This is a genomic window from Paenibacillus chibensis (assembly GCF_004001045.1).
GTDB classification, from domain to species: Bacteria; Bacillota; Bacilli; order Paenibacillales; family Paenibacillaceae; genus Paenibacillus_AQ; species Paenibacillus_AQ chibensis.
On sequence record NZ_BIMK01000018.1, the window covers coordinates 57,672 to 115,342 of the forward strand.

A 57,671-nucleotide genomic window follows, 5' to 3' on the forward strand; every position below is an offset into this window, starting at 1 on the left:
CTTCGCGGTAGCGGTCCACATGGTTATGAGCTTTGTTCGCGGCGTTCAGACTCTGCTGCGATATCGTTTCGAGCCCGAGAAAAAGCGCCTTGCAGCCGCTTTGGGCCGCCAGCTCCATAAATTCGTCGTCCAAGGCCACGTCTGCCGTAGCCTGACTCGTCCACCAGCGTTTGAAAGGTGCGATCGCCCTGAACAGCTCCTTGGCGTACGCTTTGTTCGCGCCGATATTGTCATCCCAAAATATGAGCGCCCTTCCGGGCATCCGCTTCATATGCTCGATAATGTCTTCGATCGGCCGGTACCGCATTCGCCTCTGATACATTTGGGGAATCGTGCAGTATTCGCAGCCGAAAGGGCAGCCTCTCGTCGCGATTGTAACGCCTTTGCCGTACACCCTCCCTTTGATCAGATCCCAGCGCGGAGCCGGCATGTTCTTCAGATCGGGAAGCTGGCAGGAACGGTAGATGGGCTGCAGGCAGCCCGCCTCCGCATCCGCGAGCAATTGCGGCCAGACCCGTTCCCCCTCCCCGACAACGACCGCGTCGGCATGAAGCCGGACCTCGTCCGGCATCAGGGTCGCATGCGGACCGCCGATCACGACTTTGGCGCCCCTCGCCCGAAACGCCGCAGCCAGCTCGTACGCATGGGGCGCCGCCGGCGTATTGGCGGTAATGCCAACCACGTCGTACGATAGATCGAAACGCACCTTCTGCACGATTTCATCGATATGCGTCACCTCCCAATGCTCCGGGGTGTAAGCCGCAAGCAGAGGCATGGTCAGCTGCGGGAAACGGATGATCCTTCTGTGCCGCACCCGCCTCGAATCCTCCGATTCGGCAGTTATCAGCAAAACCTGGCGTTTCTTCGTCATGATCAGTCACTCCTTCACTATATAGATATTCTATGTACTTACTCAGTTCGAAAGCGTACCCGCGCAGAGAGCCATACAATGAGGGGTACGCTAATATCACCTCTGGATTATTCCACATGTAAAGACGCATGCCTGCCCCATCGGCATCCCAGACGGGCCAAGTGACTGAACAGGAACGTGGACGCTATACACATCAGCACGAATGGAAGGCTTAACAGTGAATTGAACCACTCGCTGGGCAAAATGCCGAACAAAACAAGCAGCATGAACAAATAGTTTGGCAGCAGCGGAGGCAGAACCATCCGGTGAATCCGCTTTTCTGCATGCGCACCGTACTTGCGGCCCAGGATGAATCCGGAGAGAACCCACATAAGGCCATACCCCAGCAGCACCCACACTTTGCCGGCGGCCAGCATCTGAAATCCGTACGCAGCGGAAGCCGAGCCGGCGCGCAGCCCCGCCAGCAGCCCCAGGCCGGCGCCTAAACACAGCGCGTTCGCCAGAAGCAAAACGCCGCTCCATAGAACAGCAGGCAAGGGACGCGTGCCATTGTACGCCCGGCCTAGCTTAACCGGATCTCCCATATGTTCCAGCGCGGCCTTAACGGCAGCGCCCGCATCCATCCCCTGCTCGCACCGCTCCAGAACGGACTCCTCCAAATGGGCACGCAGTTCGGCTGTCACTTCCGCGCGGTTTACATGCTTAGGAAGATTGCGGGAGACTTCCTTCACATAACTCTGAATATCAGCGTTCATCCGCACTGCCTCCCAGCACCTTGGACATGACCGCGACAAAACGCGTCCACTCGCTGCTCTTATCCTTCAGCATTTCCCTGCCGTCGGCGGTAATCCTATAATACTTGCGGTCAGGGCCTTTGGACTGCGAGCTCCAGTATGATGAGATCAAGCCCTGCTGTTCCAGTTTTTGAAGTGCGGGATACAGCGTTCCTTCCTTTAGCAAGAGATGGGATTCACTCCGCTTCTCCATTTCCTTGGATAAGGCGTACCCGTACATATCCCGCTCGCTTAACAGCTGCAGCAGCGCCAGCGATATGCTGCCTTTGACCAAATCCCGGTTGAACATCCTTTCCACCTGCCTGTCTCGTACCTACATAGAATTTCTATGTATTCAATTGTGAAATAATGTAACACATTGTTTTTCATGCGGCAACCCCTATCCTCCGTCAAGCTTCCGGATCCGCCATTAACGATGCTTCAGCCCATCCGCGTTCATCTCAACACAAAGCTGGATTCGCGTTATAATGATCTTAACAGCGAGAAACCAGACTGATCTTAATGATTCCGGAGGTGCTTTACTATGAGCCTTACCCCGCTAATCGATGCGCATATTCATCTGGATTCCTACGAGGTAGCCCAGCGCCTTGAAATATTGTCAAGCCTGCAAGAGGCCGGAGTCGAAAGCCTCATTGCCGTTTCCATGCACCTGGAATCGGCACGGACCAATCTGCAGCTTAAGCATCTCTACCCTTCCATGGTCCATCCGGCCTTCGGCTTCCATCCCGAGCAGCCGCTCCCCGGAAAGGATGAGATAGACCAGCTCTTTGCCTGGATGAAGCAGCATGTCCATGACATGGTCGCAGTGGGGGAGGTTGGCCTGCCTTATTATACCCGCACGGAAGCCGAACAAGCCGGCCAGGCTTTCGATTCCCATCCCTATGAGGAGCTGCTTGAAAGGTTCATCGCCTTTGCCGGGGAGGAAGACAAGCCCATCGTGCTCCATGCCGTCTACGAGGATGCCGATACCGCCTGCCGCCTGCTGGCGCACTACGGCGTCAAGCGCGCCCACTTCCACTGGTTCAAGGGCTCGCCGGATACCGTCCGCCATATGGCGAGCCAGGGTTATCACATCTCTTTTACGCCCGACCTTGTGTATGAGCAGGAGATTCAGGAGCTTGCCGCAGCCTATCCTGCCCATCTTGTCATGTCGGAGACCGACGGCCCTTGGCCCTTTGAAGGGCCCTTTGCCGGGCAGATGACCCACCCGCGAATGACGGCCGAGGTTGCATTAGCCTGGAGCCGCATTCAAGGGCTCCCTCTGCCGGAAGCCCGCCGCCTTTTGTACGATAACGCCAAACGCTTTTACGGTATTTAAACGCCAAAACGGCCCGAGCCGCGTTCCGCTTAGGGATAGCGCGATCGAGCCGTTTTTTATGCTGATTTCGTTATTGTTTCATGAAACCTTTGCCGTCCAAAAACGTCTTCATATGCAGCCGGATTGGCTCCGCCAGCCTGTCGGCCATCACTTCCGACCATGGCGTATCCTTCTTGCCGCCTGTCCGTTCATGAAGGTAAGCCGTCATCGTGGCATCGTAATCCTTCACCGAATGGACGGCTTGCTCCCTCGAGTAGCCATTCAGATGCAGCACCGATTCAAGCGGCAGGCGCGGACGCTGGCCCGGCTCCTGGTCGGGCACGCCGATGCACATGCCGAACACCGGATACACCAGTTCCGGCAGACCCAGCAGCTCGGACAATTCGGCAATCCGGTTGCGCACGCCTCCAATGTAGACGATGCCAAGGCCCATGGATTCGGCGGCGATGGCGGCATTTTGAGCGGCAAGCGCGGCATCCACCGTCGCTACGATGAAATTTTCCGTCGTCGTTTCGTAGGATGTCCGCTCCTGCAGCGGCTCTGCCGTCACCTGCTTCAGGCGGTACAGATCCGCGCACCATACGAGGAATACCGGGCACTGCTCCACATAAGCCTGATTGCCGGCCAGCGCGGCGAGCTGCTTTTTCAGCTCGGGATCCGTTGCGGCAATCACGCTGTAGGCTTGAACATTGCTCGAGGTAGATGCCATTTGTGCCGCCGAGATGATTGCATGCAGCTGTTCCTCGGTCAGCGGCGTATCTTGGAACTTGCGGATCGAACGGTGGTTCATAAGCAGGGATAATGTATCATTCATCTGAAAATCTCCTCCTGATCATAGCTGTAAAATGATGATGGCTGCAAAGTCGGACCGGTAATTGTCGGGAGGTTTTCATACGTAACATGTTACGAGGGCAAGCGGCCAAGCCGGATTCCTTCCAGCTTTTTGGCGGCGCTGCGGCGGTAGTAGACCGTCCACAGAGCTGTCGCGGCGATAAAGCCGTAAAACACGATATCGGAAACAGCCAGAAACCAGGCCGTCGAAAGCTCCCAGACCAGCAGTGTCCGCACGGCGGCCTCCCCGAGCAGCATCACGCCCCATACAGCGGTCATAATTCTATATACCCGCCGGGCGTAGGGAATCGACCACAGCGCATCAAAGTCCCCATGCTTCTGGGACGAGACGAATCGCCTGGCAAGCGGTACAATCAAGGGCCGCGGAAACGCCAGGGAGCCTAGAAAAACAGCGCCGATCAGCGCCGTAACGGCCGAGCCGCGCAATAACATCAGCCTTGCCTCCCCGCCGGTCAGCGCCAGCAGCATGCTGAGCGCCATCCCGAAAAGCATGAGCAGGCCGAAGGCGTCAAGCCGCCGGAAACGGGCATAATACAGCGCCGACTCGACCAGCGGCACGGCTGATGCGACCAGCAGCGCCATAAACTCAGAGTGCCCTTTTTTGAGCCAGACATACAAAAGCAGCGGCAGAACCCCGTTCAAAAACAGAGTCAACGCCACTGACATGATTCCCGGACGACGGGAAGAAATGGAGGAAGACATACATCACCCGCAAAATGGATTTTTTTACAAGCCAATATCATCCTCAGTATAGCTTCCCGCAGGTCCGGTTGTATAGAGTGTTTGCCCGTTAAAGGCGGTATTTCCACCCGTTTTTTATTTTAGCGAATGAATCAGCAGGCCGAAAATATCCTCCGTCGGGATGGCTCCTTCGGTTTCCTGCATAATGGTGTTCCGTACCCGCAGTCCATAGGTGAACACCATATACATGGAAGCCATGTGGCCTGCGTCGATCTCCGGCGGAATGGCCCCCTTCTGCTGCCCGGTTGTGATCCAGGCTGTTGCGGTCTGCAGCGAATATTGATATACCTCACGCAGCACATCGGCTACCTTGGGATTGTCGACCTGACTTAAGAGATACGTGAATATTTTATTGGATACCTGCTCCTTATCGGTGCTGGACGTCATCCCTTCGCTAATGGATTGGACCGGCATCCGGGCATCGCGCTCCGCAGATTGGGTGACAGCCTGCAGAAAGCGGGCGTTCATCGTTTCCATTTTCGATTTCAAAATCATGCCGAACAGTTCATCCTTGCCCGAAACATAGTGATAAATCGCTCCCTTGGACAATCCCGATGAAGTGATGATGTCCTGCAGCGTCGTCTGGCGGCAGCCCTTCTCCTTGATCAATTGCTCGGCGGCGTCCAAAATCTGCTGCAGGCTTGAGCTCGCGGTGTGACCACTGTCGTTCATAAGGTACCTCCTGTAGTACGTCTGTTATCCCTCTATTATATACCAACCGTCGGTCTGTTCAAGCGATACGGGTAGGCTGGCTTGCAGAAACGGATGTTCCGCGGTTCAGCATGCGTTTATATTGAATATACATGCCCAGGCGCCATACGAATGTAAAAACAACCAATACCAAGATGTATTCCGCCAGCATCAGCTCGATATCCGGACGGTGCTGCGCATCCAGGATGGGATGACTATGGAATACTTTATTGCGGATCACATAACGGACATATGGCAGACCGAACAGGAACAGATAAAATAATGCGTTGAACTTGAATCGGATCTGTCCGCTCTCTGTTCGCACGAACCGGCTGGTCAAAAGGTACGGAACCGCCACAAGCACGCCCAGTCCGAGCGTCCAGCCCACCTGCTCCAGCGTTCCCCGGCTGCCTACGCAGTACATGATCCAGGGCAGTGGAGCAAACAGCATCCAGTCCCCCAGCAGAAGCCGCAAGCCGTTTCCTTTTACCGGACGCCGGGTCTGCATGAACTGCCGCAGCGTCATCCAAATAATAAGCGCCCATACGCCGTAACCAATTAAATCCCATTGATGCTGTGTCATTTGTATCAAGCTCCTTTAATTTTAAAATATCTTTTTAACACTCAAACCGGCTGCCGGTTTGTTTAGACTGTAAAAATCAATCCGCTTTCTTGCTCCACAACGCCGCCTTCAGATGGTCCGCCGGAGCCAGCACTCCCTTGCCGCGGTATACGAAGCCTGCGATCAATATGATGGCTCCAATCAGAATCACCTGCTGCAGCAGTTTGTCGGTTTCCAGCAGGCCCCGGTGGAAGCTGACCAGGCTAATGCTGTAATCATTGTTGAACAGAACATCAAGCAGCAGGTTATGAAAAGCATGAACAGCGGTGGACACGAGCAGGGAACCGCTTTTTAGATACACATAAGCGTAACCTACACCTCCAATAAAATGGATGGCGAGCGAAACGGGGTCGAAGCCTTTGGTCGGAATATGTGTCAGCGAGAACAGGAAGGATGACAGCAGAATTATCCCCGCCGGACCGATGGCGTGCATGACCCTGAACATATAAGCGCGATTCAGCACTTCTTCCTGCATCACGCCAATAAACCAGCCGAGCGCGCCGTACAGCAGCAAGAGAACAAACGAACCGTTCCCCAATTTGCTCCATAAAAATTCGGCCTGAACCGCCTTATCGATCCCTGCGCCCCAGGTGAACAGCACCGCCAAAACCGCTGATGCCGCAAGGCCTGCGAGCAGGAACCTGCCGTCCTTCCCCGTCAGCCTCCAGCCAAAATACAGCGGATGGCCTCCATCTTTCCACCGGGATGTGAGCATCACGGTCGCGCTCAGCAGGATGCCCACCACGATGTTCATCGAAGCGAGAAACCCGTAATCGTCGGATACCCGGCCGATCACGCCCATCCAGACAAGAATGCCCAGAAAAGTGTACATGACACCAAAATAGATGAGCAGCATTGTGCCGATTTTGAGGCTGGCGCGCATGGCACCGCTTCTAAGAATTAAGGGGCGCCGAGGCGCTTGAGAATGGGCGAAATCGCCTGATGCGTTGTACTCGGTCTCCGGCTCTCCTGCCGTAGATTGCAGCAATTCGTTCATGGTTTGAATTTACACTCCTTTGATGATATCCGACGCCCATACCGACGGTCGGTTTATGATCTAATCATACATACCGACTACCGGTATGTCAATGGGCTTCATCTTTTTTTTCCTGACGGGGAAAAGCGGCAGGTTATCCCTCTTCGGGCGGCTGCCCAGCCAATGGTTTACGCTTATCAGCGATTTCGCGATATGATGACCCTCGCAGCCGATGGTCTCCCAACACAAAAACCCGCCTCTACGCATAGAGACGGGGGAATCTGCGGTACACCTCTAATATATATTCAGCATGATATGGCCTCGTTGATGGCTGGCCACCATCGTTTTCTGTAACACAGAGGAACCCCTAGGCAACCTTTTCATAGACGGGTCCAACGCGGAAGGCGCTGCCGCTTCAATCCATATCCATGTATTGCATGACCATCCATTAAAGCTTCACCCGCTGCAAACGCAGCGCATTCAGCACGACCGAGACCGAACTGAATGCCATCGCAGCCCCGGCCAGCCACGGCGCAAGAAAGCCGATGGCGGCAATCGGAATGCCGACGGTGTTGTAGGCCAGCGCCCAGAACAGATTCTGCTTGATGTTGCCCATCGTGCGGCGGCTCATCAGGATCGCGTCGGCAATGGCGTTCAGATCGCCGCGCATGAGCGTCACGTCCGCCGCCTCCATGGCGACATCTGTGCCGGTGCCGATTGCCATCCCGATATCGGCCGTCGCCAAAGCCGGTGCGTCGTTAATGCCGTCGCCGACCATAGCCACTTTGCGGCCGGTCTGCTGCAGCTTCTTCACTTCCTCGGCCTTGCCCTCCGGCAGCACCTCTGCAAGCACCTGCTGAATGCCGGCCTGGGCGGCGATGGCTTGCGCCGTGCGTTCGTTGTCACCGGTCATCATGATGACCTGTATGCCCATATCCTGCAGCCGGGACACGGCGTCGCGGGACGTCTCCTTGATCGTATCCGCGACGGCGACCATGCCGGCATACTTACCGTCGACCGCAACGAGCATCGCCGTTTTGCCGGCGTCCTCCAGCTGTCTCATCGCGGCCAGGGCCGCTTCCACGGGAACGCCGCGCTCGGCCATCAGCTTACGCGTGCCTACAAGCACTAACCGCCCGTCCACTCTGGCGGATACGCCATGCCCTGGCAGGTTCTCAAAATCCTTCGCTTCCGGCAGCGGCAGCGCCTTGCTCCGTTCGAGCGCACCCGCCACGATCGCTTCAGCGAGCGGATGCTCCGACTGGCGCTCCACGGCCGCCACCGTGCGCAGCAGGGACTGCTCCGTCATCAGCGGAGCCGGGATGACGTCCGTCAGTACCGGCTTCCCGCTTGTAACGGTCCCGGTCTTGTCGAGCACGACGACCTCGATCGCCTGGGCCGACTCCAAATGCTCGCCGCCCTTGAACAGGATGCCGAACTCTGCGGCGCGGCCCGAGCCTGCCATAATGGAGGTCGGCGTCGCGAGTCCAAGCGCGCACGGACAAGCGATGACGAGAACGGCAATGGCCTTCTTCAGCGCTGAGGCGAACTGTCCCGGCTCCACGCCGAAATACCAGACCAGGAACGTCACGAGCGCAATCCCGACGACAATCGGGACGAATATGCCGGAGATCACGTCGGCGATCCGCTGAATCGGCGCCTTTGACCCTTGCGCTTCCTCCACCACCTTGATGATTTGCGCGAGCGCCGTTTCGCTGCCGACCTTGGTCGCCTGGATGCGCAGCATGCCGTTTTTGTTCAGCGTCGCGCCAACGACGGCATCTCCCTCCCGCTTCTCGACAGGCAGGCTTTCGCCGGTCAGCATGGACTCGTCCACGGAAGAAAGCCCTTGAACGACCCTGCCGTCCACCGGAATTTTCTCGCCCGGCTTCACGATGACGATGTCGCCCGCCTCCACATCCTCTACCGGAATGCTGATCTCTTGGCCGCCGCGCAGCACAAGCGCCGTCTTCGCCTGCAGCCCCATCAGGCTCTTGATCGCTTCGGAGGAGCGCCCTTTGGCCAGCGCCTCGAACCATTTGCCTACCAGAATCAGCGTGATCAGGATGCTGCTTGTCTCATAGTACATTTCCACCGGATGATGCTGATGTGCGCCGATGGATCGAATTGTGAGGTACAGGCTGTAAAAATACGCAGCCGATGTACCCAGAGCAACCAGCACGTCCATATTGGCACTCTTGTTGCGCAGCGCTTTGTAGGCGCCTACGTAGAACTGGCCGCCGATCACAAACTGCACCGGCGTGGCCAGAACCAGCTGGAACCAGGGATTCATGAACAGCGAAGGTACCGGAATCCAGGAAGTGAAGGAAAAGTGCCCGACCATCGCCCACAGCAGCGGCAGCGAAAGGATCGCCGCCATCATCCATTTGAAGCGCTTATGGTTGATCTCCTGCCTGCGCAGCTCGGCGCTATTCCTGGCTTCCTGCTTTGGCAGCGCCTTGTAGCCAAGCTGCTCCACCTTTTTCATCATATCTTTAACGGTTATCATGCCTGCGGCATATTCCACATGCGCGGTTTCGAGCGCCAGGTTGACGTTGGCCTGCGACACGCCGGGCATTCTGCTCAGCCCCTTCTCGATCCGCGTAGCGCAAGCCGCGCAGGTCATACCGGTAATATCAAAATCCATCGTTTCCTTGATCGTGCCATAGCCGAGTGACTCGATTTTTTCTTCCATTTTCCGCAGATCCGACTGCTTCGGATCGTACGTGACGGTAGCCTGCTCCAACGCCAGATTGACGTTGGCTTTATGAACGCCTTCCATGCGGCTCAAGCCTTTTTCAATCCGTGTCGCGCAGGCTGCACACGTCATGCCGGTGATCTGCAGCGTAGCCTGATGCTCGTTCTCCCGGTTACCCGCATTCTGTTCCATGATCTCGGCTCCTTTCCTGTCATATACCCTAATGGGGTATATAAGACGAATAAGAAAAACGTCTTTCGACGCTTTTAGATGTTGTTTTTCTTGCGATATCAAGAGGGTCTGCTTCGTATCTTATTCTTTCTGGTATCTAAACGATCTATCTAATAAAAAGGCAGCTCGGGGCCCTGCCAGGCCCGGGGCTGCCCGGTCGGTTTTCGGGATATATTTTCGCCCGGAATAAATCAGGCTTAGACTACATCGTAGCCCTGGTCTTCGATGGCTGCTTTAATGGCGTCGAGGCTTACTTTGTTTTCGTCATAATCCACGGTAACCTTGTTTCCTGGCAAATCGACTTTGCCGGTTGCGCCTGCGTTCTTCACGGCACCTTCAACCGCATTCACACAATGATTGCAAGACATTCCTTGAACATTCAGCGTTACGCTTTTCATGATATATTCCTCCTTGGATTCTATAATCCCTGCTATAGCAACTTTATTTCATGCTATTTCAGGATATTATTTCATTAATTTTTTTACCGTAACCAGCAATTCGTCAATCACGGCATGATCTCCGGACTCGATTCGTTCCACCACGCAGCTTCTCATATGGTTCTCAAGCAGCAGCTTGCCGACCCCGTTAAGCGCGGCCTGTATTGCGGCAATCTGGTTCAGAACATCGTCGCAGTACGTATCTTTCTCGATCAGGCCTTTGATCCCGCGAATTTGCCCTTCGATGCGGTTCAGGCGGGTCGTGAGATTATTTTTCGTTTGCTGGGAATGATGACTATGCCGCTCGCTGCAGCCTGCCGCGCAAGCTTCATCCCCCGTCATACTTTCCTGACCATCCGGTCCCTGATTCGTCTCAGCAATCATCCCAATCCAACCTCCTTTGCTCGAAGCTACATTCACATTATACTATACCCCCTGTGGGTATGCAAGTGATGTCTTTCAACATATTCTCTTCTTTTACCAGCCTTGAAAAAAAAGAAGCCCTTTAGAAGGAAATGTCAATTACCGAGTCGAATAATTCTCCTTATCGCCATGGGGTCACTTTGTTATTGCTTATAGAAACCGTTTCACTTATATTGATTTAGCGCGCCCTTTTCCATACATATATTCATTATACCCACGGGCTCCAGCTTCAGAATACACCACGAACGACAGGAGAAGATGCCATGTTAAAAAAACACCCTCTCATGAAATCCTGGATTTCAAAAAACATGAATGCCCTATTATTCTGCATTCTTGGCACTTTCCTGTTTTTGTTCAATATAAGCCATCTGAGCCTGCATTATGCAGCGGATCAATGGGAGCTGCTGGGCTCCATGTTTGCGGCATCTTTGATCCTCTACTTCTATACATTTCAGATCCCTCCTGAAGGCAGCAAGCAGTCGATGGATTCGGCCGTTTATCTGGCCTGCCTGTTTATTTTCGGCATGTCCGCGGCACTTGCGCTCCTGCTGCTGAGCTCACTCATTTTTGCTGCATGCGAGCGGAAAGTATCGTGGTGGAAGCATCTCACCAACTTTTCCATATACACCATCATGATCAGCGGCGCAGGGGCCGTGTTCCAAGGGCTCGGCGGACAGCTCGGACAGCTGCAAAACGTGCATCTGCCGTCTTATGTAGGCGCTCTGATCGTTTATTTTACCCTGAACGTTCTTTGCATAGCGATCTATTATTACATGATCGACCGGAGCGATATTTACCGTATGCTCAAGGGACTGCTGCAGGAGTCCATACTGGTCTACTTTTGCATCCTGATTCTATCGTTAGTGCTCACCATTCTGATCGTCAATAACGGCATCACCGGACTGGTTCTGTTCCTCGGGATCAGCATATTTTTATCCCATCTGTTCAAAAAGCTCTTCGAGATGTATCTGCAGCTGCAGGAGCGTGCCATACGCGATCAGCGGACGGGTCTGTACAATCACAGCTATTTTGAGAACCTTCTCGAAAAAGAGATCAAGTTCGCCCGCAGCGAAGGCGCGCCGCTGTCACTCGCGATGATCGATATTGACGATTTCAAGCGCTACAACGACCATTTCGGCCATTTGCAGGGCGACAAGCTGCTTGGGTTGTTAGGCTCGATCCTTAAGGAAACGGCAGCTCAGGCCGGCATAACGGCTTCCCGTTACGGAGGCGAGGAATTCACGCTGCTGATGCCCGGCTATAATGAACATGAGGCTCTGCTGCTCGTCAACGCCCTTCGCAAAAAGGTGAATGATACCCCCTTTGAGGGCGTGGAGGTTTTACCGCATGCTTGCCTTTCCTTCTCCGCAGGCATCTCCAGCTACCACATCGATATTCATGACAAATCCCAGCTTGTGCTGCAGGCCGATCAAGCGCTCTATGACGCCAAGAAGCAGGGCAAAAATATCGCCTATATCTACGGCAGCTCCGTGCCGATGGAGCAGGAGCTCGAAATCGCCCAGGATGTGCGCGACATCGAGCAGCTGTTGAAATTGTTTCTGTACAAGGATATCAACACCTTCAAGCATTCAAAACGCGTATTCCGCTATGCGATGGACATCAGCCTTCTCTTGAAGCTGGATGGGCCTGCGCGCAGACAATTCGTTCTGGGAGCCTTAATTCATGATATCGGCAAGCTGGAGATCCCATGGGAAGTCCTCAATAAGAAAGAAGCGCTCACGCCCGAGGAGTGGCAGGCCGTCAAAAAGCATGTGAACTGGGGCAAGGAAATGGCCATGACCAACGATAAATTCAAGGAGCTTTCCCCCTACATCGAGCTGCATCATGAACGCTTCGACGGCACGGGTTATCCTCATGGCTACAAAGGGCCTGAAATACCGATGCTGTGCCGGATGCTGACCGTCATCGACTCCTTCGACGCCATGACCTCGGAACGCCCCTATCAGGCAACCAAATCTTTTCAAGAGGCCATCCAGGAGCTGCGGCTTTGTTCGGGGACGCAGTTCGATCCAGAATTGGTCGAGCTGTTCATCCGCTATATTGAAGGCGAATCAGGACTTGTACCACCCTATGTAACGCTTGAATAATGATGAACACAAATCCAAAGGGGCTGCTTCGTAAGCGAGATCATCCTTCGCTTGCAAAGCAGCCCCTGTTCATTGGCTATAGAATAGGTTGTGACGGTAAGAGGTTTAGTGTTGTCCGTTCATTTCATGGGACGTCTGGTGCAGCTCTTTGATCATTTGCTGCAGAAACAGGCTTTCCTGACGGCTGATTCCGTGCTGGTTATCCTGAATGAGCAATTGTTGAATATTTTTCTTCAGCAGTTCGCTACGGCGTTCCAATACGGCTTGACTCATAAAATGTAATCACTCCTGGATCGTTTTTTGAACTTACCGGGAAGTTCTTTATTATTATAAATCGTTATGAAAAATAATGAAAACGTTCAGAAAATGCCTGAGTCACCCCTGACCGAGCTGAGCCTTCAGGAACGCCGCTGAACGGTATCAGCCGAAATGATCCTCCCGAATCCTCCCGTATGCCCCTCTAGTTAGTCATACAGCTGCATCATTTTTCCTGTTTTTATCTATTGGTGGGCAATAAAGAGCCCTTTTCCCGCCAGATTATCCAAGCATTCTTGCAGATAAGCATCGTCATGCTCCGGGTATGCCGCTGCTTCATTCAAGGCGGCCAGTTCCGCATCCGGCCAAGGCTCGCAGGATTTTCCGCGATATAGCGGATTCTCCCACAAGATATCCACCTGATAGGTTCTGTCTCTCATTTCCTTCATAATCAGTCCGTGATACCGTACCAGCATCATCGGGCTATATTCAAACACATAATTCACGGTTGCATGCTTTTTGCCCCAGCCATTGCCGCGCAGCGCGCAGCACTCCCGGTGCTGTCCCAGCAGCTGGGGGCGGGGCAGTCTGGAGATCAGTGCTTCATGCCATAAACGCATCCGTTCATCCGCTCCTTTGTCCATTGTGTGAATGATTTTCGCTTGCCCAAGCCCTATTATACCGGAAAACGCCAATTCTGCGCCGAATAGCCCACACGGGCCATTTTCATCTGAGCGAAGCAGCTATAAAATAATTTCTGGGCTTAGGCAATATCACAGGCAATACAATGTACTAAATCATTTCGTTCATTTGATGTAACTAAACGCCCTAATTTCTTCATCAAGGGCATCCTACTCTATAGCACTTGGATGTTTGCAAAAATGTATACTCTGCTGATCTTTGCAATCGCTCCACACAGAAACAGAAGGTGATGAATTGAATACCAAATTACGTCTTTTGCCGGGCTGGCTTGCCTTAATCCTGATCGCCCTGCTGCTCTATCCCGGCTTGGCTTCAGCCCATGCGTATATCGTGAAATCCGCGCCTGCCGCAAACGAAGTGCTTACCGCGGCACCGGATCAAGCCGTGATCCAGTTTAACGAGCCTTTGCAGAAGGCTTTCCATTCGATTAAGGTCACGGATTCTTCCGGCGCAACGGTAAGCGTCGGGGAGAGCCGGATCCCGGAAGGGGAAGACTCCATTCTGGAAGCAGATCTGCAGCACGGACTGCGTAGTGGCGTCTATTCCGTCCAGTGGAAGGCGGTATCCGCAGACGGTCATCCCGTTCAGGGTACCTACTCGTTTCAAATCGGCGGAGGAAGCGCAAGCGGCAGCACACATACGGTAACCACATCTCCCGATTGGCCCGGAGCGGATCTGGTTATCATCCGCTGGCTGTTCTATACCAGTCTCGCCTTTCTTGCCGGCATTTTCTGCTTCCAGCTGCTTCTGCTTCCCGCAGGTGCCGGGACTCGTCCCAATTGGTCGTCCAGAACCACCCGCCTGATGCTGGGCAGCGTAGCCGTGCTTGCGGTCAGCTTTCTGCTCAGCCTGCCTCTGCAGACCGGTATCGATGCCGGCGTCGGCTGGAGCGGCGTATTCGCCGACCCGGCACTCCTGCTCAAGATGCTGCGGATTACCAGCTTCGGCGAAGTGTGGCTGCTGCAGCTATTGCTGCTCGCAATTCTGATCGCTTTAACCGTGGCTATTCCGCGGATCAAAGACAAGGACAACGCATTTATTGCCGGAACCGTGGCTTTGCTGCTCACCTTAGCGATGCTGCTGGCCAAATCCTTCATCGGACATCCGGCTGCTTCGGAGCATAAAGTGCTCGGCATTGCCATGGACTTTCTTCATCTCGGGGCTGCCTCCCTCTGGCTCGGTTGTCTGCTCGCGTTTGCCGTGCTGCTGCCGAAAGAGGCATCGCTGTCTGCCATACCTGCGCAGCGGAAGCAAGGATATTTCGCCGTCATTCGCCGCTTTAGCCTGTGGGCTACCGGCTTTGTCGCGCTGATTCTGATCAGCGGCGTATACGCCAGTCTGCAGTATGTGCCCACCTGGCACTCCCTGGTGTACACCCCGTATGGCAAGATACTGCTGGCCAAATGCGCACTGCTTCTTGTCATGCTGGCCCTCGCGGCCTGGAACATGCTGCGCGGGCGGCGGGAACAAAGCACCCTTGGTGCCGGCGTCTGGATGGAACTGACGGCAGGCGTGCTCGCCCTGGTCCTGGCGGCCATGCTGACCAACATGCCGACAGCCATGGCATCGCCTGGCCCGATTAACATGAAGCAGGCGCTGGATAACCAAACGACCGTATCCCTTCATATCACGCCAAACGTTACGGGCGAGAATGATTTTGAAGTCCGCGTGACTGACAACCAGGAGCATCCGGTGCAGGGCATTCAGCAGATTAAGCTCACGCTGACCTGCCTTGATATGGACATGGGGAAATATGAAATTGTCCTGCCTGGTGGCAAGGCGGAAGGCTTCAAGGCCCATGATCTGATCAGCATGGCCGGCAAATGGAACGTGCATGTGCATATATTGACCGACAAGCTCGATTCCTGGGATACGGATCTCATCATTCATGTCGGTAATCATTAATGCCATAAGCTTTAAATTTCATTAACAATTTAAAGGGAGTACACCCTACAAAGAATCCTAAACGATTGGATTAAAGGAGCGATATCACATGATGAAATTAACCAAACGTTTTTCGTTTATTGCTACCGCGGCGGCAGGCCTGCTGCTGTTCTCCGGAATCGCCAGCGCGCATGTCACGGTGAAACCTGCCACTTCCCAGCCTGGAGCCTGGGAAACCTACACCATTAAAATTCCGTCCGAAAAGGAAATCGCGACCACGAAAGTGACGCTGAAGGTACCTGAAGGCGTGGAATTGATGCAGTACCAGCCGATCCCGGACTGGAAGATCACCACCGAAAAGGACAGCGCCGGCAAAATCAGCAGCATTACCTGGGACGCGACCGGCACGGGCATTAACGCGGGCGAATTCCAACAGTTTAATTTCGTCGCCCATAATCCCGAGAAGGAGACGGAAGTCGCTTGGGATGCGTTCCAGTATTACAAGGATGGAAGCATTGTGGAGTGGACTGGTGATGAAGGCTCCGATGATCCGCATTCCATCACCAAGATTACGACGGTTGCCGGCCAAGAGCCCGCAGCGTCCGGTCACAGTCACGATGCGGCTGCAGGAGACCACAGCGATAACCAAGCAGGGGATACCGGCAGCGGTACGGCTTCCACCACGGCTGACAGCTCGTCTTCCACAGGTGTACAAACGGCCACTCTTATCGTGTCCATCGCCGCACTGTTGCTGTCCATCATTTCGCTGATCACTGTTTTATCCAAGAAAAAACGCTAATTTAAAAAGGTATTCAAGCCCGTGCCAAGTAAAGACACGGGCTTTTTTATGTCTCCCCATCACGTACAAAACATCCACATTCGAATGACAAATCAAGCATGATGGCATGAGTCCGGCAATATATTTTAAAAATGTACGCAGCGTCCAGAGTGTAAACAGCCTGTCAGAATCTCTTACGAAGGGAGGTCATCCACATGATCGAATTCCGAGGCGTAAGCAAAGCTTATGGCAGTTTTGAAGTCCTCCGTGACATTCATCTCCGGATCGAGGAAGGCGAGGTCGTCGTCATTATCGGTCCTTCCGGCTCCGGAAAAAGCACGCTGCTCCGCTGCATCAACCGGCTGGAGGCGATATCCTCCGGCGAGCTGATCGTGAATGAAACACCGCTTCATGGCAAGAAAGTGGACATCAACCGGTTCCGCCGCGATATCGGCATCGTATTCCAGCATTTCAACCTGTATCCCCACAAAAAAGTGATCGACAATATCACACTGGCACCCGTCAAGGTACTGGGCCTCAGCAAGCAAGAGGCCGAGGAACGAGCCCTCTCGTATTTGAAACGGGTCGGCATTGCCGACAAGGCGCAGCAGTATCCGTCGCAGCTCTCAGGCGGTCAGCAGCAGCGGGTAGCCATTGCGAGAGGGCTCGCCATGCAACCGAAAATCATGCTTTTCGACGAGCCCACCTCCGCCCTCGACCCGGAAATGATCGGCGAGGTGCTGGACGTCATGCGCGCCCTTGCCCACGAAGGAATGACCATGGTGATCGTCACGCATGAAATGGGCTTCGCCCGCGAAGCCGCGGACCGGATCGTGTTCATGGATAACGGGCAAATCGTCGAAGAGGCGGCGGCATCCGCCTTCTTCAAAGAGCCGCGCGAAGAGCGCGCGCGCTTGTTTCTCAGCCGCCTGATCAAACATTAAGATGCGGGAAGGAACTTTTACATACGGGAAGGGGTAAAACAAATGAAAAAACGTTCAAAGCTTGGCGTATTACTCATCCTCTTGGCTGTCTGCCTGGTATTCGCGGGATGTGGCGGCAAAAAGGAGAAAGACGGTGGTACGCTCGAAGCGATTAAAGCACGCGGCAAGGTCATTGCAGGCGTTAAATACGACACGAAGCTGTTTGGCCTGAAGGATCCGGCTACCGGCAAGATCGAAGGGTTCGACATCGATATCGCCAAGGCGCTCGCCAAAAAGATTTTCGGCGACGAAAGCAAGGTCGAGCTGAAAGAGGTGACCTCCAAAACCCGGATTCCCCTGCTTCAAAATGGGGACATTGACCTGATTATCGCCACCATGACCATCACGGAGGAACGCAAAGAGCAGGTCGACTTCAGCGACGTATATTTCAAAGCCGGACAGTCCCTGCTCGTGAAGAAAGGCAGCCCAATCCAAGGGCTGGAGGATATCAAAAAAGGCGTCAAAGTGCTGACGGCCAAAGGCTCCACCTCCGCGAAAAACATCCGCGAGAAGGCGCCGGATGCCACCGTGCTGGAGTTCGAGAACTATCAGGACGCCTTTACCGCGCTGAAAGCCGGGCAGGGAGACGCGCTGACGACCGATAACGCCATTCTGCTCGGCATGCAGAAGCAGGATCCGAATTATATCGTGGTCGGAGGCAATTTCACCGATGAGCCCTATGGCATCGCGATTAAAAAAGGCGATTCGGAATTCGTCCAGGTCGTCAACGACCTGCTGAAGGAGATGAAGGAAAGCGGCGAGTACGACAAATTATATGAGCAGTGGATGGGCGTGAAGCCGGAATGACGGATTCCCGGATTAGGAGGGGCCGCAAAGGTCAGCCCCTCCTTCCCCTTCTCTTTGGCAACAGCCCCCATCTCCCTGAAAGGAGAGACACCGCGTGAGTAAAACGTTCGATATCCAGATCCTGTTCGATCACTGGGATCGTTTTCTGGAAGGATTCCTGCATACGATCGAAGCGAGCGCCATCGCCCTGATCGGCAGCTTTACTCTCGGCACCATCATCGCCGTCATGCGCATATCGCCGCTTAAGCCGTTAAACTGGCTGGGAACGGCTTACGTGGAATTCATCCGCAACATCCCCCTGCTTCTTGTCGTCTTTTTCTTTTTTCTCGGCCTTCCATCGCTCGGCGTCCCGCTTGACGGATTCACATCGGGTACGCTCGGCCTGATGGTGTATACCGCTTCCTTCATTGCCGAAAGTATCCGCGCTGGGATCCAAACCGTGCCCACGGGCCAAACGGAGGCCGCCCGCGCCACGGGGCTGACCTATCTGCAGACCATGACGAGCATCGTCCTGCCGCAGGCCGTCAAAATTGTCCTTCCCTCCATCAGCAACCAGTTCATTAATCTCGTCAAAAACTCGTCCATTCTTGCGGTCGTGGCCGGCCTCGACCTGATGTATTACGCCGATCTGATCAATGCCGATACCTTCCTGCCGCTGACCGTCTATACCCTCGTCGCCCTATTCTATCTGGTCCTGACCCTGCCGCTCAGCATGGCCGTGCATGCGATGGAACGGAGGTTTAGCTCCGCAAACCGTTCATGATCGGTCCAGGCAAGAATCTAAAGGAAAGGAGGTATAAGGCATGGACTTCGCCGGCGCATATTCCTGGCCCAATCTTTCCTTTATTCTGCAGGGGTTCGGCATGACGCTGCTGGTAGCGGCCCTTTCGATCCTGTTCAGCTTTGTGCTCGGAACGCTGCTGGGCATCCTCCGTTATACGCGCGTTCCGCTGCTGAACCCGCTGCTTGCCGTTATCATTGACCTGATCCGTAACCTGCCGCTGCTGCTGATCATCTACTTCATCTACATCGTGCTCCCCCAGCTTGGTCTCAAGCTCCCGCCTTTTGGGGCCGCCATCGCGGCCTTGACTCTGTTCGAAGGCGCCATGATTTCCGAGATCGTGCGGGGCGGCCTCACCTCGGTGGACCGGGGGCAGATCGAGGCTGCTCGCTCTTCCGGTCTCGGCTACGTCCAAACGATGCGTCACATCATTCTGCCGCAGGCGCTGCGGCGGATGGCCCCGCCTCTTGTCAGCCAATTCATTTCGCTCCTGAAGGATACCTCGCTCGCCATCATCATTTCGCTGCCCGAAATTATGCATAACGTGCAGATCCTGCAGGGCCACAGCCCGAATTATGTCATCCCGGCCTTGATCGTGGCCGCACTGCTGTATTTTGCGGTCAACTATACTCTATCGATCATTGCCCGCAGGCTGGAAGCCAGAAAGATTTGAAACGGAAGGCGGACTTTACTCCTGTTGAAAGAACCTCCTTCATTTTATGTTACAAATAAAACATGCTGCCGTTCCTGTTGTCCATCCAGGAAATCGGCCGCATGTTTTTGCGTTAACAGTGCGGTGGCACCGAATGATTCGATGATTGCACCAAGACCTTGGCATCATAAAAAAGGAGAACCCCCCGATCAAGACGAATGGTATATTCTAAACCGAACGTCAAGGAGGAATTTACAGGATGTCTTTTGCCAACCAACTCGAAAAATATGCGGAGCTCGCCGTCAAAATCGCTGTCAATCTGCAGCCCGGCCAGTCCCTCTGGATTCATGCCCCTATACAGCAGCCTGAATTGGTCCGCCTGATTTCAAAGCAGGCATATTCAGCCGGAGCCAAGCTCGTACATATCGAATGGCAGGATGAAATCAGCACGCAGATCAAGTACCGGCTCGCGCCGGATGAAGCCTTTGAGGAATACCCGATGTGGCGGGCGCAAGCCGTGCAGCAGTTTGCCGAGAACGGCGGGGCTTTTCTGTTCATCGAATCCAGTAACCCTGAGCTGCTGAAGGGCGTGAACCCGAAACGGATCGCCGCCAACTCCAAAGCCGCCGGCACCGCGCTGGCCAAGTGGAGAGAATATATGTCCGTCAACAAAATGACCTGGACGATTATCGGGGCGCCTTCGGAAGGCTGGGCGAAGCTTGTTTTTCCGGAGCTCGAAACCGCCCAAGCCGTCGAAGCGCTGTGGGAAGCGATTTTCAAAGCCGTCCGCGTCGATCGGGAGAACCCGGTGCAAGCTTGGCATGAGCACAACGACACGCTTCACGCCAAGAGAGCTTACCTGAACGATAAGCAGTACAAGAAGCTGCATTACCGCGCGCCGGGAACAGACCTGACGATCGAGCTGCCGGACAATCATGTCTGGATGGGCGGTACGGCGGTAAACGAGGCGGGCCGTCCCTTCAACCCGAACGTTCCGACGGAGGAAGTGTTCACCTCTCCACGCAGGGAAGGCACTCACGGCGTGGTTCGCAGCAGCAAGCCGCTCAGCTATCAGGGCAACTTGATTGAAAACTTCAGCCTTACGTTTGAAAACGGAAAGGTCACCCATTTCACTGCCGAAAAAGGATACGAATCGCTTGAGGCTATGCTGAACATGGACGAATCCGCGCGTTATTTGGGCGAAGCCGCCCTTGTGCCGCATCGCTCTCCCATTTCCGAATCGGGCCTGATTTTCTTCAACACCTTGTATGACGAGAATGCCTCCAACCACCTTGCGCTGGGTGAAGCTTTTCCGCACTGCGTGAAAGGCGGCACCGCGATGTCCCGCGAAGAGCTTGATCGAGCAGGCCTCAACCAAAGCCTCATTCACGTGGATTTCATGATCGGCTCGGCCGAAATGGATATCGACGGGATTACGGCGGACGGCCAGGCGGAACCCGTGTTCAGAAACGGAAGCTGGGCATTTTAGATCCGTTTTGTAAAACCCGTTTTGAACAAACAGTTTTAAACAACCAGTTTTAAACAACCATAAGAAACCCGAAAACCATCCATTCGCCTCGTGGCAGAATGGATGGTTTTTTTACTGTATCCGCGCCTATTCTATCCGGCTACGCTAGGATCCGATCCGGTACGAAATGCCGTTTGATTCGTGGCGCTTCAACAGCTGTTCAAAAGCCTGAATGGCAGCGTTCGCGACCTCGATGTCCTGCTGGCTTGTGCCGCCGCTGACGCCAATGCCTCCAACGATCACATCTCCGATTCGCAGCGGAATGCCTCCGCCCAGGATAACGACTCTTCCATGATTGGTCGTATTAATCCCGAAGGAGGGATGTCCCGGCTGGGCGGCCTCGCTCAAATTGGAAGTCGGCATCTGCAGCGCCACACTCGTCCACGCCTTATTCTGGGCGATATCGATTCCCCCGATCCTTGCATGGTCCATCCGGTGAAATGCGACCAGATTCGCCCCATCATCCACAATCGCAATATTTTCCGCCAGGCCCATGTCCTTCGCCTTCTTTTCGGCCACCTCCAGCAGATACTTCGCGATGTCCAGCGTCATTGTCATGATGAATACACACCTCTCGCCTATGTTCTTTTCACTATATGGTCATTCGTGTATTTTAGTGATTTGAAAATTCCCGGCGAAAATATAAGGAACTCAATCTGATGTTATCCGAAACGTATTTTCAAATCCCGTCGGCATCCTGGCCGCTTGTGCAACATTTTGCACAACCCTCCCGTCTAGAACCGTGAAAGGCATGCAACATTTAACATTTGACTTACTGCCTTTGAAGTGCCTAACCATTCTTACAAGCATAAAGCATACAGGAGGAATGACTGATGAACAAAATGTATAAAGTATTAGCTACGGCATCTCTGATGGCGATGGCAGCCATGCCGCTGGCCGCAAATGCACAGGAGGTTCCGCCAATGACCACGTCCAACGGACAAGGCGTAATTCTAAATCAAGCGAAAGTGGTTCCTGGAACCATGGGACAAATTACGGATTTCGTTAACGACCATACAGGCAAATTCATTACGGTGACAGGCCGCGGACTCGCTCCGACGGATCAAAGCCAGATCGTCCTGAACATTTCCAAGGATACGAAAATCGTCGATGCCAAAGGAAAGACCGTGCCACTGAAAACAATCATGGATGAGAAAAAGGTGGTCAAAGCCTTTTACAGCCCGAACATTACGAAAAGCCTGCCGGCACGCGGTAACGCATTGACGCTGGTCGTCCAGGATCAGAGCTTTACCGCCATCGACGGCACCGTTTCCGAAGTACGGGACGGCAGCATCCTCGTGAAAGGCAAAGACCTGTATAACGGCAACGAAGACACGATCGTTCTGCATTTTGCCGACAAAGCCACGATCCTCGATCAGGACGGCAAAGCCATTCAGGCAAGCGACATTAAGGAAGGCATGAGCGTGAAGGCATTCTACGGCCCTGCCGTCGCGATGAGCCTGCCGCCGCAATCGACGACGAATTACGTTCGCGTGGATACCGCCGGATCGGAAACGGGCGAAGGCGAAACCGGACAGGAATTTACTGCCGGCACGGACGGCGTCATTACGAGCACAGAGGGCGGGAAATTCACGCTGATCGGGCAGCCGCATGAAAAAGGCGGCGTCAATTATGTCATCCTGACCGTGGACGAGCAGACGCAAATCGTCGACGAAAACGGCAAAGCCCTGACCAAGGATGCGCTGAAGGAAGGCATTCATGCCGACGCGACCTACAGCAACGTGATGACCATGATCTATCCGGCCCGCACGCATGCAAGCAAACTCGTGGTGAAACAAGGCGAATCCGTCAAAATCGAAGGAACGATCGCACCTTCGGACAGCAGCTCGAAAGATCAAGTCTATGTCAATGTAGGCTCCGATGATTCCAAAACCAACGATGTGATTCTGAACATCTCCAAGGACACGCAGATCATTGACGACCTGGGCGGCGAAGGGGCTCTGCGCGCCGGCACGAAAATCATCGCTTTCCATTCTCCGATCATGACCCGCTCGCTCCCTGGCATCACGAATGCCGAAGTGGTCATTGTCACTTCCATTGAGAATGCCGTACAACCTCGATAAGCGAAGCGTTCCCGTTCGCCCACAGTATTGAAATTGAAACACAGCAACCCGGCCGATCCGCATGGATCGCCGGGTTGCTTCTTTTTTCGGATGATTATTTGAACCCTGGGTTTATCCTCTTATTTGTTCTCCAGCTTCGCCTGCTCTACTCGCGCTTGCGCCGCTGCATAGGTGTCGATCAGCTTCTGCACGCCGAGGCCGTTGATTTCCTCCACGTATTTCTCCCACTCGTTCAGGCTTCTCGTACCCAGGACAAACTTGGAGAAGTTCTCTTCCCTGTATTTTTTCACGGCTTGCCCCGTCACCGACAGCACTTCATTCTCCGCATCCGTAAAGGCAGGCTTCGGCTGCATGGCAGGCGGATCGTATTTGGCCGCTTCCTCGTAAGCCTTCTTCAGATCAGGCGAGAATAGCGACAAATGGGCATTGTAATCGATCCATGTATACGTGCCGCTTGTCTGCAGACCGGTCTGCTTCCGCATCTCCGTCACGTCCGTGTATTCGGGCTTGAACTTCTTCTGCCCGTTCTCTTCGGTGTACGTCTCGCCTTCCTTGCCCCAGCTGCTCAAGGTCCGCCCTTCCTCGCTGTAGAAAAAGTCCATGTACTTCATCACGTCATCCTTGTGCTTGGAGGTTGAAGCAACCGTCAAGCCGCCTTCCAAATAGTGAAAATACGGGTTCTGCGGCTTCATGCCGTCGAGTCCGGCAGGAGGAGCCATGAACTGCAGGCTGTATTCCGGGTTATCCTTTTGCATCGCATTATTGAAAAAGTCCACGCGACTGATATAGTCGATCGTAATGAACGATTGTCCGGTAGACATTACGTCCTGCCACTGCTTGGTCTGGATTGACAGGAAATCCGGCGGTATGAGCCCTTCCTGGTAGAAGGTATGCCACATGGAAACCATCGCTTTGTAGCTGTCCTCCGTCGGCCCGAATTTCCATTTCTTTTCATCAAAATTATAGTACACGTCGCTGCCGCTGCCGAAATTGGTTGTCAGGTTCGCCATCATTTCATCCGGAATCTGGCCGAAGCGCATGGAGAGCGGATAGCTGTCCGGATACAGCTGCTTCAGCTTTTTGAGCACCTGATGCAGCTCCTCGTAGGTTTTCGGTGCAGCAAGGCCGTTTTTCTTGAAAATATCCTCGCGGTAGAGCCAGATCATACGATTTGTTTCCCCGAAGCCCTGGTTCGGGAACATATACATTTTGCCGTCCGCAGAGAGCGCCGCTTTGGCCTCTTCCGGATACTTCTCCATCCACGCCTTCAGATTCGGCATCTGGTCCACATGGTCAAGGATGTTCTCCAAGGCCCCTTGATCCCCGTATTTGTTGGAGTCGCGGCGGCTCGACATGTACAAGAGATCGGGCAAATTGCCGGAGGCCATGACCAGATTGAGCGTATCGCTAAGCTTGCCGGACGGCGTCTCCACATTCAGTGACACCCCTGTCTTATCCTTGATCCAGCTCCAGATCGGCCACTGCTTGCTGTATGGAAACGTGGCGTTGTTATCCAGCAGCGCGGTCAAAGTCACCTCCGATGGCGTCTTGGTGCCGGTCTCGGCATCGCCCTGTGGCGGCGTCGAAGCCGCCGGTTTATCCGTGCCCGCGGAGCAGCCCGCTACCGCAAACGCGAGCAGCAGCACCGCCAAGAGCTTGGGATAGGATCGTTTCTTTCCCATACTTGCATCCCCCTTTGATTTCCTGATTCCATTCCAAACGAATGATGCGCGTGCCTCCGGATTCCGCTGCGATGGCAAATGTTCTTAGGCGTGCTCTGATCCTTCATTGGCAACACTGTGGATTCTTGCGTCTCCCTAACCCCTAACCCTTCACCGCACCGATCATGGACCCTTTGACGAAGTATTTTTGCACGAAAGGATACAGGATCAGGATCGGCAGCGTCGATACCATGATCGTCGCGTACTTCAATGAATCCTCCACGACCAGATTATCCCCGCCGATCTGCGTCACCTGTCCGGAGCTGACGCTGCCGGCAAGCACCAGATTGCGCAGCAGCACCTGCAGCGGGAACAGCTCCTGGCTCCGCAAATAGAGAAGCGGATACAGGAAATTATTCCAGATCCCGACCGCATAAAAAAGTGAGATCGTCGCAAACACGGGCTTAGACAGCGGCACGATGATCCGGAAAAAGATCCCGATATCGTTCAGTCCGTCCATCCGCCCCGATTCCTCCAGCTCTTTGGGGATTCCGCTGAAAAAGGTGCGCATCAGGATGAGGTTCCAGGTGCTGACCGCGCCCGGAAGCACCATGCCCCAAATCGTATCCACCAGTCCGAGCGAACGCACGACCAGAAACGTCGGGATCATCCCCCCGCCGAAAAACATCGTGAATACGATAAGCAGCGTAAATCCTTTATGGAACATCATGTCTTTGCGGGACAGGGCGTACGCTCCCATGGAGGTGATCAGCATGGCAATGGCCGTGCCGAGCACCGTATACAGGATGGTGTTCCGGTAAGAAGTCCAGATTTGCGGGTCGCCGAGAACGAGCTCATACATCCGCAGGTTGAAGCCCTTCGGCCACAGCGTGACCTCCCCCTTCATGACGTACACGTCTCTGCTCAGCGATACCGCGAGCATATATACGAACGGATACAGCATAACGGCGGCAATCAGCAGCATGATCAGCGTGTTGATGACGGTGAACAGGCTGATCCTTCTCCGCATGCGCCCGGTGGTCACCATAGGCTCGTTCCTCCTAACCGCCTGCTGAGCGTATTGGCCGAAAATATAAATATAAAGCTGATGACTCCCATAAACAGATCGATGGCAGACGCGTAGCTGAAATTCCCCTGCTCCATACCGACCCGGTACACATAGGTACTGATGATATCAGCCGTACTGTACACGGCCGGATTGTACATCAGGAATACCTTTTCGAAGCCGATCTCCAGTACCTTGCCGATGTCGAGAATCAGAATGATCATGATCGTCGGCGCGATGCCGGGCAGCGTCACATGCCACAGCTTCCTCCATCTTCCGGCTCCGTCGATGCCAGCGGCTTCGTACAGCTGCGGATCTACCGCGGTCAATGCCGCCAGGAAAATGATCGTCTCCCAGCCGATGTGCTGCCATATTTCCGAAAGGACGTAGATCGGCCGAAACAGCCCCGGTTCCATCATGAAATTGACGGGCTTACCCCCGAGCGAGGTAATCAGCTGGTTAATGATTCCTCCGGTCGGTGACAAAAACATGATGACCATGCTGGCAACGATGACGTTGGAAATAAAATGCGGCAGGTAGCTGAAGGTCTGCACCCACCGTTTAAATACGGCGTTCCGGACCTCGTTCATAAGCAGGGCGAGAATAATCGGTGCCGGAAAACCAAACAGCAGCTTGTAAAAGCCAAGCAAAAACGTGTTTCGCATTAATACCCAGAAATCCGGATTGCCGAAAAACATGCGGTAGTACTTCAAGCCGACCCAGTCGCTCGCCCAGATTCCCTTGAACACATTATAGTTCTTGAACGTGATGACCAGTCCGAACATCGGGGCGTATTTAAAAATCAAATAGTACAGCAGGCAGGGCAGAAACAGCAGCCACAAATATTTGCTCCGCCGAAAAGCCCGCGCCATCGGACCGGTGCCAAGCCTGGCCCGCCGCGGCGCTGCCTTGATCCCCCCGGCGCCCGCAATACCCGTATCCGCCGGTTTCATTTCACTTCCGCACCTCCCTTGTCGTTCATGGATGGCCTTACCTGTACCGACAGCATACCGGATCGAACCTCAGAAAATAAATCGGCATGTTTGCGGCGCCATCCCCTATTTTCCGGGTGAGTGGAAAGGTTGTAGAGAATCCTGAAAAGGTGAATATTGTGTGAACGCGAAAATAAACCTTATGATATAGTCACTCTGAGGCTAGGTGCTGCTGCCCATCGATAACCGACCTACAGGATATGGAGGTGTCAACCCGAATGTCGATCATGTTGAAGGGGAAGCTCGGATTTCACACGCTGTTCACCAAGCTTCTTTCCGGTTTTCTCGCCGTCATCCTGCTGCTTGCCGCCTTTAACCTCGTTTCCTTCTTCTATTTGAAGCAGCAGATCCATAACGAAATCGTCAAGTATAACGAACTGGGCATGAATCATGCCGCGCGGGGCTACGAAAACCAGTTCCGGCTGACCCGGGAGATGGTGCTCGGCCTGAATCAGGATCCGCTGTGGACGACATACGTCAACCAGCTGCGGCAGGTGAAGGACAATCAGGCGTACGGCTACGTGAACGATGTAATTAAAGAGATGAAAAGACTCTATACCAACCCGTTTCTAGGCATGGACAATTTAATGATTTATTTTCAGAAGGATGCCTACGTCGTCGAGAAGGACGGGACAAGCGGCGCAAAATCAATGTTCGGCACTTACTACAGCAGTCCGTCTTATCCGCTGGCGTTCTGGGATGAGCAGTTTACCGAGGCCTATGCCTTTCATGTCTTCCCGGCAGCGGAGTTCAGCGAGAAAACGCTCGGATCAACGCGTTCCAAAGGCATGCTCCTGCCTGTCGTGATCAAAATGATGCCTTACAAGGATATGTACCTGATCGCCATGCTGGACACGGAACGCTTGGCCCGCGACCTGCAGTCCGCGATGAACGGAGATTTCTACATTCTGGATGGAGCCGGGCATCCGCTCTATGCGCCCGCATCAGCAGCGGATGACGCTTCCCTGCCTGCGTTTGCATCGCTCGATGACCGGCATTCGTTCGTGCAAACCGGAGACTTTTATTATTTTTACAAAAAAGGGCCGGAGACGGGCTTCACGTATGTCAGCAAAGTTCCGGTTCAGAGCATTTCTGCACAGCTTCTGAGTTTGAACCTCGTCCTGCTTTCGCTCCTCGGTATCGTAGGCTTGCTGGTCGTTCTGACTTACGTGTTCAGCCGCCGTGTCCATCGTCCGATCCGGCTGATGGTCGATTCCCTCCGGAAAGACGAACCCGAGCCTGCGGCCGGGCCTGTCCGGGAAATCGAGCTGATCAGCCGGAGAGTGCAGCATATGCGCTCTTCCCACCAGCGAATTTCGCATGATTTGGCCCGCAAGAACTCCATGCTTCGCCATTACGCTTACTCGAACCGGCTCAAAAACATCCATATGAACCTCAGCGAGCTCCGGGAGCTGGCCGATGCCAGCAAGCCTTATGTCATGATCGCCTATCAAATCCTATTCAAGGAGAGCCATGCGCATGATCATATGGAACCGGGAAAGGGGAGCTACTATCTGCGGGAGTATATCGATCTGGTCTGGCAGCAGGTTTACCCGGAATCGGTGACGATTCAGACCGAGCCGCAGCAGGTGCTGTCGATCGTGTTCCTGCCGGATGAATCCGCCGAGACCGCTTCCCGGCTCCACCATCTGCTGGACGTGTTCAGCGCGGATCAGGACTCTTATCTCGTGACGATGGCCAGCAGTCCGGTTCAGCCGGCGGGTACGCCTTTTACGGGCACGTATGCCAAGGTGAACGGAATGCTGAATCAGCGCAGGCTCCTCGATCAGACCCAGTGGATCCAGCAGGAAGACGGGGGCCGCGGCCGGGAGACGCGCTGCTTCAAGGCGCAGTGGGAACAGGAATTCCACAACCGGCTGCTGAGCGGGAACGAAGAGAGCATGGAGGAATGGATTCTAAAAAGCCTCGGCGCGCTTGCAAAAAGGCAGTCGACAGCCCTCGAATACCGTCAATTCGCCAAGGATGTGGCCGACGAGCTCGACAAGCTGCTGCGCACCCTCCACCTCTCCGCCGCATATCACGCCGAAGCGGTGCCGCAGCTGGATCAGACCCGGGATTTCTTCAGCGCAGACCAATACGAAGCCTGGTACCGCGAGCTGCTGAACCCGGCGCTGCAGCTGATCCGGCGCAAGACGGAAAACCATGACCCGATCACTTCGTTTGTCATGACGTACATCCATGATCATCTGGAGGAGGACATCAATCTCGATATGATGGCCGACAAGCTGAACATTACTTCCGGATATTTGTCCACCTATTTCAAGGAAAAGACCGGCCAAAATTTCAGCGATTATCTGAACGATCTGCGCATCCGCACAGCCAAGGATCTGCTGCAAAATCTGGACCTTCGCATTCAGGACGTCGCCGTCCGGGTCGGCTACATGAACGTCAACTCCTTCATTCGCATGTTCAAGCGCCACGCGGGCATGACGCCGGGCGAATTCCGGAAGAAGTATGCCTCCTAGGGCCGCGTGCCGGCCTGGAGGGGCGAGTAAAAGACATGACTCTCCGGAAATAGCGGCTTTTAAGCGATTTACTGAATGGTTTTTGTTGCATACCGGACAGCAATGCCAGTAAGTAAACGGGACTGCCCCGGCCGCGTGCGGCTGGAAAAGGCAGTCCCGTTTGATTTCATGAGCGTTCATGAGCGGCTTCCTCCGCCGTTCGCGGAGCGAGCATACTTTCTGTGCCCATGCTTGTAGGTCTCTTGAATCAAAATCCGGCCCTCCTCATACGTGAAAAGGATCACGTCCGCCGGGGCTCCCGGCGCAAGCCCGGCCCGGGTCGGCAGCTTCATCAGCCGCGAAGGCCCGGTCGAAGCCATGTCCCAGGCTTCGCCGAGGGCGCATATGCCTGCTGAAGCCATATGCGCGACCCCGCGGGCAAGCGGCAGAGCCGAGCCTGCCAGCAAAGCCGGCTGCTCGGCAAGCTGCAGCCGCCCCTCTTCCGTCAGCGTCACCCGTCCCCCGACGGGCGTGACGTACGGCCCCGGCGGCATGCCGCCCAGGCTGACTGCGTCGCTGACGAGGATCAACCGGTCGCCCTTCGCCTTACGGGCGACCTTCAGGAAAGCGTCCGGCAGGTGGAAGCCGTCGGCGATGACACTGGCCCACAGCCGCTCATCCGCAAGCTGATCCCAGATGTAATGGGGATGACGCGGCAGCACCGGGTGGGCGCCGTTGCCCAGATGCGTGGACAGGCACGCGCCGGCAGCCGCAGCTTCCTCGATGCGGCTGCCTGAGGCGGCCGTATGGCCGATGGCGGCCACGACGCCTTGCTGCGCGCAGCGGGCGATGAAGCCTTCGGCCTCCGGCCATTCCGGCGACAACGTCACGATCCGGATGCGTCCGCCCGCCGCCCGCTGCCACGCTTCGAAGGCTTCGATGTCCGGCGCCCTCACGTACGCCCGGTCATGGGCGCCGCGCGGGCCATCCTCCGGCGAGATGAACGGCCCTTCCAGGTGGATGCCGGCGATGCTGTGCGGCGCCATCGGGCCGTACGCCCGCTCCAGCCGGCAGCACGCCCTATGGATCACGTCAACTGCGTGCGCGAGGGACGCGTCGCTGCCCGTGATCACCGTCGGATAAAATGTAGTGACGCCTTCGGCCCACAGCCGCTCCATCAGAGCGATCGCGTCCTCCTCCGTCACCTCGGGCGCATTCATGTCGATGCCGCCATAGCCGTTGATCTGCAAATCCACGAGACCGGGAGCGATCCAGGGTAGCCCCCCGCCTTCGTTCCCGCTGGCCTCATCTGTCTCGTCATCCGGTGCGGCGCCGATCGGTTTGCATTCGGCTATGACGCTTCCCGATATGCCAAGTTCGATCACTTCGCCTGTGCGGTAATGCCTCCCCTTGAGGGAAAAGGCCGCCCCAGGAGCGTCATCCGTATCCATAACACATCCTCCTTTCCAACTGGTCTCCGCTTATTCCCTCCGAAATGCCTCCGGACAGGAATCGCGGTCCAGATAGAGGACGCTATTCGCATGCGTCCGCAAAATCGAGGCCGGGCAGGCCGTCGATACCGGCCCCTCCAGCGCATCCCGAACGGCATTCCGTTTAGCTGTGCCAGGCACCATGCACAGGAGCCGCTCGGCTGATAGCAGCGCCGGCACCGTCAGCGTCAGCGCCTCCCGCGGCACCTGATCAAGCCGGCCGAAGCAGCCGTCGTTCACCTGCTGCTGCCGGCAGGCTTCGTCCAGCACGACACTTTTCACCGTGCTGGGGTCCTGAAAGTCCGCTACCGGCGGATCGTTAAAGGCGATATGCCCATTCTCGCCGATGCCAAGGCAGACCAGATCGAGTGGCGCCTCCTCCAGCAGCGCGGCATAACGCCTGCACTCCTCCCCGGCTTCCGCCGCCGGATCGATCAAATGCACCGCACCCGGCTGCACGCGCTGAAACAATCGCGTCATCAGAAAATGGCTGAAGCGCTGAGGCGCATCCGGCTCAAGGCCGATGTATTCATCCATATGGAACACCGTGACCCGTTTCCAATCAATCCCTTCCGCCTCCGCAAGATGATCCAGGAACTCATTCTGTGACGGCGCGGCCGCGAATACCACCCGTACCGCTTCCTGCGCTTTCAGCTTTAACCGGATGGCTTCGGCGGCATCCAGTGCCGCCGCCCTTCCCAGGTCGTCGCGGCCGGCGTACTGCCGGACCTGCAGACAGCCTGCTGTCCATGTCCGCTCAGGCATGGGAATATTCATCCCGATCCCTCTCCTTTCGCTTCTGTTCTCCGCTGGTCGGCAAGCCACTACTTCAAGAAATGCCGAGCCGATCGGGCTTCAGCAGCTCAAACAAGCCGTCAAGGCATTCGCGTGTCGCGGCCTCGCCCCCGTCGGAGAAAGCATATCCCGACGGCCGCTTCAGCTGCTCCTCGCTTAAGGCAGAGGCAAGCCGGTAATGCGTCTCGACGACCAGCCAGCCCTCGTACCCGTCGGCCGCCAGCCGGTCCAACAGGTCCGAATAGCCGACCTGGCCCCGGCCGATCGCCACCGCTTCTGTCCGCTCCGGCCCGCGAACGGCATCCTTCGCATGCATGTGTACCATCAGGCCGCACAGCGCTTCGTACCCGTCCGGGTAAGGCCGTTCGCCGGCCGGGTCCCATAAATCGTTGCCCGGATCGTATAGCGCCCGGACTTGAGGGGACGAGACGGCTTGCACGAGGGCTGCCACCTTCTCGCCGTTGGTCGCGTTCACGGACGGGTCCGCTTCCACAATGAAGATGGTCCCAAACTCCTCCATCACCGGCACCACGAGCTCCAGCTCCCGGACGATCCGCGGGAATGCAGTCTCCCAGTCCCCGTCGGCCCAGAAGCTGAAGCCCCGGATATACGGCGCGCCGAACTGCCGGGCCAGCTCCGCGTACCTGCGGAGCATGCGGTGATGCGCAGCCGTCTCTTCCACGTTCCCCAGATTGCATTTGAATACCGGCGTCGATAATCCGCAGACGCGAAGCTCGGCATCGTGAATCCGGGCGGCGATTTCATTCACCCGCTGCCCGCTGAGGCGATGCAACTGCTTGCCTTCCACCGACCGAAGCTCCAAGCCTTCCAGTCCATAATCTTTTGCGATCCGGATCGCATCCTCGATATCCTGCGAGATTTCATCCGTGATGACGCCCAGTTTAAAGCATGCCATGCCCTTGCCGCCTCCTTTTCGCGTAGCTCCGTCATGTTCACTGCATGAATATTTAATGGCCTAATCCTTCTTTGGCGCTTGGAGGCTGGTGTTCTTCATCATGGGCTTGCCGGCTTAGTCCAACACCTTCAGCGCTACAGTCCGGCCCGTACGCCGGCTTTCGTTCGCCGCCTCCAGAAAAGCAATCACCTCGACGGTTTCCCGGATATCCAGCGGCGCAGCTCCGGTTAGGAACATGCGCATCACCGCCTCCAGCATGCTGGCATAATACGGCTTCGAGGCGGCGTAAATATCCACGAATTCCGTGCCCTCTTCCCGGTGCAGCAGTGCCCCGAAGCGCTTATTGCCCTTCCGGTTGCCGCGCAGCGTACCGATGCGGCCGTCGGACCACATCCCGACGGCTACGTCGTGATCCTCCGCGGTGGTGACCTTGACCTCGACACAGCCGGGACCCATGCAGCGGTACAGCATGTCGGCCATATGAATGCCGTACCAGTAAAATCCCGGCTGCGTCGGCTGCAGCTCCATCGGTCCGCTGCAGTCCGCGCCGATGATTTGCCCTTTCCCTTCATCGCTGGCGGCCGCTGCCAGGTTCTCCGCCCAGCGCACCGAGGAGCAGCTCATGAGCGGCACGCCATGCTCTTCGGCGATGCGAGCCATCGCCAGCGCGTCCCGGCTTGCGAGCGCAAACGGCTTATCGACGAATACAGGCTTCCCGTAGGGCGCCACGGCCGCAAGCTGCTCCAAGTGCAGCCTGCCGTCCACGGTGAGGAGCATGATCGCATCCGCTTCTTCGGCAACCTCCTCCAGCCGATCCGTCATCCGTACGCCGAATTCGTCGCGGATTTGGGCCGTATATGCCGGTACCCGGCTGATGCTAAGCGGGAAATCCGGCGATCCTCCCGGAAACGCCACGGTCACGGTTCCGCCCTGCACATGGAACGGATGCGCAGGCCGGTTGAGCATTTCCGCAAATAATGGGGCATGGGAAGTATCCAGGCCAATCATGCCGATGTTCAACATGTTCGAGTCCATGCTTATACGCCTCCAGGCTGCAGCTTCACTTCTTTACCGGTCCGGGCGGATTCGTAAATGGCCAATATCAGGTCGACCGATTTGCGCGCCTCTTCCCCGGATATGAGCGGCTCGCGGTTCTCCTTCACCGCGCCGATCAAATCATCAATCAGCATATAATGTCCATCGGCCGAAATCGCGCGCGGATCATCGGTGCCGTCGGCGGTTCCTTGTGACGTGCCGGTCGGAGCCGCGTCATCGTCTACCGTTTTCCACACTTTAAAGCCGCTGTCTCCGTATACGATCGAGCCGTGCTCCCCATGGATTTCAAAACGCGCCTCCTGGCCCGGGTTCACCGTCGTCGCCCCTTGGATGACTCCATAGGCTCCATTCGCATACTTCACCACCGCAACGGCTGTATCCTCCACCTCGATGTCATGAATCAGCGGTGAAGCGTACGCGAACACACTCTCCACGTCGCCCATCATCCACTGGATAATGTCCACGCCGTGAACGCCCTGATTCATCAGCGCCCCACCGCCGTCCAGGGCCCATGTGCCGCGCCAGCCGGCGCTCTTGTAATATTCGCGGCTTCGGAAATATTTCAGGTAAGCGTCCCCCAAAACCAGCTTGCCCAGCTTGCCTTCCACGATCGCCCTTTTCGTCAGGAGGGCTTCCCGCGTCGTCCGTTTCTGAAATACGGTTGCCAGCTTCACCCCGTTCGACCGGCAGGCTTCGATCATTTCATCCATGTCCTTCGCCGTAATGCCCAGCGGCTTCTCGCAAAATACATGCTTGCCGGCCCGTGCCGCCGCGACGGTAATGTCCCGGTGCAGACCGCTCGGCACACAGACGCAGACCGCGTCCGCTTCCCCTTCCTTCAACAGCTGTTCCACGTTTCTGTATGTCGGCGGCGATCCGAACTCCCTCGCCAGCGCCTCGGCCTTCTCCTCTACCTCATCCACGATGGCCGTAAGCTCGGCCTCCGGATGGCTGACAATCGCACGGGCGTGAAGCGGTGATATGACGCCCGCGCCGACAATGGCAAACCTCATCTTTTTCATCATTGCGACCTCCTTAATCGGTGAATGCACCGCGGACTTTCATCTCCATTCTAAAAACAGCCGCCCCGGCTGCCAATCCTCCGTTGTTCCGCTTTGCCCGCATCTTTGGCATCAGCCGCAAAATGGAAGATGAATCCGCAGAAGTGCGTATTCAGATGTATATGAGGCTTGGCAGCGCGATTATCGCAAAAAAAAGAAGATGCATTCCGCATCTTCCCTGCTTCACTCACCTTTATGCTTGTATTCTGTCTTGCTCCCGGGGCTGCTCCTCGAGATTCCATCTGGCAGCCCAGCGCTCCATTTCCAAAAGGGCCGTCTTAAAATCCATGCCCTTCTCGGTCAGCGAATACTCCACCGTCACAGGCACCGTCGGGAACACCCGTCGAGAGACGATGCCGCTATGCTCCAAATGGCGGAGCGCATTGGACAAGGATTGCGTCTTGACGACGGCCAGGTCCCGACTGAGCTGATTGAACCTTCTCGGCCCCTTCGACAGCTCCGCGATCACTAAAAAGGCCCACTTCGCCCCCAAAATCTGCAGCACGGAGCAAATATTCGAGAGGTCTTCCTTATCGCCTGGCTGAGATTGTTCCATATACCAATCATCTCCTTACCATTTGTAAGTAACTCCATGTATTTGGATAACATCCAAATATTTTGCGTCCTTACTAAAGAAATGTAACACCATTATAATGCAATGGAGAGCTCTCCAACATCCCCGAAAGGAATGATTTTGATGAACCGTTTGTTTATATATATTCTGACGTTGGGCGTTTTTCTCACCGCCACTTCCGAACTTATCGTCTCCGGCATCTTATACGTCATCGCTTCCGATCTCCGTATTTCGGTTGCGCTTGCGGGGCAACTGGTTACGGTTTACTCGCTTGCTTTTGCCTTCTTAACGCCCGTGATTGTATTTTTCACGTCCCGTTGGGAACGCAAAAGGGTGCTGCTCCTGTCGCTCGTTCTCTTTATGCTGGGAAGCGCAGCTTCCATCGTCCCTCATTTCGGTGTCATTCTGGTTTCCAGGGCCCTTTTGGGCGTAAGCTCGGGCGTATACCTGGTGACGGCTTTCGCTGCCGCGGCCAAAATCTCCCCTCCCGACAAAGTCGGCGCCGCCATCGGCACGATCGTGCTCGGCTTTAGTTCCGCCATGATTTTGGGCGTTCCGATCGGCATCGCCATTACCAAATGGCTCAATTGGCAATCCATCTTCGTGATTCTCGGCGTGCTGAGCCTGTTGATGGCCCTTGTCATTCTCCGGTTTCTTCCGCGCATGTCCGGCGACGAGCCGGCTTCATTACGCCGGCAGTTCAGAGTACTGAGCTCCGGCATCATCGCCAGCCTGCTCCTGCTCAGCTTTTTCCGCGAGTCCGGAAATTCCGTCCTGCTGACGTATTTGACGACATTCCTGAACGAACTGCTTCATTTGAACGCGGGAACGATCAGCCTGCTCATGCTCGGGCTTGGACTCATCGGCGCGATGGCCGCCCGACTGGGCGGCTCCGGCGCCGATCGTTGGGGAACCCGCCGCATCATTCTCGCCAGTTTAATCATGCATGTGTCAGCACTGCTCCTGCTCCCGCTATTCACGGGCTCGCTCGCCGCAGAAATCGTGCTGATCGGATTCATCATGTTTTCGATGTTTATGGGCGGACCTGCTCTGCAAACCCATGTGATCAAGCAGGCTCCCGAGTCTTCCAGCCTCGTCCTCAGCCTCAACACGTCGATGATTCATTTGGGCCTCGCCGCTGGTGCCGGTTCGGGCGGCATGCTGATCGAACGCACCTCGACGGTCCTGTACAATCCATGGCTGGCCGGAATCGTTGTGACGATCGGGCTTGGGACAGCGCTCCTAAGCTTCGCGCTCGGCAAACGGCACTCTGCTCAAACTGCGTAAATGAAAGGGCATATCCTCCTCCGCGGGCATTTACCTTCACGGCTGTATTCAACCGTATGCCAAAATTCGCACAGGAGTACAATCGTCAGCATCTGCCCGTTCCCGCCTTCTTCAGATCATATGAGGACAACAAAAAATAAGAAGATGCCTGGGGCATCTTCTTATTTTGTCAAAACCTATGACTACTGCGCGACCGGGCTATTTCGCAATGCGTTCGCTGCCTGCGGTCGTCCGTGTAAAAGCATGATCCAAGGAAGCTTCTTCAATGTCACCGTAAGCCCAGTGATCAGCGGCGACATCCTGCCAGGTCGGAACCGTCACACCCTCCAAAGGTCCGCGCTTCAGGATGCGATTGATGACCGTAACAGCCTCCGCACGCGTCAATGGCTGGTTGGGACGGAAGGTGCCGTCCGGCATGCCTTTCATGATGCCTGCTTGAACAACCAGGCTCATGTCCTTCTCACCCCAATGTCCCGAAATATCGGCCAAGCCGGTAAGGAGTGGACCCTCCTGCGCCTCCAAGTGAAGCCAGCGGCTTACGACCGCGGCCATCTCGGCACGCGTAATCGATTGCTCCGGATGGAACAGCCCATCCGTAAAGCCCTTCATGAGTCCTTTCTCGGTCGCTTCGCGGATCGCTCCCTGTGCCCAATGCGTGGAGCGGATATCCGGATATGCCGCCGCATCGGTAACAGCGGTTCCTCCGATGCCCACCCGGCTCAGAATGGTAGCCATCTCTGCACGGGTAAGGCTTTTTCCCGGCTTGAACGTGCCATCAGGATATCCTGCGACATATGCCTTGTGACTTCCTTCGGAACCCGATGCCGAAGCGCTCGAGCTCAGGATTCCGCCCTGCCCGATTCCATGATCCTTCAAATACTGTGCCAGCTCGTCGATGTTGACGATCGTAAATGTGCTGAACTTGTCGATGCTAAAGGAAAGTCCCATTCTAGTATCGTCATAAGGCACCACGACAGGTTTGACGAGCGCGCGCTCGCCGTCGCTATGCTCGATAAACACGGCCAGGTTGGCCATGAATGCTTCCCGCTTCGCCTGGTCGGCAGGAACGGAGGCTGGGTCGAGCGGCAGCGTGATCGTCACAGCACGGCTGCTCAGGTTGGTTTCGATCGTCATCGGACGGCCGACCACATAAATGCTGCCAGTGCCAAGCACCTCTCGAACGATACGTTCCTGCTTGGCACGCGTTTCTACCTGTTTGCGTTCATCTTCCTTTTTAATAGGTACGATGCGGAAATACAGGTCTTCGCTGAGCCCGGCCAAAGATTCGGCAGGAATATGGATTTGGCCGTTTTGCGAATAAATCGTCAAATCAAGACCTGCATTCACGAGCTTTCCTACGGCATCTTTAGAGATGCTGATATCGATTTGCGATACTTCGTCCTTCGCGTCCGGAAGGAACAACCGCGCTGTCGTGGAGCCGCTCGCTTTGGCTGTCTTCACGGTTTCTTCAGCTTGGCTGGACGTATAGTTGACCATGTCCTTTTTCGTCTTGTCCGGCAGCGTCGTTCGGGTAATGACCGTTTTCGCGGCATTTTCGAACTGTGAGCCTTTGCCGACCTGTACGTTTAACGTGATCGTTTCTGTGGAAGGCTGCGGAGCCGGTGATGGATCAACTCCTCCTCCAGAGCCCCCGCCGTTTCCTTGACCGTTACCCGGCACAGGCGCCTTGGCCTTGACGATCAGTGTAATTTCTTTCGTTTCCGTGGCGTCCCCTTTTTTGATGGTCGCCTTCAAAGTGATGGTCTGATCCCCTTGACTGCTGGCCGGACGTGTAACTTTTCCGGTAGACGGATCGACGTAGCCTTCCGGCTCGCTGGTCCAAACGATGTCGGTCCCATGCTCTCCGTGCTTCGGAAGTTCAATATCGCTCGTGACGTTATTTTCGTTCTCGCCTTCATGATAGACGATGTTCAGATCGGCTTTATCCCGTTCCACGGCTTCCTGATCCGTCATCGGCTTCGCTTTGATGATCACCGTAAATTCTTTCGTTTCCGTGACGTCTCCCTTTGTAACGGTCGCCTTCAAGGTGATTGTCTGATCCCCTTGACTGTAGGAGGGACGCGTAACTGTTCCGGTAGACGGATCGACATAGCCTTCCGGTTCGCTGCTCCAAACGATATCGGTCCCATGCTCTCCGTGCTTTGGAAGCTCGATATCGCTTGTGACGTTATTTTCGTCCTCGCCTTCATCATAGCCGATGTCCAGGTCGGCTTTGTCCAGCTCCACGGATTCCTGATCCGTCTTCGGCCGTGCTTTGACGAGAAGCGTGAAGGTTTTGGTGTCCGTCACGTCACCATTGGTAATCATTGCGGTCAGCGTCACCGTCTTGTCTCCTGCTGGTCTTACCACGGTGCCATCCGTTCCGATCACATCGGGATCGCTGGAGGCCCAGGTAATCTGGGAACCGTTCGCACCGCTTGTCTTCAAACCGACATCGCCGGTAACGCGGGTGCTCGAATCGCCTTCTTGATAAATAACGTCCAACATGCTCTTATCCAGCTGAACGACTGTATTTTGACTAGGCACGTCCAAATAGAAGCTGTTGGAGGTCAAGCTATTCTCGGTTCCCTCTACCCCGTTCGGCTGGATCGTAACCGAAGCATATTTGGAAATATTATTTTTTACGATGGTCCGGCCTGTAAACGTCACGACAATCGTCTGATCGTCCGATTTAACGGCATTATACGTAACGCCGTCAGGCAAATTATTGATGATTAAGCCCGTTTCCGCGCCGGAGGCAAACTTGCCCTTGCTCAGCGTAACGGTCAGCTGGGGAGCAATCGTTCCGTCCGGCTGGTCCATAATACGGTCTGGTGTCACCGTAATGGTTGGCGGCGGGTCTTGGAACATGATGCCGAACGAATTCGATTGTACGTCTTCGGCCAACGTAATCTTCTCGCCCGGAACATCGATTCGATCCTCGTTCGGGTCAATGCATTCCTTCACGACCGATAGGACAATATTCGAAACGCTGTTCACCGCCGAATGATCCAGCGCTTTGCCGGTCAGCGTAACGTACAGCTCATCATCGATGCTTCTTACCGAGCCGACTTCAAGCCCTGGCGGAAGGTTATCGATCCGAATGTCCCCGACTGTCAGCGGATGCTTAAACGATCCATGATATAGCGCTGCGACGATGGTATTCGCGGTTTCGCTCAGTGAGCCGTCGTTACGATCCGATTCACGAAGCTCAGGCGTCTGCACCAGCAAGTAAGGTTCCGGCTCGTTGAAGTTAATTTTAAAGGTATTGCTGGTAAGTTTATGTCCATTGCTTCCGATTACTTTGCCCGCATCAACGACAAGCGACGACATCAGATCGTTAACATTATCATGAGCCTCCGCATACGTATCGAAGGTCACCGTAATATGGGAAGGGTCTACGAAAGTCACGTCTGGTTTGACCATTCCTTCCGGTAAATGATCCAGGCTAACACCGCCCTCCGCGATATCCTGTGTGAAGGTGCCATTTTCGATGCTGACATTCAGCGATCCCTGAACCCAGCCGTGACTGAAATCCGAAACCTCCGCAACCTCGCCTTCCTGGACATGGACCCGTGCCGGATCGGCAAAGCCGATCGAAAAGACAGGGGTCGTCAAATCCTTGGTCGCACCCGAGATCACTGCTTTATTGATCGTGATGGAGATGCGGTCCGACGAAAATTCCTTGCTATGGTTTACCGCTTGCCCGGTAAAGGATACCTTAATATTCTTTCCATCCTGGCTTGGCACGACGGAAGGGATGAGTCCGCTTGGCAGATTGTTGACTTTTATATCGCTCACTTGAATTTGAGGGCTAAACGTCCCATTAGAAATGTAAATGGTTTGTTGTCCTGCTACGGAACCGTCATTTTCAGGCGCTTCCTGCAGCATAGGTTCACTCAAGCTCAGATTCGGATTCACGTAAGGGTAAATCGTCACCGGTTTCTCGTCAAAAATCCCGCCCGGTCCTTCGATCCGCACCTTGGTCGTGACCTGCTTGTCCGATATCAAATAAGTGGCGGTCTTCCCATCGTTGCCTGTCGTAACCTGATTCTGCACAATGCTGACCGCAGGATTATCAACCTTGATAGTCAGCGGGATATTCCCGGCCGGAGTGTTGTCGACCGCAAGCGTCTGGATATTCAGCTTAACGCGCTGATCAGCTTCCGCGGCCGGGGTGAGCGTAACGCTTTTCGGCGCTTCAACGTACGTTTGTGTATGGGTGTCAATCGGGCTGTAGGTGTTGGCAAAATACCACTTGGTAATATTGTGCTCCTGCCATGCCGAGCCGGTAGAGGCCGTGAACCCGACATACACATCGTCCGACTGCAGAATGTTCGTCAGATCCAAATTGGTTTTTTTCAAGACATAGCCGGTAGGCCGATAATCCGTAGTGCTCATCCGCACTTCGATGGACTTCTCCGCTCCGTCATAGTCGATCCATACATGCTGCGTCGCCGGATTTTGACGCAACCGGATATCAGGCGTGCTGTCCAAATTGCGGTAATCCCCGACGTAGGAGGTCGCGGAGGTCGCTTCTTTCTGGACTGTATGGTTTACGGCTCCATTGATATCGACTGCCGTATGATTCGTATAGAGGCTATCCTTAGCGTTCTCCCCGAGACCTGACGGATCCCCGAGATTTCCGATGTCCGGACCGTTGCGGAACGTATCGAACTCGACGCCGACGCTCTTGCCGATCCCGGCATATCCAAGGCCCGACCCCAATCCTCCGGCACCATTCGAGGTCGTCTGAACAGTAAAGACCAGGCCGTCCGCCCAAGTCCACGGCTTGCCGTTTACGGTTTGGCCGCTACCCTTGACCATATTGAATTCGAAATATGTACTGAAGGATTTATTGTTGGACAAGGAAATCCGGTTATTGTTGAACACGGTTCCCCATTGTCCGGACTGGCTTGGCGTAAGCCGCAACACATTGCTCACGACAGCCGAGTTGCCGTTCAGCTTCAATCTTCCATCCTGGCTGAACCGATCGTATTTAAACGTCAAATAATTCTGTTGGTCCGATTGCGCGTAACCGACAGAAACGAACAAATGACTTGCCTGCAGGCATATCAGTGCAATGGCCAACAAGCAGGAGGTCAGTTTTTTCATAAACATATCTCGATCCCCTCTCTTCATATAAAAATTTACACGGCGATAACGCGCATTCCGATCAAAAAAAGTCGGTCTTTTGGGCTCACACCAAAGATTCCTTTACTGCGACATAATACCTACCTTTGAAAATATAACAGCCCCCACTGAACCGATTCTGAACATTTTTTTACATTATTCTACAAGTTTAGACCTTCTTAGAGAAATGCAGGGCTTAACTGTCTCCAGTAAGGGTGTATAGTCTCTAAAATTTTAAAAAATAAAAAAAGAGGACGCCTTCGCGCCCTCTTTCATCGTGTCTTGCTTGGATTAAACTTGGGAAATCGCAATATTCAATGTTTTGATCTCGTACGGTGCCAGAGCGACCTCAAATTCATGCCCGTTTACTGCCAAATCCACCGGGTGCTCCTCCATCAAATCGGTTTCCTGCGCCGACTGCACCGCTCCCAGGTAAGGATTCACCTTCACGGACGCCTTCGTCCGGATTCCTCCGAATTCGTACAGGCGCACGATCAGCGAGCTGCCGTCCTCTGCTTTTTTCACCGTATCGATCATGACGTTCGCTGCATCCACGTTCAGCATGCCCAGCGTCGCCTGCAGCCCCGCCTCCTCCGTCGCTTCGGCCGCAAGCAGCGGCGTATTCAGCTCGCATGCCGCTTGATGCGTTCCCGCTTCATACCATCCGCCGCTATGCGGATACAGCGAGTACGTGAATTCATGCAGTCCCTGATCCGCATTGCCGTCCGGATATACGGCGGACTTGATCAAGCTCAGGCGAATGACGTGATTGCGGATGTCATGGCCGTATTTGCAGTCGTTCAGCAGGCTGACGCCGTATCCGCCTTCGGACAGGTCTACCCAACGCTGGGCAACGGACTCGAAGCGGGCATAATCCCAGCTCGTGTTCCAGTGCGTCGGACGCTCCACGTTGCCGAACTGGATTTCGTACGTCGCTTTGGTCGAGCGGATTTCGACCGGGAAAGCTGCCTTGAGCAGCTGTTGATGCTCATGCCAGTCCGCTTTGGTCTTGAAGTCGATGCGCGGATGGTCGCGGTAGACGGTCAGATGCTGCTCGATCGTGGAATGCTGATAGCTGTACACCAGCTTCAGCACGCCCCGCAGCGGCCCGGCCTCCAGCACGGATACTTCGCGCAGATCGCCCACGACGGTCATTTTGTCCTGGTAGTAAATATCGATGTCCCAGGCGTCATGCGCCATCGGCTTATCCTCGAACACCTGCAGCACGTTCGCCGGCTGACCCGGCTTCAGCACCTCGCGTCCGGCCCGTTTGTCATAGAGGGAAACGAACTGCCCGATTTCGTTCAGGCGGATGCTGTAGTATGGCGTCTCCAGATGTTCCGCCGTGATAATCCAATCGGTGTTGGCATCGTCGTTTCCGGCATCGTCAACCATCTCCGCTGCTTGTGCAGCGGCACCGCCTCGTCCGTATACGGTCGTATAGCCGTATGCGGGCACATCCATCACGTATACCAGCATCTTGCCCTCTTCCGCATCATCCGCCGATGCGGCCTGGGTGTCCAGCTTCACCCCGTCCGCCGTATACCAATCAAGCTTCGCTGCGCCATCCAGCTCCACCTCAGCCAGGAAGGATCGCGTCCAGCCCAGCGCATTGAAGATACGGACCTGAAGCCCTTTTTCAGCTACAACAGCGGCTTTCTTCGCTCCATGCCCGTTCAAGCCGGCGAGGCCTGTTTCGATCGCGGCAAGCGCAAGCTTTTCGGAGTCCTCGTATTCAAGCTTGCTGTCCTCGTACACTTCCTGGATGGAGGAGCCCGGAATAATGTCGTGAAACTGGTTGCGCAGGACGATTTCCCAGCTCTCCGCAAGCTGCGCCGACGGATAGGCATGCTCCGGATTCAACGCCAGCGCGAAGGCGTTCAGGAATTCCGCGTGATGCAGCAGCAGCTCCATCCGGCGGTTCATCCGCTTGTTGTACGCTTGGGAGGTATAGGTTCCGCGATGGTATTCCAGATACAGCTCGCCGTCCCATAAATGCAGCTGCGGTTGATCCTTGACCTGCTCCTCGAGCTGAGCGAAGAATTCTTCCGCTCCGCCCGCTTTGACCTGGGGCGCTCCCGGCATATCCTCATAACGCCGTACCGCCTCCAGCATATCGCGGGTCGGGCCGCCGCCTCCGTCCCCCCAGCCGTAGGCCAACAGCAGTTGATCATTGATATCCTTCTGGCGGTAATTGTTCCACAGCCCCTGCACGGATGCTCCGGTCACATTCCCGTTATACGTATAGAACCAGCTGCCGTCATTATCCGGCGTCGTAATGTAATGCGTCAGAATTTCCGTCCCGTCGATCCCTCTCCATGTGAACGTATCGTAAGGAAAGCGGTTGTACTGGCTCCAGCTGATTTTGGTCGTCATGAAGTAGTCAATGCCGCTCTTCTTGAGAATTTGCGGAAGCGCCCAGCTGTAGCCAAAGACGTCCGGCAGCCACAGCACGCGGTTATCCACGCCGAATTCATCCCGGAAGAAGCGTTTGCCGGTCAGAAGCTGGCGCACCAGCGACTCGCCGGACGGAATGTTGCAGTCCGACTCCAGCCACATGGCTCCGGTGGCTTCCCAGTTTCCGCTCTGCACGCGATCCTTGATCTTCGCATACAGCTGCGGGAAATCTTTTTTCATATAAGCATACAGCTGCGGCTGGGATTGCAGGAATACGTATTCGGGGAAGCGGTCCATCAGCGTCAGCACCGTCGAGAAGGATCGTCCGGATTTCTCGCGCGTATGCTGCAGGCGCCACAGCCAGGCTACGTCGATGTGGCAGTGTCCCACGGCCGTAATTTGCGGTCGCGGTCCGCGCGGAATCGCTTCGAGGCGCTCCCGCAGCGTCCGGCGCGCCAGCGCCGCCGAAGCGTAAAACGTTTCCGATCCCGGCCGGCTCCAGTCCAGCTGATGGAACGCCTCTTCCAAAGCCGCCGTCAGCTCATGTCTTTCCAGCTGGCGTTCGTCCAGCTGCTTCACGGTTTGCAGCATATGAAGCGACGTATAATACAAATCGTCCACGTCAGCATCCAGAATCGCCATGCTCAGCGAATCGATCCGGTGATCAAACGGCGATCTGCCGTCAGGTGCGCTCAGGCCGCTCCAGGCATAAATGGCCAGCTCCGCCCGGCCCTCTGCTACCGTATCCGCCGGGAAAAAGAGCTCCGCATGATTGCGGTCCAGCGCCTGCAGCGGTTCGCCGTTCAGGTAAACCTGCGCCTCGTATCCCGTGCAGTTTCCTCCGCCTGTCTCCCCCAGCTTGACGAGTCCAATGACATCCTCTCCATGCCAGCTGCGAGGAAATTCGATGTCCGTCATAAACCACGCATACCGGTCTCTGCCGCCCCAATGGTCGCCTACGCGAACGACCGTACCCGACGCGGATTGCTGACGCGCATCATTTAGATCCTTCACATCGGGAATCATATGTACCTTATCTAATGCTCGGCCCGCCCGGTATCGAAGTCCGGCCAGCTCCCGAATCCGGTTTTCCAACTTCTGCAGAACAAATCTCATAACTGTTTTTGCTCCCTTCCCCACGCTTTTATTACTTTTAGTATATATAATATATCATTTATATCTAATGTAAATAAAAAAATGACGATCCGCTATATTTCTTAGCAAATCGTCTTTCGTCGATAGAACGATGTCCTGCCGACGCGCGGGGTTATGAAAGGCTCGTCATGATAGCTGCAGGCGGGGCGCATCTTCTCCATTACCGGCGGCGAATCGTTCAATCGTTTCAAATGGCAGATGGTCGGTAATCAGTTCTCCATAATAAGCTACCTGAATGACGCCGTCCTCGTCGATTAGAAACTCGGCCGGAATCCGGTTGAAATTGGAGCCTTCCTCCGGGATCAGCTTGAATCCCGCCGCTTCCACCTTAGCGGATATCTCCTCATGGATGCCCGGCTTCGACAAGGTCGCCTGCGCCTTGGCTTCCGATGACTCCACGCCGAACAAATCGTATACCTCTGCCACGGGATCCGCGATCAAAGGAAAAGGTGCGTCCTGCTGACCGACATATTTGCGGAGGCTCGCTTCCGGAGACTCGAAAAAGGTGATCACCTCCATCCCTTGCTGCTGCCAAACCGTGGAACGCTGCATGAATTGATGCACTCTCAAATTGCATAAAGCGCAGGCCGAATTGCGAAAGAAGGCAAGCAGCACTTTGCGATCCCGGTAATCTTCCAGGGAAACGGGATTGTCATGCTGATCCTTACTGCGGAATAAGGGGGCTGTGTCCCCGGGTCGAAGCTGGTCGTTCATGGTGTATTCCTCCTGATCATCCAATTTAGGCATCATCGCCTGTAACCCAATGTATCAGGAAAGGCTGCGGCACTCTGTGACCTAGTCACCCAACGCCGCTTCCATGCTGCTTCTCCGTTCGATCCGGACCCATCCGCGTCCGGTCTCGATCCATCCCTGTTGTTTAAATCTCTGCAGCGAGCGTGACACGACCTCCCTTGCGGAGCCGATCTGCTCCGCCAGCTCCTGATGCGTCATGTGCAGCAGCGGCTGTTCCTCCGCGGTTCCGCGCAGCAACGCTTTGGCAAGACGCTTCTCCAGCGGCACGTATTGTTTTTCCTGCAGGAGGTCGACCATTCGGAGCATCCCCTCCATGAGGCCGCCGAAAATTGCGGTGCGGATCGGCTCGTATTCCTGCACCCAGCGCATGAAGCTGCCTTTGAGCACGAACAGCACATCCACGTCGGTTTCGGCGATCAGCGAGCCGGGATAATCACGTCCGCTCAGTCCGCTGAGCACCATCAATGAACAGACCTCTCCCGCAGTGAGCATGTTGAGCACCGATTCGTTTCCCTGTTCGTTAATAACCGTAATCCGCGCCGTTCCGCTTAGCAGAAACATGCCGTACGCCGAAGCATTCTCCGGACGAAAAATGCTGGATTTCGCCTGGAAATGCTGCACGTATGGATGAGCTTCCGCCCAATCCGCAGGCTTTACCGCGCTTAAGCAGGGAAAAACGTCAAACCATTGCTTGTCTACATCCATATTCATCTTTCGTCTTCCCTCCCTTATGGGTCCAATTACGCGAACCCTTCACGGCCAAAGAGCCTGTTATCCCTCTCGATAACAGGCTCTTCGAATGAATGCAAGCTCATGCGTCCTCTTAGGAAGAGACAGGCCCCGTCGTGAAATTCACGACCAGCTCCGGCTGCAATACCGTTTTGCTGTATTTCAGCTCGCTTTCCGGTGCTTCAAGGATGCTCAGCAGCCGGCCGGCCGCCTCAAAGCCCATTTGTTCCTCGTTCTGATTAATGAACGTGAACGCGCTGAATTCCTCCAGCAGCGGGCTCGGATTATCGAACGTGATGATCGAGACATCCTCCGGCACCCGCAGGCCGAGCTTGCGGGCGACCGACCAAATATGCACGCCCAGCTTGCAGTTCAGCGCGATGTAGGCGGTCGCAAGCTGATTGCTGATACAGTTGTACAGCGCGTAATCGTCCTTGTACGGCGCGTCCTGAATGCTGAAATCCGTCAGGATCAGCGCGGGATTGATCAGCGCCCCCTGCTGCTTGAGCGCTTCGTTATAGCCTTGGATCCGCTCCTCGACCGTAACGGTCGGCATCGGCGTGTCCGAGCAAATCGCTATGTTGCGATGCCCCAAATTCCACAAATGCTCCACGGCTAGAATCGAGCCCTGCAGCGGGTCGGACAGAACCACGTTCGTCTCCACGCCGGGCAAATGGCGGTCCAGCAGGACAAACGGATAATTTTGCATTTTCAGCGCGATAATTTCTTCATTATAAACCTCGGCATCGACCGGGAAGATGATGAGTCCGTCCACGTTCGGGCGCAGCTCGCGAATCGCTTCCTTCTCCAGCTCCTTGGAATTGTACGTAAACATCACGATCAGCGAATATTTGCTGTCCTTCAGCGCATTGCGGATGCCCCGGACCATCTGGATGGCGAAAAAATCCTCGATAGAAGGAAAAATGAGTCCGATCTTGGGTGCATGACCGGCATGTACCTCCGAAATGACGGCGCTGCGGGCGCTTTTCATGTAGCTTTCCGGAATACCTTTGACATAGCTACCCCGGCCCGGTATGCGATATATCCAGCCTTCATTCGCCAGATCCGCCAGCGCGTTCGCAACCGTGATCCGGCTGACCTGGAACTGGTCAATCAATTCCTTTTCCGTCGGTATCCGGTCGTCCTCGAGCAGCTGTCGTGATGAAATCAATTGTTTGAAGTGGTTTTCGATCTGGATATAGAGCGGTTCCCGTTCCTGACTCATGCGTTTTAATCCCCCAGTGATGTATATTCCTTCGCTTTCATACCGTTCTCTTCATTCTTGGCATGTATATGTAAGCATTATATCATTGCAGCCATGAGGCAAGTCAACGGATTTGGAAACGTTTTCTGCCGCGCAGTTCTGCACAACAATTTGAAAAGGGATTTCAAACTGGTACCGGAAGCACTCGCTGAAATAACGGGGCGATGCCACATCAAAAAATCAAGCAATCACTCGTCGCGGAAATGCGGCGTGTCCAGCTCATCGGACAACTTATTGCGCGGCGCCTGCAGCCCATGTGTGAACATGCCCGGTTTGCAGGTATAATGGTAACGATAACGAATGACAACGGATTGGCGGGAGTTGACCTCATGATTCATATTTTAGTGGCGGATGATGATGTACATATTCGCGAGCTGCTCAGGCATGTCCTGCAGCATGAAGGATATGCCGTATTCGAGGCGGCGGACGGGATGGAGGCTACGGCGGTGCTGTCCAAGGAGCAGATTCATCTGGCGGTGATCGATGTGATGATGCCGGGCAAGGACGGTCTGCAGCTGTGCAGCGAAATCCGGCAGGATTATGGGTTTCCGGTCATTCTGCTGACGGCCAAGGACCAGCTGCCCGACAAAGAAAGAGGGTATACGGCGGGTACCGACGATTATGTGACCAAGCCCTTCGAGCCCAAAGAGCTGGTATTCCGGATCAAGGCGCTGCTGCGCCGCTACCAGATGGTGAATTCGCAGGTCATCAGGCTGAACGATACGGTGATTGACGCCAAAAATTACATGGTGCACTGCGGCGATCACATGTTCATGCTGCCCATGAAGGAATTCGAGCTGCTGACGCAGCTGGCCAGCTTTCCGGACCGCACCTTTTCGCGTGAGGAGCTGATCCAGCTGATCTGGGGCGCCGATTTTGAAGGCGATGACCGGACGGTGGATGTTCATGTCAAAAGGCTGCGTGAACGCTTCGCCGGCGTAACGGAAGATTTCAGCATCCGCACCGTGCGCGGCGTCGGCTATAAACTGGAGGCAGCCAAACGATGAAATCCTTGTATCTACGGATTGTCCTGACGACCATTGCCGTTATGATGCTGAGCAGCGTGCTTGCGTTCGTGCTGGCCAATATTTTTTATCAGTACGAGCTCAAGCCCGCCAATGACAGCAAAGTCACGCATGTTGCGGAAAGCATCAAGCATTTTTACGAAAATAATCCCGTAGAGGAACGGGAGCCCTATCTCCGGAATATCGGCACCCTCGGCTACCAGATCTACGTTGTGGATGGGAGCGGCAAAGGGACTTTTTACGGCGGCCCATTCCGGGAGCACAGCCTGTCCCCATCGGTCGTCGAACAGGTGCGTCTGGGTGAGGTATACCACGGCATCAAGCATTTCCCCTCCAAGGCTTTTATTACCGGATTTTTTGATAATACGCTGATTAATACGATCGGTGTGCCGCTGCAGGACGGGACGGAAACATACGCCTTATTCGTGCGGCCGAATATCGATATGCTGTTCGGGGAGCTGCATATTTTCCTGGCGGTCATTGTCGTGCTGATCATTCTGCTCAGCATTCTGCTGGTCGTGATCAGCACCCGATATATCGTCCATCCGATTACGAAGCTGACCGAGGCGACACGTCTGATCTCGCAGGGAACCTATCATGTGAAGCTGAACGTGAACCGGAAGGATGAGATCGGAAGGCTCGCCAGCCACTTTTCCCAGATGGCCAAGGGACTGGAGCAGCTTGAAGAGATGCGTCAGGAGTTCGTATCCAATGTTTCGCATGAGATCCAGTCGCCGCTCTCCTCCATTCAGGGCTTCTCCCAAACGCTGCAGTCCGGCGAAGTCAGCCCGGAGCAGCAGAAGCATTATCTGTCCGTCATTGAAGGCGAGGCGAAGCGCATGTCGCAAATGAGCAGGCAGCTGCTCATGCTGGCGTCTTTGGACAAGGAAGGGGAAGCGCTGGAGAAGACGACCTTTAATGTCGCCGATCAGATCAAGGACGTGCTGATGACAACCGAATGGAGCTGGCGGGAAAAAGAGCTCGCCTTGAACATGCAGCTTCCCGAAGTGAATCTCACGGCGGATCAAAGGCTTCTGCACCAGGTGTGGGTGAATCTGCTGACCAACAGCGTCAAGTTCACGCCGGAAGGCGGGACCATCACGATCCGGCTGCATGAGGACGAGCAGCACTGCTACGTGGATTTCAAGGATACCGGCATCGGCATAGCGGAGGACAATCTGCCCTATATCTTCAACCGGTTCTACAAAGCCGACAAAGCCCGGAGCCGCCGGGAAGGCGAAACGGGCAGCGGGCTGGGACTGGCCATTACCTACAAGATCATCCGCATGCATGGCGGAACGATCACCGTGGAAAGCCGGGAGGGCGCGGGCACCGAGTTTCATATTACGCTTCCCAAGACATGACGATGCGCGGCTCCTTCCCTTGAACGTTGTTGTTAACGCAAAATCAGGACGGACTCCACGCAAGCAGGAGCCGCCCTGATTTTTTTATTTTATGAAATGCTCGTCGTTTCAGCCGTCTGGGAACCCGTTTGGTTCCTCAGGCTCGCCTCCCTGGAAATGCGGCACACCAAACGCATCAGCTTGCGGTGCATCGCGGGGAACAAGAGAAAGAAGAGATCCATCGTCCGGCGCATCGGCATCGGGCAGATGACGGCTTCGTGGCGGTGGATTTTGGCAAAAGCGATTTTCGCGAACTGCTCGGGGCTCATCGATTTCTGCTTATTCACCTGCTCGTTGATCTTATTCTTGTCCATGCCGACGGCATCGGCGGTGGCATAAATCGGCGTATCCACGAAAGCCGGGCATAATGCGCTGACATGAATGCCGTAGACTTCGGCTTCATAGTGAAGCGAGGTCGTCATGCCGACGACCGCGTGCTTGGTGGTCGCATAAGCGGAGGACATCGGAGCCGGTCCGAGACCGGTCGCAGATGAAGTGTTCACGATATAACCGAAGCCCTGCCGCTTCATCAGCGGATAGGCCGCATGCGTCCCGTGAATCGCTCCCCACAGGTTGACGTTCATGATTTTATGCCACAGATCCAGGGACATGTCGCACAGCTCGCCGTACATCGCAATGCCGGCATTGTTGAACATATAGTCGAGCCTGCCATAAGTGTTGAAGATCCGGTTTACAAGCTCCTCGACCGCCTCGGCGCTGGTGACATCCAGCTTTTCAAAATAAGCCTCCCCTTGCCCTGCTTCCCGAAGCTGCCTGACCGTCTCCTCGCCGCCTTCCACTTGAATGTCCGCTACAATTACGACCATATCCCGGGCCGCAGCTTCCTTGCAAAGCGCGCGACCGATGCCGGATGCTCCTCCCGTAATGATGGCTACTTTCCGATCGCTTGCCTGAAGTGTCGTCCCCGCTGTCAAATCCGATGCTGTCCGCTGATTTTTCATAGCCGTTTCCTCCCCTTCTGTTTTGGATCGATGGATGGTAGATCATTGAATTAGAACTTTTAGAACAATCGTTCTAATGTGAATGGCGAAAAGCACGCCGGATCCGGATTTACCTTCTCCGTATGCCTCCCACGAATATGGTCACCGACTGCTGAAACAAACGCTGCAGCGGTTCCCCTTCCATCGTCAGCGTAAACTGGCACAACGTTCCCATCCAGGTACCGAACAAGAGCGTCGTTTCTTCGATATTGTCGATGGCGAATTCTCCGCTTTCCACGCCTTCCCGGAAAATGGCCGCATAGGCCGCCATCGGCGTCGCCGCTAGACCTTGCAGCGCCTGCAGCGTCTCCGGCGAGGTATTCGGATTCATGGCGAGCTCCTGCCCGACCGGCAGCAGCGGCGTCTTGTAGTTGTTCATGACGAAATGGGCCATGCCGTACAGCTTCTCGATCGCCGTCTTGTACGAGCCGGCAACCACATGCCACTTTTCGCCCCAGTGGCGCATCGTTTCGAGGGACAGGTGCACAAAGAGCTTCTCTTTATTTTCAAAGTGATAATAGATATGCCCCTTGCTGAATCCGGATTCCCGCGAAATATCCGCGACCGATGTGCCCGCAAAGCCCTTCTGGGCGAACAGCTGCGCCGCCTTCTCGGCAATGACCTGACGCGTTTCCTCGCTGTTGTAATGACGTTTATTCATGTGGATACCTTCTTATAGCGCTTCTTTTTGAACGATTGTTCTATTCTGAGTATATTTCAAATTTTACCCATCGGCAATCTGAAAAGTATAGCGATTCTGTGTCGATCATTTGGCTCTGCCTGCAAAAAAATGCCGGGCATCGCCCGGCTTGCTTAAACAGCGGTATCATTTTGAAGATCCCCCGGTCACCCTGGATTGCAAGTGGCCATTCATCGCATACAGAACATTTTAGCCCGCGGGCGCCATCCTTCTCTTGGGATGAATGGCCCCTTTTATTTTGCTGCCTGTTGATGCTCCGGCTTCTTAAGGAACAACGACAGCACGAAATTGACGACGGCCAGCAATAAACCGATCTTCAGCACCAGCGAGGAACCCGCTGCCGCGGCCTGTGCCGCACTGTTTGCTGTCTCGGCCAAATAACTGCTTTGTCTCGCCGACATCAGCGACACCATCACCGCGATGCCGATCGCCCCCGCCACCTGCTGGACCGTTTGGGTCAACGCGATGCCATCCGGATAGTATTGTCTCGGAAGCGAGTTGAGGGTATTGGTCTGCACGGAAGCGAGCACCATGCCGATCCCGAGCATCATCACGATATGCGTCACCACGATCAGCCAAAGGGGCGTGCCCGTACCGAATTGCGAATACGCCACATATCCGATGACAACCATAATCGTCCCCGGCGTAATGACCGCTTTCGGCCCATGTCGGTCAAACATCCGGCCAATCATCGGCGCCAGCACGCAGTTGAGCAAGCTGCCCGGCAGCAGCAGCAGGCCTGTCGTAAATGCCGTCACCAGAAGCGCCATCTGCATATACATCGGCAAAATCACCAGCAGCGACAGCATATTGAAAAACGTGATAAAGCTCATCAGGACGCCTAGGACAAACAGCGGATATGAAAATGCTTTGAGATTCAGCATCGGCTGCTCCATGTTCAGTTGGCGAAACGCAAACAGGATCAATGCGATGACTCCGATCACGATGCTGCCCATGACCTCCCAGCTCGTCCAGCCGATGTCCCCGGCAACGCTGACGCCGTATACGAGACCGCCAAAGCCGATGGTCGACAGAATGACGGAAGCCGCATCGATGGACACCTTGCGAATCTCATTCACATTCGGCAGATAAGCAAGCCCGAAAATAAAGGAAAACAGCAAGAATGGCAGGGTAACCAGGAAGATCCAGTGCCATGACAAGGTATCCAGAATCAGTCCCGCGAGCGTTGGGCCGAGCGCCGGACCCGCCAGCATAACCAGACCCATGATCCCCATGGCCGCGCCCCGTTTATGCGGCGGGAAAATAGTAAAAATCACGTTCTGGGTTAACGGCAAATTAATGGCCAGTCCTGCAGCCTGAATGACGCGGCCCGCCAATAGCAAGCCGAACACCGGGGCTGCCGCCGCTAATACCGTTCCGAATATCATCAGCAGAATTGCGGTGATGAACATTTGGCGCGTCGAACATTTTTGCATCAGAATACCCGTGACCGGCACCAGAATGCCTAATGTCAAAAAGTAGCCCGTAGCCAGCCATTGGACGGTCGTCGCATCGATGGCAAACAGCTGACTGAGCTCTCCCAAGGCAATATTCAATGCCGTTTCGCTGAACAGTCCGACAAAGCCTGCGACTAAAAGCGCGGCCATGATCGGGCCTGTTTTGATTTGGCGGTTTGTGATTGATGCTGCTTGAGCATGTGGATTCATGGTTAGGACTCCTTCAATGTATTAGGTAAAACCTGCGACAGGGTTTGGAGTGGACCGCTCGATTTTTGCGTTAAGCACAACATAACCCCGCCTTCGATCGCTGCCGTCATCATAAGCGCGGTGGAATCCGCCGCTCCTTTCGGCAAACCGTCCGCCATGAGCTTGTCTGCATAAATCCCCTGCATGTTGAGGTACAGAGAAGCACAAGCGAGGCGGATCGGTTCACTCAGTGCTCCAATTTCGCTGACGATGCTGCTGAACGTATATCCGGTAATCGTCCCGTCCCGCTCAAAGTCCGCTGTCAATTTTTCGATCATGGCCTGCGTGGCTTCCCGGGCTGTGGGATAACGGTTGAAAATGTCCTGGATGTCCGTCGTTATCACATCATTCATGGACTGCAGGCAGGCGATGAGCAATTCTTCTTTTCCATTCGGAAAATGATGATACAGCGAGCCTTTCGAGATTTCGCATGCTTTTAAAATTTCGTTCAAGCCTACGCCGATATATCCTTTTTGCTGAAAAAGCGCTGTTGAGATATCGATGATTCTTGATTTCGTGTCCATTATTCCTTTTCGGCCTCCTCTAGACCAACCGGTCTGTTTGTAAGAATACCAAAAATTTTTTCTATTTTTCAAGCATTATTTTTCAAATTCCATCATTTTTTTTGATGAAGGCAGTATTTCCCCCGCTGAAAAAAGAAAAAAACAGCTGCGCGGAAAACCTGGTTTCAGGCTTATCCCGCGCAACTGCTCGAACGATTTGCTTCGTGTACACATCCATTTGCTTGATGCTTCATACCACCTGAGGCTTACTGCATCAGGCTCGTAATGCTTTTATTTTTCCAGGAAAGCCAGTAATACGAGTAGACGAGAATCATGCTCACGATAAACGCCGCCGGATACCCCAGCCAAATGCCCCGAATGCCAAGACTCGTATGATAAGAAAGCAGATAGGCCACGGGTACCTCGACGCACCAGATCGAGATCACGCTGAAAATCATCGGCCATAACACGACGCCGCTCGCGCGCATCGCTGCCGCAATAATCTGAACGTGCCCGAATATCAGGTAACTCCACAGCGTGATGACCAAGAGCTGGTGGGCGATATCCAGCGTCTCCGGACTCGTGATGAACCAGGACAGAATATTTTTCGAAAAAATATAAATGGGGATCATCAGCACCACGCCCATAATATAGTTCAGCGTGATACCCGCCCGGATCACTTCCTTCAAACGGTCGTTCTGTTTGGCGCCGATGGACTGCGCGGCCAGGACGGAAACCGTCATGCCGAGGCTGATTGCCGGCATCTGAACGTAGCTCACCACTTGGTTGACCGAGCCGTACGCAGCGGTGGCATTGGAACCGAAACGGTTCACGAACACGATGACCGCAATTTCGGACAAGGATACGAGGATCATGCTGACGCTGGACGGAATGCCGAGACGAAGCAGCAGCGCCAGCATCTCCTTATTCATGCCCAAATGCCTGCGGACCGAGGCATCCAGCCGGAGCGGACTCTTTTTCCAGTGGGTATACATCAGCAGCAGAACGAACGTAATGACGGTCGAGATCAGGTTCGCATAGGCCGCACCGTAAATGCCGCATTCGGGGAAACCAAGCCATCCGAAAATGAGCACCGGCAGGAAAACCAGATTCAGCACCGTACTCACGATGAGCGAGTAAAAGGGCGTTTTGGAATCCCCGGTTCCCCGCATAAACGTCGTATATACCATATACAGGAACATCACCGGCAGGCTCCAGAACATAATGCGCGCATAATGCACGGTAACATCCATGATGTTGGCCGGCGTGCCGACCATGCGCAAAATATCCTCCGTAAAGATTCCGCCTACCACGGCAAGCACGATCCCGAGCAGAAAGGTAAACGTGAGCGTCGTACCTACAATCGTCTTGAGTTTCTCTTCATTGCCCGCTCCGTAAGCCTGCCCGATCAGGATGGCGCTGCCCGAGCCGATCCCGATCACGAACGAGACCAGCAGGAAAAAGAGCGGGAAAAAGGCGGATAATGTCGCCAGGGCATCCAATCCGATCCAGCGTCCAACCACGATTGCGCCGGCCAGCTGTCCGATGGACTGCAGCGCATTGCTTAGAATGAGGGGGATCAGAAAAGCGATCATGGGGCGATACACGCCGGACTGAGCTTTAGGACTTAACGGGGATGCTGCGCCGGGCCTTCGGGAATCAGCCGCATGCTCAGCGGATGGTTGTGACGAATTCATGTGAACATCTCCTTTGAGCCTATTCATTGAACTAAACGAAGGCAACATTCTCATCGATCAGAAGCAGGAAGCCGGATGCCGACAAAATCACCTGTAGTTCATTTAAAATAGACAATATGATATTTGTTTATTATTTACTTAGGCATTATAGTTTAACGTTTATTAATTATCAATAGAGTTTAATAAAAAAAGACCGATGAAGAGCATGCTCTTCATCGATCTCTTTTACTTTTCAGGCGCTGCAGTCCCCTTCAATCACGGGGTACCTTCAGCTGCAGCAATGGAATAACGATAATGGAATGGAGATCCTATATACGTTCGCTCATTTTCACCGTCTTCGCTCAAGGTGAACCATTGTCCGGTCAGGATATACTCACCGAATACCGGTTGCAGCCATGCAAGCTTGAAGCCTTCCTCCGTGGGATCGCCTTCTTCTGCCGGTTGCATCAGTCTGACGATGCCCTCGTCGTTGGTTTCGCTGTTGCCGATCAATTGGCCGTGGTAAAGCAGCTGAAAATGCTGACCCGGCACTTCTTTATGATCCGAACTTTTCTGGAGACGCAGCTCCAGCCCCAGTTTAGCAGGATCCGCTCCCTCAGGCGGGGTTAGGGTCTGCTCCAGGTTTTCCTGTCCGGCGGTTCCATGAATGATGGGATCGTCGGATACGACGTGAAATGAGCTGGTGTAGGACCCCAGCGACTTGGCCGTATCCCCCGCCTGGATCAGCTCGATCTTGATCGTGTATGTGGCAGGCTCCTCCCAAATGGTACGCAGTGAAATCGGGTTTTCGGCGAGCTCGCCAAGCGTGAAAGGTGTGTCGTTGCCGGCATCCAGGATCACGGACCGGTTCGAGAAGTTCCCCATAGACAAATGATCTTTATACATGTAGTAATAACTGATGCCATCAAAGCTCACCTCTTTATCCGGCGTATACGTCACCTTCACCCTTACAGGCGTATCAGGACTGAGCTTGTCCGGCTGGACCTTGAATTCCAACACGTGATTTTCCCTAGCCCGGCGTTCCCCGGTGGGATCCTGGCTAAAATCAAGCTTGAATTCCGGCCCCCCGGCAGGCGGATTGACCGGAGGGTTGGTTGTAGAACTCCCCCCTCCTGATGAAGAACCCTGGGAAACAGGCAGCTGCGGCGTGCTGGCCGGCTTAGGTGAATCCATCAGCGCTTCATCCCGCTTACGCTGTTCCTGAGCCAGTTCAAACTGCTTCCTCTCCGCATCCGTCATCCCCTGTCCGAATTGTTCGCGGGCTTTTTGCAGCGCCTCTTCCAGCGCCTTTTTATTGGCCTCTTCCTGCTTTTTTTGCTGCTCGATGAGCTTATCGCGCTGGTCCTGCAGCTTTTTGTTCAGCTCTTCCTGCTGGCGCTTCTTCAGCTCTTCTTCCTGCTGCTTCAGCTTTACCAGTTCCTGCTGTTTTCGGGCTTCATCCGTTTGATCCTTCGGCAATACGAATGCGGGGATGTTGTTCAGATCGATCCGTTTGGCCGGATCCGCAATGGTACGGTTCGCCTCATCAATGATTTTTTGAAGCTCGGCCTGCGTCAGCTTGCTCTGTTCTCCGGCCTGCTTGGCCAGATTTTCGATAAACCCGTTGAAAGATTGAAGCAGCTTCGCC

49 protein-coding genes (2 of these 49 cut by a window edge) are annotated in these 57,671 nt (G+C 54.8%); 14 read left to right on the forward strand and 35 right to left on the reverse strand.

The window, feature by feature from the left end:
• The 3 genes from PCH05_RS15685 to PCH05_RS15695 all read right to left on the reverse strand — a co-directional run.
• Positions 1–871, reverse strand: the 5' portion of a protein-coding gene (locus tag PCH05_RS15685; RefSeq protein WP_127603530.1) for a B12-binding domain-containing radical SAM protein. The gene continues 449 nt to the left of window position 1, outside the view; 871 of the gene's 1,320 nt are visible here — the first part of the coding sequence; the start codon lies at positions 869–871; its stop codon lies off the left edge, out of view.
• A gap of 107 nt (positions 872–978) precedes the next feature.
• Complete coding sequence (locus PCH05_RS15690; RefSeq protein ID WP_127603532.1) at positions 979–1,626, reverse strand: permease prefix domain 1-containing protein; 648 nt, start codon at positions 1,624–1,626, stop codon at positions 979–981.
• Complete coding sequence (locus tag PCH05_RS15695) at positions 1,616–1,954, reverse strand: PadR family transcriptional regulator (protein ID WP_127603534.1); 339 nt, start codon at positions 1,952–1,954, stop codon at positions 1,616–1,618. Before PCH05_RS15695 ends, PCH05_RS15690 begins: the two co-directional genes overlap by 11 nt.
• Positions 1,955–2,188: 234 nt before the next feature.
• Between PCH05_RS15695 and PCH05_RS15700 the strand changes: the two genes are divergently transcribed.
• The gene (locus PCH05_RS15700; protein ID WP_127603537.1) at positions 2,189–2,983 is read left to right on the forward strand and encodes a TatD family hydrolase; all 795 of its coding nucleotides are present in this window, start codon (positions 2,189–2,191) and stop codon (positions 2,981–2,983) included.
• A 70-nt stretch (positions 2,984–3,053) separates the two neighbouring features.
• Here PCH05_RS15700 and nfsA read toward each other — a convergent pair whose 3' ends face one another.
• From nfsA to PCH05_RS15740, 8 genes are all read right to left on the reverse strand, one after another.
• Positions 3,054–3,797, reverse strand: a complete 744-nt coding sequence (nfsA, locus tag PCH05_RS15705; protein ID WP_127603539.1) for an oxygen-insensitive NADPH nitroreductase — start codon at positions 3,795–3,797, stop codon at positions 3,054–3,056.
• Between the two features lie 89 nt (positions 3,798–3,886).
• Complete coding sequence (locus tag PCH05_RS15710; protein WP_127603541.1) at positions 3,887–4,495, reverse strand: VC0807 family protein; 609 nt, start codon at positions 4,493–4,495, stop codon at positions 3,887–3,889.
• A gap of 156 nt (positions 4,496–4,651) precedes the next feature.
• On the reverse strand, positions 4,652–5,248 hold the full coding sequence (locus PCH05_RS15715; RefSeq protein WP_127603543.1) for a TetR/AcrR family transcriptional regulator: 597 nt from the start codon (positions 5,246–5,248) through the stop codon (positions 4,652–4,654).
• Between the two features lie 58 nt (positions 5,249–5,306).
• On the reverse strand, positions 5,307–5,849 hold the full coding sequence (locus tag PCH05_RS15720) for a CcdC protein domain-containing protein (protein WP_127603545.1): 543 nt from the start codon (positions 5,847–5,849) through the stop codon (positions 5,307–5,309).
• Positions 5,850–5,925: 76 nt separating this feature from the next.
• Entirely contained in the window at positions 5,926–6,885 is a 960-nt protein-coding gene (locus tag PCH05_RS15725; protein WP_127603547.1) for a CPBP family intramembrane glutamic endopeptidase, read from the reverse strand.
• Positions 6,886–7,312: 427 nt separating this feature from the next.
• The gene (locus PCH05_RS15730; RefSeq protein ID WP_127603549.1) at positions 7,313–9,754 is read right to left on the reverse strand and encodes a heavy metal translocating P-type ATPase; all 2,442 of its coding nucleotides are present in this window, start codon (positions 9,752–9,754) and stop codon (positions 7,313–7,315) included.
• 236 nt (positions 9,755–9,990) lie between these two features.
• Entirely contained in the window at positions 9,991–10,191 is a 201-nt protein-coding gene (locus PCH05_RS15735; protein ID WP_127603551.1) for a copper ion binding protein, read from the reverse strand.
• Positions 10,192–10,257: 66 nt separating this feature from the next.
• Positions 10,258–10,572 (reverse strand): metal-sensitive transcriptional regulator, encoded by a 315-nt coding sequence (locus tag PCH05_RS15740; RefSeq protein WP_127603688.1) that lies wholly within the window; start codon positions 10,570–10,572, stop codon positions 10,258–10,260.
• A gap of 389 nt (positions 10,573–10,961) precedes the next feature.
• Between PCH05_RS15740 and PCH05_RS15745 the strand changes: the two genes are divergently transcribed.
• Entirely contained in the window at positions 10,962–12,761 is a 1,800-nt protein-coding gene (locus tag PCH05_RS15745; RefSeq protein ID WP_246049614.1) for a bifunctional diguanylate cyclase/phosphohydrolase, read from the forward strand.
• Between the two features lie 105 nt (positions 12,762–12,866).
• Here the strand turns inward: PCH05_RS15745 and PCH05_RS27310 are convergent, their stop codons facing one another.
• Together PCH05_RS27310 and PCH05_RS15750 are read right to left on the reverse strand one after the other, a co-directional pair.
• Positions 12,867–13,034: a hypothetical protein gene (locus tag PCH05_RS27310; protein WP_164766666.1), complete on the reverse strand. Its 168-nt coding sequence runs from the start codon at positions 13,032–13,034 to the stop codon at positions 12,867–12,869.
• A gap of 227 nt (positions 13,035–13,261) precedes the next feature.
• A complete protein-coding gene (locus PCH05_RS15750; RefSeq protein ID WP_127603692.1) occupies positions 13,262–13,636 on the reverse strand; it encodes a TIGR02328 family protein in 375 nt (124 codons plus the stop codon).
• A gap of 316 nt (positions 13,637–13,952) precedes the next feature.
• Here PCH05_RS15750 and PCH05_RS15755 point away from each other — a divergent pair, with 316 nt between their 5' ends.
• From PCH05_RS15755 to PCH05_RS15785, 7 genes are all read left to right on the forward strand, one after another.
• Entirely contained in the window at positions 13,953–15,623 is a 1,671-nt protein-coding gene (locus PCH05_RS15755; RefSeq protein WP_164766667.1) for a copper resistance CopC/CopD family protein, read from the forward strand.
• 88 nt (positions 15,624–15,711) lie between these two features.
• Positions 15,712–16,401 (forward strand): YcnI family copper-binding membrane protein, encoded by a 690-nt coding sequence (locus PCH05_RS15760; RefSeq protein WP_371860553.1) that lies wholly within the window; start codon positions 15,712–15,714, stop codon positions 16,399–16,401.
• A gap of 194 nt (positions 16,402–16,595) precedes the next feature.
• On the forward strand, positions 16,596–17,324 hold the full coding sequence (locus tag PCH05_RS15765; protein WP_127603555.1) for an amino acid ABC transporter ATP-binding protein: 729 nt from the start codon (positions 16,596–16,598) through the stop codon (positions 17,322–17,324).
• A gap of 42 nt (positions 17,325–17,366) precedes the next feature.
• Positions 17,367–18,170 (forward strand): glutamate ABC transporter substrate-binding protein, encoded by an 804-nt coding sequence (locus PCH05_RS15770; protein ID WP_127603557.1) that lies wholly within the window; start codon positions 17,367–17,369, stop codon positions 18,168–18,170.
• Between the two features lie 94 nt (positions 18,171–18,264).
• Positions 18,265–18,933 carry an amino acid ABC transporter permease gene (locus PCH05_RS15775; RefSeq protein ID WP_127603559.1) on the forward strand — a complete coding sequence of 223 codons (669 nt, stop codon included), beginning with the start codon at positions 18,265–18,267 and terminating at the stop codon, positions 18,931–18,933.
• A gap of 40 nt (positions 18,934–18,973) precedes the next feature.
• Positions 18,974–19,624, forward strand: a complete 651-nt coding sequence (locus PCH05_RS15780) for an amino acid ABC transporter permease (RefSeq protein ID WP_127603561.1) — start codon at positions 18,974–18,976, stop codon at positions 19,622–19,624.
• Positions 19,625–19,862: 238 nt separating this feature from the next.
• A complete protein-coding gene (locus PCH05_RS15785; RefSeq protein WP_127603563.1) occupies positions 19,863–21,092 on the forward strand; it encodes an aminopeptidase in 1,230 nt (409 codons plus the stop codon).
• Positions 21,093–21,236: 144 nt separating this feature from the next.
• On the opposite strand, the gene PCH05_RS15790 is transcribed toward PCH05_RS15785, so the two are convergent.
• Positions 21,237–21,689, reverse strand: coding sequence for a GlcG/HbpS family heme-binding protein (locus tag PCH05_RS15790; RefSeq protein ID WP_371860554.1), 453 nt, complete (start codon positions 21,687–21,689; stop codon positions 21,237–21,239).
• Positions 21,690–21,964: 275 nt separating this feature from the next.
• Between PCH05_RS15790 and PCH05_RS15795 the strand changes: the two genes are divergently transcribed.
• Positions 21,965–23,215 (forward strand): peptidase, encoded by a 1,251-nt coding sequence (locus tag PCH05_RS15795; protein WP_127603567.1) that lies wholly within the window; start codon positions 21,965–21,967, stop codon positions 23,213–23,215.
• 119 nt (positions 23,216–23,334) lie between these two features.
• Here the strand turns inward: PCH05_RS15795 and PCH05_RS15800 are convergent, their stop codons facing one another.
• From PCH05_RS15800 to PCH05_RS15810, 3 genes are all read right to left on the reverse strand, one after another.
• Entirely contained in the window at positions 23,335–24,897 is a 1,563-nt protein-coding gene (locus PCH05_RS15800; protein WP_127603569.1) for an extracellular solute-binding protein, read from the reverse strand.
• A gap of 142 nt (positions 24,898–25,039) precedes the next feature.
• On the reverse strand, positions 25,040–25,906 hold the full coding sequence (locus tag PCH05_RS15805) for a carbohydrate ABC transporter permease (RefSeq protein WP_127603696.1): 867 nt from the start codon (positions 25,904–25,906) through the stop codon (positions 25,040–25,042).
• 11 nt (positions 25,907–25,917) lie between these two features.
• A complete protein-coding gene (locus tag PCH05_RS15810) occupies positions 25,918–26,814 on the reverse strand; it encodes an ABC transporter permease (protein WP_127603698.1) in 897 nt (298 codons plus the stop codon).
• Between the two features lie 338 nt (positions 26,815–27,152).
• Here PCH05_RS15810 and PCH05_RS15815 point away from each other — a divergent pair, with 338 nt between their 5' ends.
• Complete coding sequence (locus PCH05_RS15815) at positions 27,153–29,420, forward strand: helix-turn-helix domain-containing protein (RefSeq protein WP_164766668.1); 2,268 nt, start codon at positions 27,153–27,155, stop codon at positions 29,418–29,420.
• A 176-nt stretch (positions 29,421–29,596) separates the two neighbouring features.
• Here PCH05_RS15815 and PCH05_RS15820 read toward each other — a convergent pair whose 3' ends face one another.
• The 6 genes from PCH05_RS15820 to PCH05_RS15845 form a co-directional block, all read right to left on the reverse strand.
• Positions 29,597–30,850, reverse strand: a complete 1,254-nt coding sequence (locus PCH05_RS15820) for an N-acetylglucosamine-6-phosphate deacetylase (RefSeq protein ID WP_127603573.1) — start codon at positions 30,848–30,850, stop codon at positions 29,597–29,599.
• Between the two features lie 30 nt (positions 30,851–30,880).
• Positions 30,881–31,666: a glucosamine-6-phosphate deaminase gene (locus PCH05_RS15825; RefSeq protein WP_246049616.1), complete on the reverse strand. Its 786-nt coding sequence runs from the start codon at positions 31,664–31,666 to the stop codon at positions 30,881–30,883.
• A gap of 52 nt (positions 31,667–31,718) precedes the next feature.
• Entirely contained in the window at positions 31,719–32,600 is an 882-nt protein-coding gene (locus PCH05_RS15830; RefSeq protein ID WP_127603575.1) for a sugar phosphate isomerase/epimerase family protein, read from the reverse strand.
• 114 nt (positions 32,601–32,714) lie between these two features.
• Positions 32,715–33,635, reverse strand: a complete 921-nt coding sequence (locus tag PCH05_RS15835; protein WP_127603577.1) for a Gfo/Idh/MocA family protein — start codon at positions 33,633–33,635, stop codon at positions 32,715–32,717.
• 2 nt (positions 33,636–33,637) lie between these two features.
• Complete coding sequence (locus tag PCH05_RS15840; RefSeq protein WP_246049618.1) at positions 33,638–34,678, reverse strand: Gfo/Idh/MocA family protein; 1,041 nt, start codon at positions 34,676–34,678, stop codon at positions 33,638–33,640.
• A gap of 232 nt (positions 34,679–34,910) precedes the next feature.
• Positions 34,911–35,273, reverse strand: coding sequence for a winged helix-turn-helix transcriptional regulator (locus tag PCH05_RS15845; RefSeq protein ID WP_127603581.1), 363 nt, complete (start codon positions 35,271–35,273; stop codon positions 34,911–34,913).
• Between the two features lie 141 nt (positions 35,274–35,414).
• Between PCH05_RS15845 and PCH05_RS15850 the strand changes: the two genes are divergently transcribed.
• Complete coding sequence (locus PCH05_RS15850; protein WP_127603583.1) at positions 35,415–36,578, forward strand: MFS transporter; 1,164 nt, start codon at positions 35,415–35,417, stop codon at positions 36,576–36,578.
• A gap of 198 nt (positions 36,579–36,776) precedes the next feature.
• Here the strand turns inward: PCH05_RS15850 and PCH05_RS15855 are convergent, their stop codons facing one another.
• The 6 genes from PCH05_RS15855 to PCH05_RS27315 form a co-directional block, all read right to left on the reverse strand.
• Entirely contained in the window at positions 36,777–41,699 is a 4,923-nt protein-coding gene (locus PCH05_RS15855) for an immunoglobulin-like domain-containing protein (RefSeq protein ID WP_164766669.1), read from the reverse strand.
• 303 nt (positions 41,700–42,002) lie between these two features.
• Positions 42,003–45,224, reverse strand: coding sequence for an alpha-mannosidase (locus PCH05_RS15860; RefSeq protein WP_127603588.1), 3,222 nt, complete (start codon positions 45,222–45,224; stop codon positions 42,003–42,005).
• 165 nt (positions 45,225–45,389) lie between these two features.
• Positions 45,390–45,977: a redoxin domain-containing protein gene (locus tag PCH05_RS15865; RefSeq protein WP_164766670.1), complete on the reverse strand. Its 588-nt coding sequence runs from the start codon at positions 45,975–45,977 to the stop codon at positions 45,390–45,392.
• Between the two features lie 81 nt (positions 45,978–46,058).
• Positions 46,059–46,727, reverse strand: coding sequence for a Crp/Fnr family transcriptional regulator (locus PCH05_RS15870; RefSeq protein WP_127603592.1), 669 nt, complete (start codon positions 46,725–46,727; stop codon positions 46,059–46,061).
• A 112-nt stretch (positions 46,728–46,839) separates the two neighbouring features.
• Positions 46,840–47,970 carry a GntR family transcriptional regulator gene (locus tag PCH05_RS15875; RefSeq protein ID WP_127603594.1) on the reverse strand — a complete coding sequence of 377 codons (1,131 nt, stop codon included), beginning with the start codon at positions 47,968–47,970 and terminating at the stop codon, positions 46,840–46,842.
• A gap of 227 nt (positions 47,971–48,197) precedes the next feature.
• Entirely contained in the window at positions 48,198–48,347 is a 150-nt protein-coding gene (locus PCH05_RS27315; RefSeq protein WP_164766671.1) for a hypothetical protein, read from the reverse strand.
• Between PCH05_RS27315 and PCH05_RS15880 the strand changes: the two genes are divergently transcribed.
• Both PCH05_RS15880 and PCH05_RS15885 read left to right on the forward strand, forming a co-directional pair.
• Positions 48,339–49,016: a response regulator transcription factor gene (locus tag PCH05_RS15880; RefSeq protein ID WP_127603596.1), complete on the forward strand. Its 678-nt coding sequence runs from the start codon at positions 48,339–48,341 to the stop codon at positions 49,014–49,016. The two genes, PCH05_RS27315 and PCH05_RS15880, sit on opposite strands and share 9 nt — an antisense overlap.
• The gene (locus PCH05_RS15885; protein ID WP_127603598.1) at positions 49,013–50,398 is read left to right on the forward strand and encodes a sensor histidine kinase; all 1,386 of its coding nucleotides are present in this window, start codon (positions 49,013–49,015) and stop codon (positions 50,396–50,398) included. Before PCH05_RS15880 ends, PCH05_RS15885 begins: the two co-directional genes overlap by 4 nt.
• Before the next feature lie 89 nt (positions 50,399–50,487).
• On the opposite strand, the gene PCH05_RS15890 is transcribed toward PCH05_RS15885, so the two are convergent.
• From PCH05_RS15890 to PCH05_RS15915, 6 genes are all read right to left on the reverse strand, one after another.
• The gene (locus PCH05_RS15890) at positions 50,488–51,399 is read right to left on the reverse strand and encodes an SDR family NAD(P)-dependent oxidoreductase (RefSeq protein WP_127603600.1); all 912 of its coding nucleotides are present in this window, start codon (positions 51,397–51,399) and stop codon (positions 50,488–50,490) included.
• A gap of 109 nt (positions 51,400–51,508) precedes the next feature.
• Positions 51,509–52,099 carry a TetR/AcrR family transcriptional regulator gene (locus tag PCH05_RS15895; protein WP_127603602.1) on the reverse strand — a complete coding sequence of 197 codons (591 nt, stop codon included), beginning with the start codon at positions 52,097–52,099 and terminating at the stop codon, positions 51,509–51,511.
• Between the two features lie 272 nt (positions 52,100–52,371).
• A complete protein-coding gene (locus tag PCH05_RS15900) occupies positions 52,372–53,805 on the reverse strand; it encodes a DHA2 family efflux MFS transporter permease subunit (protein WP_127603604.1) in 1,434 nt (477 codons plus the stop codon).
• A 2-nt stretch (positions 53,806–53,807) separates the two neighbouring features.
• A complete protein-coding gene (locus PCH05_RS15905; protein WP_127603606.1) occupies positions 53,808–54,368 on the reverse strand; it encodes a TetR/AcrR family transcriptional regulator in 561 nt (186 codons plus the stop codon).
• A 245-nt stretch (positions 54,369–54,613) separates the two neighbouring features.
• Positions 54,614–55,942, reverse strand: a complete 1,329-nt coding sequence (locus PCH05_RS15910; protein WP_127603702.1) for an MATE family efflux transporter — start codon at positions 55,940–55,942, stop codon at positions 54,614–54,616.
• Between the two features lie 357 nt (positions 55,943–56,299).
• Positions 56,300–57,671, reverse strand: partial view of a FecR domain-containing protein gene (locus tag PCH05_RS15915; RefSeq protein WP_127603608.1) — the 3' portion only. 800 nt of this gene lie beyond the right edge of the window; only the last 1,372 of its 2,172 coding nucleotides appear in the window; its start codon lies off the right edge, out of view; the stop codon is at positions 56,300–56,302.

What these genes read in the sequence shown, in the direction of transcription:
- PCH05_RS15795 (WP_127603567.1), top strand. Translation starts at nt 21,965, where the DNA reads ATGAACAAAATGTATAAAGTATTAGCTACGGCATCTCTGATGGCGATG.
- PCH05_RS15695 (WP_127603534.1), bottom strand. Translation starts at nt 1,954, where the DNA reads ATGTTCAACCGGGATTTGGTCAAAGGCAGCATATCGCTGGCGCTGCTG.
- PCH05_RS15835 (WP_127603577.1), bottom strand. Translation starts at nt 33,635, where the DNA reads ATGGACTCGAACATGTTGAACATCGGCATGATTGGCCTGGATACTTCC.
- PCH05_RS15810 (WP_127603698.1), bottom strand. Translation starts at nt 26,814, where the DNA reads ATGGCGCGGGCTTTTCGGCGGAGCAAATATTTGTGGCTGCTGTTTCTG.
- PCH05_RS15815 (WP_164766668.1), top strand. Translation starts at nt 27,153, where the DNA reads ATGTCGATCATGTTGAAGGGGAAGCTCGGATTTCACACGCTGTTCACC.
- PCH05_RS15895 (WP_127603602.1), bottom strand. Translation starts at nt 52,099, where the DNA reads ATGAATAAACGTCATTACAACAGCGAGGAAACGCGTCAGGTCATTGCC.
- PCH05_RS15820 (WP_127603573.1), bottom strand. Translation starts at nt 30,850, where the DNA reads ATGGATACGGATGACGCTCCTGGGGCGGCCTTTTCCCTCAAGGGGAGG.
- PCH05_RS15905 (WP_127603606.1), bottom strand. Translation starts at nt 54,368, where the DNA reads ATGGACACGAAATCAAGAATCATCGATATCTCAACAGCGCTTTTTCAG.
- PCH05_RS15890 (WP_127603600.1), bottom strand. Translation starts at nt 51,399, where the DNA reads ATGAAAAATCAGCGGACAGCATCGGATTTGACAGCGGGGACGACACTT.
- PCH05_RS15840 (WP_246049618.1), bottom strand. Translation starts at nt 34,678, where the DNA reads ATGAAAAAGATGAGGTTTGCCATTGTCGGCGCGGGCGTCATATCACCG.
- PCH05_RS15690 (WP_127603532.1), bottom strand. Translation starts at nt 1,626, where the DNA reads ATGAACGCTGATATTCAGAGTTATGTGAAGGAAGTCTCCCGCAATCTT.
- PCH05_RS15910 (WP_127603702.1), bottom strand. Translation starts at nt 55,942, where the DNA reads ATGATCGCTTTTCTGATCCCCCTCATTCTAAGCAATGCGCTGCAGTCC.
- PCH05_RS15885 (WP_127603598.1), top strand. Translation starts at nt 49,013, where the DNA reads ATGAAATCCTTGTATCTACGGATTGTCCTGACGACCATTGCCGTTATG.
- PCH05_RS15720 (WP_127603545.1), bottom strand. Translation starts at nt 5,849, where the DNA reads ATGACACAGCATCAATGGGATTTAATTGGTTACGGCGTATGGGCGCTT.
- PCH05_RS15900 (WP_127603604.1), bottom strand. Translation starts at nt 53,805, where the DNA reads ATGAATCCACATGCTCAAGCAGCATCAATCACAAACCGCCAAATCAAA.
- PCH05_RS27310 (WP_164766666.1), bottom strand. Translation starts at nt 13,034, where the DNA reads ATGAGTCAAGCCGTATTGGAACGCCGTAGCGAACTGCTGAAGAAAAAT.
- PCH05_RS15865 (WP_164766670.1), bottom strand. Translation starts at nt 45,977, where the DNA reads ATGAACGACCAGCTTCGACCCGGGGACACAGCCCCCTTATTCCGCAGT.
- PCH05_RS15770 (WP_127603557.1), top strand. Translation starts at nt 17,367, where the DNA reads ATGAAAAAACGTTCAAAGCTTGGCGTATTACTCATCCTCTTGGCTGTC.
- PCH05_RS15850 (WP_127603583.1), top strand. Translation starts at nt 35,415, where the DNA reads ATGAACCGTTTGTTTATATATATTCTGACGTTGGGCGTTTTTCTCACC.
- PCH05_RS15785 (WP_127603563.1), top strand. Translation starts at nt 19,863, where the DNA reads ATGTCTTTTGCCAACCAACTCGAAAAATATGCGGAGCTCGCCGTCAAA.
- PCH05_RS15880 (WP_127603596.1), top strand. Translation starts at nt 48,339, where the DNA reads ATGATTCATATTTTAGTGGCGGATGATGATGTACATATTCGCGAGCTG.
- PCH05_RS15780 (WP_127603561.1), top strand. Translation starts at nt 18,974, where the DNA reads ATGGACTTCGCCGGCGCATATTCCTGGCCCAATCTTTCCTTTATTCTG.
- PCH05_RS15875 (WP_127603594.1), bottom strand. Translation starts at nt 47,970, where the DNA reads ATGAGTCAGGAACGGGAACCGCTCTATATCCAGATCGAAAACCACTTC.
- PCH05_RS15765 (WP_127603555.1), top strand. Translation starts at nt 16,596, where the DNA reads ATGATCGAATTCCGAGGCGTAAGCAAAGCTTATGGCAGTTTTGAAGTC.
- PCH05_RS15860 (WP_127603588.1), bottom strand. Translation starts at nt 45,224, where the DNA reads ATGAGATTTGTTCTGCAGAAGTTGGAAAACCGGATTCGGGAGCTGGCC.
- PCH05_RS15805 (WP_127603696.1), bottom strand. Translation starts at nt 25,906, where the DNA reads ATGCGGAGAAGGATCAGCCTGTTCACCGTCATCAACACGCTGATCATG.
- PCH05_RS15715 (WP_127603543.1), bottom strand. Translation starts at nt 5,248, where the DNA reads ATGAACGACAGTGGTCACACCGCGAGCTCAAGCCTGCAGCAGATTTTG.
- PCH05_RS15870 (WP_127603592.1), bottom strand. Translation starts at nt 46,727, where the DNA reads ATGAATATGGATGTAGACAAGCAATGGTTTGACGTTTTTCCCTGCTTA.
- PCH05_RS15830 (WP_127603575.1), bottom strand. Translation starts at nt 32,600, where the DNA reads ATGGCATGCTTTAAACTGGGCGTCATCACGGATGAAATCTCGCAGGAT.
- PCH05_RS15760 (WP_371860553.1), top strand. Translation starts at nt 15,712, where the DNA reads ATGATGAAATTAACCAAACGTTTTTCGTTTATTGCTACCGCGGCGGCA.
- PCH05_RS15790 (WP_371860554.1), bottom strand. Translation starts at nt 21,689, where the DNA reads ATGACAATGACGCTGGACATCGCGAAGTATCTGCTGGAGGTGGCCGAA.
- PCH05_RS15725 (WP_127603547.1), bottom strand. Translation starts at nt 6,885, where the DNA reads ATGAACGAATTGCTGCAATCTACGGCAGGAGAGCCGGAGACCGAGTAC.
- PCH05_RS27315 (WP_164766671.1), bottom strand. Translation starts at nt 48,347, where the DNA reads ATGAATCATGAGGTCAACTCCCGCCAATCCGTTGTCATTCGTTATCGT.
- PCH05_RS15700 (WP_127603537.1), top strand. Translation starts at nt 2,189, where the DNA reads ATGAGCCTTACCCCGCTAATCGATGCGCATATTCATCTGGATTCCTAC.
- PCH05_RS15800 (WP_127603569.1), bottom strand. Translation starts at nt 24,897, where the DNA reads ATGGGAAAGAAACGATCCTATCCCAAGCTCTTGGCGGTGCTGCTGCTC.
- PCH05_RS15740 (WP_127603688.1), bottom strand. Translation starts at nt 10,572, where the DNA reads ATGACGGGGGATGAAGCTTGCGCGGCAGGCTGCAGCGAGCGGCATAGT.
- PCH05_RS15735 (WP_127603551.1), bottom strand. Translation starts at nt 10,191, where the DNA reads ATGAAAAGCGTAACGCTGAATGTTCAAGGAATGTCTTGCAATCATTGT.
- PCH05_RS15750 (WP_127603692.1), bottom strand. Translation starts at nt 13,636, where the DNA reads ATGCGTTTATGGCATGAAGCACTGATCTCCAGACTGCCCCGCCCCCAG.
- nfsA (WP_127603539.1), bottom strand. Translation starts at nt 3,797, where the DNA reads ATGAATGATACATTATCCCTGCTTATGAACCACCGTTCGATCCGCAAG.
- PCH05_RS15855 (WP_164766669.1), bottom strand. Translation starts at nt 41,699, where the DNA reads ATGTTTATGAAAAAACTGACCTCCTGCTTGTTGGCCATTGCACTGATA.
- PCH05_RS15845 (WP_127603581.1), bottom strand. Translation starts at nt 35,273, where the DNA reads ATGGAACAATCTCAGCCAGGCGATAAGGAAGACCTCTCGAATATTTGC.
- PCH05_RS15730 (WP_127603549.1), bottom strand. Translation starts at nt 9,754, where the DNA reads ATGGAACAGAATGCGGGTAACCGGGAGAACGAGCATCAGGCTACGCTG.
- PCH05_RS15745 (WP_246049614.1), top strand. Translation starts at nt 10,962, where the DNA reads ATGAATGCCCTATTATTCTGCATTCTTGGCACTTTCCTGTTTTTGTTC.
- PCH05_RS15825 (WP_246049616.1), bottom strand. Translation starts at nt 31,666, where the DNA reads ATGAATATTCCCATGCCTGAGCGGACATGGACAGCAGGCTGTCTGCAG.